The 49,925-nt window shown below is 61.5% G+C and carries 53 protein-coding genes; 15 read left to right on the top strand and 38 right to left on the bottom strand.

What is annotated here, in order from left to right:
• The coding region (locus HQL44_16795) for a hypothetical protein (GenBank protein ID MBF0270243.1) at positions 1-356 on the top strand (356 nt) is incomplete at its 5' end.
• Between the two features lie 71 nt (positions 357-427).
• Positions 428-1,120 carry a hypothetical protein gene (locus tag HQL44_16790; GenBank protein ID MBF0270242.1) on the top strand — a complete coding sequence of 231 codons (693 nt, stop codon included), beginning with the start codon at positions 428-430 and terminating at the stop codon, positions 1,118-1,120.
• A gap of 183 nt (positions 1,121-1,303) precedes the next feature.
• Here the strand turns inward: HQL44_16790 and HQL44_16785 are convergent, their stop codons facing one another.
• The 8 genes from HQL44_16785 to HQL44_16750 are packed head-to-tail and all read right to left on the bottom strand — an operon-like array spanning position 1,304 to position 9,722.
• On the bottom strand, positions 1,304-2,026 hold the full coding sequence (locus tag HQL44_16785; protein MBF0270241.1) for an SDR family NAD(P)-dependent oxidoreductase: 723 nt from the start codon (positions 2,024-2,026) through the stop codon (positions 1,304-1,306).
• Positions 2,026-3,474, bottom strand: a complete 1,449-nt coding sequence (locus HQL44_16780; GenBank protein ID MBF0270240.1) for an amidophosphoribosyltransferase — start codon at positions 3,472-3,474, stop codon at positions 2,026-2,028. Before HQL44_16780 ends, HQL44_16785 begins: the two co-directional genes overlap by 1 nt.
• A 29-nt stretch (positions 3,475-3,503) precedes the next feature.
• Positions 3,504-4,166 (bottom strand): CvpA family protein, encoded by a 663-nt coding sequence (locus HQL44_16775; GenBank protein MBF0270239.1) that lies wholly within the window; start codon positions 4,164-4,166, stop codon positions 3,504-3,506.
• Positions 4,163-5,536, bottom strand: coding sequence for a DNA repair protein RadA (radA, locus tag HQL44_16770; GenBank protein ID MBF0270238.1), 1,374 nt, complete (start codon positions 5,534-5,536; stop codon positions 4,163-4,165). The genes HQL44_16775 and radA overlap by 4 nt, the downstream gene beginning before the upstream one ends.
• Positions 5,537-5,543: 7 nt before the next feature.
• Positions 5,544-6,323 carry an ABC transporter ATP-binding protein gene (locus tag HQL44_16765; protein MBF0270237.1) on the bottom strand — a complete coding sequence of 260 codons (780 nt, stop codon included), beginning with the start codon at positions 6,321-6,323 and terminating at the stop codon, positions 5,544-5,546.
• Entirely contained in the window at positions 6,320-7,048 is a 729-nt protein-coding gene (locus HQL44_16760; GenBank protein MBF0270236.1) for an ABC transporter permease, read from the bottom strand. The genes HQL44_16765 and HQL44_16760 overlap by 4 nt, the downstream gene beginning before the upstream one ends.
• A gap of 57 nt (positions 7,049-7,105) precedes the next feature.
• Complete coding sequence (alr, locus tag HQL44_16755; protein MBF0270235.1) at positions 7,106-8,194, bottom strand: alanine racemase; 1,089 nt, start codon at positions 8,192-8,194, stop codon at positions 7,106-7,108.
• Positions 8,187-9,722: a replicative DNA helicase gene (locus tag HQL44_16750; protein MBF0270234.1), complete on the bottom strand. Its 1,536-nt coding sequence runs from the start codon at positions 9,720-9,722 to the stop codon at positions 8,187-8,189. The genes alr and HQL44_16750 overlap by 8 nt, the downstream gene beginning before the upstream one ends.
• 225 nt (positions 9,723-9,947) lie before the next feature.
• Here HQL44_16750 and HQL44_16745 point away from each other — a divergent pair, with 225 nt between their 5' ends.
• Positions 9,948-11,051, top strand: coding sequence for an HD domain-containing protein (locus tag HQL44_16745; GenBank protein MBF0270233.1), 1,104 nt, complete (start codon positions 9,948-9,950; stop codon positions 11,049-11,051).
• Between the two features lie 251 nt (positions 11,052-11,302).
• Here the strand turns inward: HQL44_16745 and rplI are convergent, their stop codons facing one another.
• From rplI to HQL44_16710, 7 genes are all read right to left on the bottom strand, one after another.
• Entirely contained in the window at positions 11,303-11,860 is a 558-nt protein-coding gene (gene rplI / locus HQL44_16740; protein ID MBF0270232.1) for a 50S ribosomal protein L9, read from the bottom strand.
• Positions 11,861-11,872: 12 nt separating this feature from the next.
• Positions 11,873-12,145, bottom strand: coding sequence for a 30S ribosomal protein S18 (locus tag HQL44_16735; GenBank protein ID MBF0270231.1), 273 nt, complete (start codon positions 12,143-12,145; stop codon positions 11,873-11,875).
• Positions 12,145-12,528, bottom strand: a complete 384-nt coding sequence (gene rpsF / locus HQL44_16730) for a 30S ribosomal protein S6 (GenBank protein ID MBF0270230.1) — start codon at positions 12,526-12,528, stop codon at positions 12,145-12,147. Before rpsF ends, HQL44_16735 begins: the two co-directional genes overlap by 1 nt.
• Positions 12,529-12,636: 108 nt before the next feature.
• Complete coding sequence (locus HQL44_16725; protein MBF0270229.1) at positions 12,637-13,797, bottom strand: DUF2029 domain-containing protein; 1,161 nt, start codon at positions 13,795-13,797, stop codon at positions 12,637-12,639.
• Entirely contained in the window at positions 13,790-14,266 is a 477-nt protein-coding gene (locus HQL44_16720) for a prepilin peptidase (GenBank protein MBF0270228.1), read from the bottom strand. Before HQL44_16720 ends, HQL44_16725 begins: the two co-directional genes overlap by 8 nt.
• Positions 14,267-14,360: 94 nt before the next feature.
• Positions 14,361-14,558, bottom strand: a complete 198-nt coding sequence (locus HQL44_16715) for a Flp family type IVb pilin (protein MBF0270227.1) — start codon at positions 14,556-14,558, stop codon at positions 14,361-14,363.
• A 359-nt stretch (positions 14,559-14,917) separates the two neighbouring features.
• The gene (locus HQL44_16710; GenBank protein ID MBF0270226.1) at positions 14,918-15,607 is read right to left on the bottom strand and encodes a Crp/Fnr family transcriptional regulator; all 690 of its coding nucleotides are present in this window, start codon (positions 15,605-15,607) and stop codon (positions 14,918-14,920) included.
• 144 nt (positions 15,608-15,751) lie between these two features.
• Between HQL44_16710 and HQL44_16705 the strand changes: the two genes are divergently transcribed.
• Entirely contained in the window at positions 15,752-17,050 is a 1,299-nt protein-coding gene (locus tag HQL44_16705) for an adenylosuccinate lyase (GenBank protein ID MBF0270225.1), read from the top strand.
• A 15-nt stretch (positions 17,051-17,065) separates the two neighbouring features.
• On the opposite strand, the gene HQL44_16700 is transcribed toward HQL44_16705, so the two are convergent.
• From HQL44_16700 to HQL44_16685, 4 genes are read right to left on the bottom strand one after another with little or no spacing between them, the layout of a single operon-like run.
• Complete coding sequence (locus tag HQL44_16700) at positions 17,066-17,548, bottom strand: YchJ family protein (GenBank protein MBF0270224.1); 483 nt, start codon at positions 17,546-17,548, stop codon at positions 17,066-17,068.
• Positions 17,545-18,306 (bottom strand): YkgJ family cysteine cluster protein, encoded by a 762-nt coding sequence (locus tag HQL44_16695; protein MBF0270223.1) that lies wholly within the window; start codon positions 18,304-18,306, stop codon positions 17,545-17,547. Before HQL44_16695 ends, HQL44_16700 begins: the two co-directional genes overlap by 4 nt.
• 3 nt (positions 18,307-18,309) lie before the next feature.
• Positions 18,310-18,792, bottom strand: a complete 483-nt coding sequence (locus tag HQL44_16690) for a YchJ family protein (GenBank protein MBF0270222.1) — start codon at positions 18,790-18,792, stop codon at positions 18,310-18,312.
• Positions 18,789-19,154, bottom strand: coding sequence for a DUF1476 domain-containing protein (locus HQL44_16685; GenBank protein ID MBF0270221.1), 366 nt, complete (start codon positions 19,152-19,154; stop codon positions 18,789-18,791). Before HQL44_16685 ends, HQL44_16690 begins: the two co-directional genes overlap by 4 nt.
• A gap of 65 nt (positions 19,155-19,219) precedes the next feature.
• Here HQL44_16685 and HQL44_16680 point away from each other — a divergent pair, with 65 nt between their 5' ends.
• The gene (locus HQL44_16680) at positions 19,220-19,963 is read left to right on the top strand and encodes an NRDE family protein (protein MBF0270220.1); all 744 of its coding nucleotides are present in this window, start codon (positions 19,220-19,222) and stop codon (positions 19,961-19,963) included.
• Here the strand turns inward: HQL44_16680 and HQL44_16675 are convergent.
• From HQL44_16675 to HQL44_16665, 3 genes are all read right to left on the bottom strand, one after another.
• Positions 19,944-21,185: a diguanylate cyclase gene (locus HQL44_16675; GenBank protein MBF0270219.1), complete on the bottom strand. Its 1,242-nt coding sequence runs from the start codon at positions 21,183-21,185 to the stop codon at positions 19,944-19,946. The genes HQL44_16680 and HQL44_16675 overlap by 20 nt on opposite strands.
• Before the next feature lie 63 nt (positions 21,186-21,248).
• Positions 21,249-22,205 (bottom strand): glycosyltransferase family 9 protein, encoded by a 957-nt coding sequence (locus HQL44_16670; protein MBF0270218.1) that lies wholly within the window; start codon positions 22,203-22,205, stop codon positions 21,249-21,251.
• A complete protein-coding gene (locus tag HQL44_16665; protein ID MBF0270217.1) occupies positions 22,202-23,392 on the bottom strand; it encodes a glycosyltransferase family 4 protein in 1,191 nt (396 codons plus the stop codon). Before HQL44_16665 ends, HQL44_16670 begins: the two co-directional genes overlap by 4 nt.
• Here HQL44_16665 and HQL44_16660 point away from each other — a divergent pair.
• Complete coding sequence (locus HQL44_16660; GenBank protein ID MBF0270216.1) at positions 23,391-24,164, top strand: alpha/beta hydrolase; 774 nt, start codon at positions 23,391-23,393, stop codon at positions 24,162-24,164. The genes HQL44_16665 and HQL44_16660 overlap by 2 nt on opposite strands.
• Before the next feature lie 128 nt (positions 24,165-24,292).
• Here HQL44_16660 and HQL44_16655 read toward each other — a convergent pair whose 3' ends face one another.
• The 4 genes from HQL44_16655 to HQL44_16640 form a co-directional block, all read right to left on the bottom strand.
• The gene (locus tag HQL44_16655; GenBank protein ID MBF0270215.1) at positions 24,293-24,622 is read right to left on the bottom strand and encodes an XRE family transcriptional regulator; all 330 of its coding nucleotides are present in this window, start codon (positions 24,620-24,622) and stop codon (positions 24,293-24,295) included.
• Between the two features lie 4 nt (positions 24,623-24,626).
• A complete protein-coding gene (locus HQL44_16650) occupies positions 24,627-24,971 on the bottom strand; it encodes a type II toxin-antitoxin system RelE/ParE family toxin (protein ID MBF0270214.1) in 345 nt (114 codons plus the stop codon).
• Positions 24,972-25,013: 42 nt separating this feature from the next.
• Positions 25,014-27,062 (bottom strand): hypothetical protein, encoded by a 2,049-nt coding sequence (locus HQL44_16645; protein MBF0270213.1) that lies wholly within the window; start codon positions 27,060-27,062, stop codon positions 25,014-25,016.
• 341 nt (positions 27,063-27,403) lie between these two features.
• Complete coding sequence (locus tag HQL44_16640; GenBank protein ID MBF0270212.1) at positions 27,404-29,671, bottom strand: tetratricopeptide repeat protein; 2,268 nt, start codon at positions 29,669-29,671, stop codon at positions 27,404-27,406.
• A gap of 80 nt (positions 29,672-29,751) precedes the next feature.
• On the opposite strand from HQL44_16640, the gene HQL44_16635 reads away from it, so the two are divergent.
• Complete coding sequence (locus HQL44_16635; GenBank protein ID MBF0270211.1) at positions 29,752-32,310, top strand: glycosyltransferase; 2,559 nt, start codon at positions 29,752-29,754, stop codon at positions 32,308-32,310.
• On the opposite strand, the gene HQL44_16630 is transcribed toward HQL44_16635, so the two are convergent.
• Positions 32,273-33,121: a M23 family metallopeptidase gene (locus HQL44_16630; protein ID MBF0270210.1), complete on the bottom strand. Its 849-nt coding sequence runs from the start codon at positions 33,119-33,121 to the stop codon at positions 32,273-32,275. The two genes, HQL44_16635 and HQL44_16630, sit on opposite strands and share 38 nt — an antisense overlap.
• Positions 33,122-33,189: 68 nt before the next feature.
• Positions 33,190-34,593, bottom strand: coding sequence for an exodeoxyribonuclease VII large subunit (locus HQL44_16625; GenBank protein MBF0270209.1), 1,404 nt, complete (start codon positions 34,591-34,593; stop codon positions 33,190-33,192).
• Between the two features lie 52 nt (positions 34,594-34,645).
• Between HQL44_16625 and purD the strand changes: the two genes are divergently transcribed.
• Genes purD through HQL44_16610 form a run of 3 tightly spaced genes read left to right on the top strand, consistent with a single transcriptional unit; the run spans position 34,646 to position 36,746 of the window.
• Positions 34,646-35,929 (top strand): phosphoribosylamine--glycine ligase, encoded by a 1,284-nt coding sequence (gene purD / locus HQL44_16620; GenBank protein MBF0270208.1) that lies wholly within the window; start codon positions 34,646-34,648, stop codon positions 35,927-35,929.
• Positions 35,926-36,474 carry a hypothetical protein gene (locus HQL44_16615; GenBank protein MBF0270207.1) on the top strand — a complete coding sequence of 183 codons (549 nt, stop codon included), beginning with the start codon at positions 35,926-35,928 and terminating at the stop codon, positions 36,472-36,474. Before purD ends, HQL44_16615 begins: the two co-directional genes overlap by 4 nt.
• A complete protein-coding gene (locus tag HQL44_16610) occupies positions 36,471-36,746 on the top strand; it encodes an FkbM family methyltransferase (protein MBF0270206.1) in 276 nt (91 codons plus the stop codon). Before HQL44_16615 ends, HQL44_16610 begins: the two co-directional genes overlap by 4 nt.
• Here the strand turns inward: HQL44_16610 and HQL44_16605 are convergent, their stop codons facing one another.
• The 4 genes from HQL44_16605 to HQL44_16590 are packed head-to-tail and all read right to left on the bottom strand — an operon-like array spanning position 36,747 to position 38,720.
• On the bottom strand, positions 36,747-37,424 hold the full coding sequence (locus tag HQL44_16605) for a class I SAM-dependent methyltransferase (GenBank protein ID MBF0270205.1): 678 nt from the start codon (positions 37,422-37,424) through the stop codon (positions 36,747-36,749).
• A gap of 5 nt (positions 37,425-37,429) precedes the next feature.
• Positions 37,430-37,780, bottom strand: a complete 351-nt coding sequence (locus HQL44_16600) for a carboxymuconolactone decarboxylase family protein (protein MBF0270204.1) — start codon at positions 37,778-37,780, stop codon at positions 37,430-37,432.
• A 17-nt stretch (positions 37,781-37,797) separates the two neighbouring features.
• Positions 37,798-38,229 (bottom strand): hypothetical protein, encoded by a 432-nt coding sequence (locus HQL44_16595; GenBank protein MBF0270203.1) that lies wholly within the window; start codon positions 38,227-38,229, stop codon positions 37,798-37,800.
• A 56-nt stretch (positions 38,230-38,285) separates the two neighbouring features.
• Positions 38,286-38,720, bottom strand: coding sequence for a nucleoside deaminase (locus HQL44_16590; protein MBF0270202.1), 435 nt, complete (start codon positions 38,718-38,720; stop codon positions 38,286-38,288).
• Between the two features lie 76 nt (positions 38,721-38,796).
• On the opposite strand from HQL44_16590, the gene HQL44_16585 reads away from it, so the two are divergent.
• The 4 genes from HQL44_16585 to HQL44_16570 are packed head-to-tail and all read left to right on the top strand — an operon-like array spanning position 38,797 to position 43,546.
• Positions 38,797-39,516: a gamma-glutamyl-gamma-aminobutyrate hydrolase family protein gene (locus HQL44_16585; protein MBF0270201.1), complete on the top strand. Its 720-nt coding sequence runs from the start codon at positions 38,797-38,799 to the stop codon at positions 39,514-39,516.
• Complete coding sequence (locus tag HQL44_16580) at positions 39,455-40,261, top strand: rRNA pseudouridine synthase (protein MBF0270200.1); 807 nt, start codon at positions 39,455-39,457, stop codon at positions 40,259-40,261. The genes HQL44_16585 and HQL44_16580 overlap by 62 nt, the downstream gene beginning before the upstream one ends.
• A complete protein-coding gene (rsmD, locus tag HQL44_16575; protein ID MBF0270199.1) occupies positions 40,242-40,808 on the top strand; it encodes a 16S rRNA (guanine(966)-N(2))-methyltransferase RsmD in 567 nt (188 codons plus the stop codon). Before HQL44_16580 ends, rsmD begins: the two co-directional genes overlap by 20 nt.
• A complete protein-coding gene (locus HQL44_16570) occupies positions 40,805-43,546 on the top strand; it encodes an ATP-dependent DNA helicase (protein ID MBF0270198.1) in 2,742 nt (913 codons plus the stop codon). The genes rsmD and HQL44_16570 overlap by 4 nt, the downstream gene beginning before the upstream one ends.
• Positions 43,547-43,575: 29 nt before the next feature.
• Here the strand turns inward: HQL44_16570 and HQL44_16565 are convergent, their stop codons facing one another.
• The 6 genes from HQL44_16565 to msrP form a co-directional block, all read right to left on the bottom strand.
• Positions 43,576-44,691 carry an AbrB family transcriptional regulator gene (locus HQL44_16565; GenBank protein MBF0270197.1) on the bottom strand — a complete coding sequence of 372 codons (1,116 nt, stop codon included), beginning with the start codon at positions 44,689-44,691 and terminating at the stop codon, positions 43,576-43,578.
• Between the two features lie 103 nt (positions 44,692-44,794).
• Positions 44,795-45,574, bottom strand: coding sequence for an NAD kinase (locus tag HQL44_16560; GenBank protein MBF0270196.1), 780 nt, complete (start codon positions 45,572-45,574; stop codon positions 44,795-44,797).
• A 94-nt stretch (positions 45,575-45,668) separates the two neighbouring features.
• Positions 45,669-45,836 carry a 50S ribosomal protein L33 gene (gene rpmG / locus HQL44_16555; GenBank protein ID MBF0270195.1) on the bottom strand — a complete coding sequence of 56 codons (168 nt, stop codon included), beginning with the start codon at positions 45,834-45,836 and terminating at the stop codon, positions 45,669-45,671.
• A gap of 57 nt (positions 45,837-45,893) precedes the next feature.
• The gene (locus HQL44_16550) at positions 45,894-47,213 is read right to left on the bottom strand and encodes a hypothetical protein (protein ID MBF0270194.1); all 1,320 of its coding nucleotides are present in this window, start codon (positions 47,211-47,213) and stop codon (positions 45,894-45,896) included.
• 53 nt (positions 47,214-47,266) lie between these two features.
• Positions 47,267-47,833 carry a sulfoxide reductase heme-binding subunit YedZ gene (locus HQL44_16545; GenBank protein MBF0270193.1) on the bottom strand — a complete coding sequence of 189 codons (567 nt, stop codon included), beginning with the start codon at positions 47,831-47,833 and terminating at the stop codon, positions 47,267-47,269.
• A complete protein-coding gene (msrP, locus tag HQL44_16540; protein MBF0270192.1) occupies positions 47,830-48,720 on the bottom strand; it encodes a protein-methionine-sulfoxide reductase catalytic subunit MsrP in 891 nt (296 codons plus the stop codon). Before msrP ends, HQL44_16545 begins: the two co-directional genes overlap by 4 nt.
• Positions 48,721-48,876: 156 nt before the next feature.
• Here msrP and HQL44_16535 point away from each other — a divergent pair, with 156 nt between their 5' ends.
• The gene (locus tag HQL44_16535) at positions 48,877-49,809 is read left to right on the top strand and encodes a ribose-phosphate pyrophosphokinase (protein ID MBF0270191.1); all 933 of its coding nucleotides are present in this window, start codon (positions 48,877-48,879) and stop codon (positions 49,807-49,809) included.
• Positions 49,810-49,925 lie beyond the last annotated feature (116 nt).

Raw genomic sequence — 49,925 nt, 5'->3', positions numbered from 1 at the left:
ACACATATCCCGACGATAAAATATCCGACATCCGCTACAGTTTCGTCATCTTGGCGGGCAGTGTTTCCGAAATCGTTGGAACCCGCGACAAGCTGCCGCCTGATTACCGTCCGCTCGCCATGCATTTCTTCTATTGCCTTGACAATTTTGTCGAGCCGGTCGGCGATGGCGTGGATGGAAACCAAACCCGCGAAGAACACTGGAACATGAGTAAGAACGAACTCTTGGCCTTCTGGCACAGCAACAAAAAATGCAATCCGGTTGTAAAGCATGATGATCCGAATGAGCTGGCGAAGTACTTTCCGAACAAACCAGCTTCTAATTGGGGCTGGAAATTTTATTCCGAATTACGGTAGCGCGATTGATCGTCTTTCCTTCAAGCGGTTTCAAACAACGCCGTTCCCGCCAAAGCCGGGAGGGAGATGACGTGAGATACGCGTTGCGTTGCTGTTTATGGGCGGCCTTGGTTGCTTTGGCGCTCCACCCCATCAGGGGATGGTGCCAGGACCAGGAGATGCGGCTGCCCTATGACACCCACTGGCCTCTCATTCCCGAAAATCAGGGAATGAAATTCTTTCTAGGCAAATGGTATCCGACCTTCATGCAGAACTACCATGCCATCAACTACATGATCCTTCACGCTGATGGCCGCATCACCTACGGCAACAACTATCCCGCCGAGGGCTTTTACAGGATCGTCGGCACGGGCAGAAACTTCGTTTTGCTTTTTGTGAAGGACCACCATTTTGAAACGCCCGGAGAAGAATTTACGCGATATAAATTCATGTTTTTCCATGCGCCCTCCTTTCGAAAGAACACCCCGGATCGTCCGCCCGCAATTGCCAGCGAAGGATTTATGTGGGTTCCTGAATGCGGGTTCTACTTCTCGCCCAAATGGGACAAGAAGCGTGACCCCTACGACTTGGGCGAGGATGACTGGCAATTGCCGCCAGACAAGCTGCGCGAACGTTGGGACAATTACAAACCGTGCAACCCCAACCTGCCGGAAGCCAAGGCCAGTCCAGACTATCCGCTCGGCCAGAACTGGGGATCGGTTTCCAAATATCAGAGCGTCGGCCACGATTTTGAGCCAACCTATCCGCCCTGGCCTGGCAAATGACGTCGGCGTTGTCCGTGGCTTCATCGTCGTTCTCCTTTGGTCAACAAAAAAGGCGGCTTCGCTTCATGACGGCGATCCTTCCTGGGCGCAATAAGGGCGGTAATAGGATGGTTAATATACCATTACTAGCGGTTCGTCAAGGATCATTTTCTAATGACGATGCCGTATCTCTCGTGCGGGGAATTAAGGCCTAACGCCTGCCCGTACGATCTCGCCCGACCTGTCGCACGCGACCTCGGCCAGATCGACGAAAACATCGGTGATTTCCTCGGGCGCAGGATGTTGCATTGGGTCCTCGCCGGGAAAGGCGGTGGCCCGCATGCGGGTGCGCACGATGCCGGGATCGACCAGATTGGCCCGCACCTTGGTGATGTCGCCCACTTCGGCGGCATAGATGCGCACCATCTGCTCCAACCCCGCATTCGAAGCGGCATAGGCGGCGTAAAAAGGAAAGACGCCCTTGGTAACGCCCGAGGTTACGAACAGGGCGCGCCCGGCGTCCGACATGCGCAACAGCGGGTCCATGGCGCGGATCAGACGCCAATTGGCGGTCAGGTTCACGTCCATGGGTTCGGCCCATTCCTTAAGGCCGATATGGCCCACCGGGGCCAGCATGCCCAAAGCTCCCGCAATGCCCGCCAGCACGTCCAGGCGCTTGAAACGTTCGAACAGCGCCGCCCCCACCTGATCGATCTTGTCGCCGTCGCGCAAGTCCATCGGCACCAGAACGGCGTTCTGGCCGGTCAGTTGCTTGATCTCGTCGTCAAGTTCCTCTAGCGCGCCCTGGGTGCGGGCCAGGGCGATCACCGTCGCCCCTTCCTTCGCATAGCGCAAAGCCACGGCGCGCCCGATCCCCCGCGACGCCCCGGTGACCAGGGCGATGCGGCCCTGAAGCCTGCCCGCCATCACCTTGTCTCGGAAAGCAGCGTATATTGGCGCGCCGCCTCGCCGCCGTTTTGATCGGTCAAAGGCACCGGATAGTCGCTGGTGAAACAGGCGTCGCAGAACGAGCGATTCTCGCCGTCGCGCGGTCCCGCCCCCACGGCGCGGTAAAGGCCGTCGATCGAGATGAAAGCCAAGCTGTCGACCCCGATATGGCGCGCCATTTCCTCGAGGTTCATGCGCGCCGCCATCAGCTTCTCACGCTCGGGCGTATCGATACCGAAGAAGCATGAATTCACGGTGGGCGGGCTTGAAATACGCATATGCACTTCCTTGGCACCAGCCGCCCTGACCATATTGACGATCTTGATCGAAGTGGTGCCGCGCACGATGGAATCGTCGACCAGAATCACGCGCTTGCCTTCGATGCGGGCGCGATTGGCGTTGTGCTTCATCTTGACGCCCAGATTGCGAATGCCGTCGGTGGGTTCAATGAAGGTGCGCCCGACATAGTGATTGCGGATGATGCCCAGATCGAACGGCACGCCGGATTCCTGGGCGTAGCCCAGGGCGGCGGGAACGCCGGAATCGGGCACCGGGATCACGACATCGGCGGGCACATGGCTTTCGCGGGCCAATTCGGCCCCGATGCGCTTCCTGGTGTCATAGACGCTGATGCCCTCGATCACGGAATCGGGCCTGGCGAAATAGATGTATTCGAAAATGCAAAAGCGCTTGGGCGCCTTGTTGAAGGGACGCAGCGATTTGATGCCCTGCTCGCTTAAGATCACCATCTCGCCCGCTTCGACGTCGCGCACATATTCGGCGCCGATGATGTCGAGCGCGCAGGTTTCCGACGCCAGAATCCAGGCTTGGTCCAAACGGCCCAGCACCAGCGGGCGGAAACCGTGCGGGTCGCGCACGCCGATCACCGAATTCTCGGTCAGCGCCACCAGGGAATAAGCGCCTTCCACCTGCTTCAGGGCATCGACCATGCGGTCCTCGACGGTCGAGAACTGGCTTCTGGCGATCAAATGCACCACCACCTCGGTATCCGAGGTCGATTGGAACAGGCAGCCCTGCTTGACCAGTTCGCGGCGCAGCAGGTTGGCGTTGGTCAGGTTGCCGTTGTGACCGATGGACAGGCCGCCAAACTCGAATTCGGCAAAGAAAGGCTGCACGTTGCGCAACAGCGCGCCGCCCGCCGTGGAATAGCGCACATGGCCGATGGCCATATGACCCAGAAGCGTGCCGATCACCGACTGGTCGGCGAAATTCTCGCCCACCTCGCCCAGGCCGCGATGGGTGTAGAAACGCTCGCCCTCGCACGAGACGATGCCCGCCGCCTCCTGGCCGCGATGCTGAAGCGCATGCAGGCCCAATGCCGCGTGGGCGGCAGCACTCGCATGGCCGTAGATGCCGAATACGCCGCATTCCTCGTGCATCTTGTCGGGGTCGCTTGCCGGGAACATGGTTCCAACTCCTGGGACTGGGGTACGCATTATTGCTTGGATTTGATCAATCGGTCCAGTTCGCTTCGATCCTTGGCGTCATAGCCGCCCTTGGCGCGCTCGGGCGGCGCATTGGGGCCGGGCTTCAGCAACTGGTCCAGCATTTCTTTGCTTTCAGCCGCTTCCTGGGCTTTGGCGGCCGCCGCCTTGGCGTTTTTCTCGGCCTCGTCCAAACCGGACGGCACTAAAGAAACCAGTATCTCGGCGCCCATTTTCAGCAAAGGTCGTGTCTTGGCCTCGCGAATCCAAGAGGGCTGGTCATCGATAACCACCAGCCAGCCCAGAACCAGCCAAGCTAGGCAAACAATGGCTGCCCCCCTGAGCAGGCCGAAGCCGAAGCCCAGCGTGCGGTCCAGAAGGCCTAGATTGCTGTCGCGCACCCGTCGCGAAATCGCATGGGTGATCATGGAAAAAAGAACCAGAGCGGCCAGGAACAGCGCCCCGCCCGCCGCCAAATCGGCCAGCCAGGACAGGCTGATCCAATCGCGCGCGATGGGGCGAAGATGGGGAAGCCCGTACATGGCCGTAAAAATGGCCCCTGCCCAACCGCCCAGCGACAAAAGTTCGTGCACGAATCCGCGCATGAAGGCAAAGACGCCCGAGACCGCCAGCACGATCAGCACCACCGCATCCAAAGCCTGAATGCCGTTCATGGCTTGTCCTCGCGAAACAAGGCGACCAGATCTTCCAGATGGCCGATTTCCCGGGGCGAAATGCCCTGAACGCCACCCGGCGCCTTGCGCCGTCGCCTGGGGATCAGGGCGGCGCCAAAGCCCAGCTTGGCGGCCTCCTTCAAGCGGGCCTCGTCCTGGCCGACGGGGCGAACCTCGCCCGACAACCCCACCTCTCCGAACACCACCAGATCGGCTGGCACCGGCCGGTCGGTGGCGGAGGACAAAAGAGCTGCGGCGCAGGCCAGATCGGCTGCCGGCTCGGTGATTTTCAAGCCGCCCGCCACGTTCAAGTAAACATCGTTGCCCGACAAGGACATGCCGCACCTTGCATCCAGAACCGCCAGCATCATCGACAAGCGACCGCTGTCCCATCCCACCACGGCGCGCCTGGGCGTGCCCTGGCCGGAAGGCGCCACCAGGGCCTGAATCTCGACCAGCATGGGCCTTGTTCCCTCGACGCCCGCAAAGACGCAGCTGCCGCTTACGTTGCCCCTGCGCTCGGCCAGGAACAAGGCCGATGGATTCTCGACTTCCATCAAGCCCTTGTCGGTCATTTCAAAAACGCCTATCTCGTCGGTGGCGCCGAATCGGTTCTTGACGGCGCGCAAGATGCGATAGGGATGGCCGCGCTCGCCTTCGAAATACAGAACCGTATCGACCATATGTTCCAGCACGCGCGGCCCGGCCAACTGGCCTTCCTTGGTGACATGGCCGACCAGGAACAGCACGAAGCCCCTGCGCTTGGCCAGACGGATCAGTTCGGCCGCCGCCGAACGCACCTGCGAGACCGTGCCGGGCGCTGAATCGAGCGTATCCAGGTACACGGTTTGGATGGAATCGATCACCACCACGTCAGGGGTCGAAGCCTGATCCAAACTGGCCAGGATGTCGCGCACGCTGGTCGCCGAGGCCAATTGCACCTTGGCCTTTTCAAGCCCCAGGCGCTGCGCGCGCAGCCGCACCTGATCGACGGCCTCCTCGCCCGAAATATAGGCGCAAGTTGCGCCGCCCATGGCCAAGCGCGCCACCGCCTGCAACAACAAGGTCGATTTGCCGATGCCGGGATCGCCGCCCACCAGCAGGGCCGAGCCGGGAACCAACCCGCCGCCCGCCACGCGGTCCAACTCGTGAATGCCGGTCAGGCGTCTGGCGAAATTTTCGGGCGCGCCTTCAAGGTCAACGAAATCGATGCGCTTGCCGCCCTTGGCGGTGATGCCCTTGGGCACCGCCGCTTCGGCTTTTTCCTCAAGGATGGAATTCCAAGCGCCGCAGGTTTCGCACTTGCCCGCCCATTTCGAAGTGATCGCCCCGCATTCCTGGCAGACGAAGCGGGAGGTGTCCTTGGCCATCGAGCGCTCAGACCTTCACTTCCATCTTGATCGGGCCTTCCGCCCGGCCGTGGATGAATTGGTCGACATAGGGGTTTTCGGCCTTGTCGATGTCGGCCACCGGGCCGTCCCAGATGATCTTGCCCTTGTAGATCATGGCGATGCGATCCGCGATCTTGCGCGCCGAAGCCATGTCGTGCGTGATCGACAGCGCCGAAGCGCCCAATTCCTTCACGCATTTCACGATCAGGTTGTTGATGACGTCGGCCATGATCGGATCAAGGCCGGTCGTGGGTTCGTCGAAGAAAATGATTTCCGGGCTGGCGGCGATGGCGCGGGCCAGACCCACGCGCTTTTGCATGCCGCCCGACAGTTCGGCAGGCCCCAATTCGCCCACCTCGGCTGTCAAACCCACCTGAGCCAGCTTTTCGAAGGCGATGTCGCGGGCTTTGGCCCGATCCATCTTAAGGCCCTGGATCAAGCCGAAGGCCACGTTTTCCCACACTTTCAAGCTGTCGAACAGAGCGCCGCCCTGAAACAGCATGCCGAACTTCTTCATCACGCGTTCGCGGTCGGACAGGCCCAGGCCGATCACTTCCTCGCCATCGACCTTGATGCTGCCCTTCTCGGGCGTCAGCAGACCCAGCACCGATTTCAGCATGACCGACTTGCCGGTTCCCGAGCCGCCGATCACCACCACCGATTCGCCCTTGCCGACGGTCAGATTCAGACCATCCAGCACCACCTTGTGGCCGAAACGCTTATGGACATCCATCAACTGGATTTTTGGTTCGGGCGATGTGCTCATCTGGCAAAGAACAGTTCGGTGATGACGTAGTTGAAGATCAAGATCAGGATGCTGGCCGAAACGACGGCGTTGGTGGTGGCCGCACCCACGCCTTGCGCGCCGCCCTTGGAATTGTAGCCGTTGTAACAGCCCATCAGCGCGATGATGAATCCGAAGACGGCGGCCTTCACGAGGCCTGAGAACACGTCCATGAATTCAAGATAGTCGTAGGTCTTGGTCAGATAGGTGGCCGGATTGAAGCCCAGCTTGTAGATGCTGATCACATAGCCGCCGAAGACACCGATGATGTCGCCCACCAGCACCAGAATCGGCAGCATGGTCAGGCCCGCCAGAATGCGCGGCGCCACCAGATATTTCATGGGATTGGTCGACAGCGTGACCAGGGCGTCGATCTGTTCGGTGACGCGCATGGTGCCGATTTCGGCGGCCATGGAAGCGCCGATGCGCCCGGCCACCATCAGACCAGCCAGCACCGGCCCCAATTCGCGGGTCATCGACAGCACGACCACGGTCGACACCGCGCCCTCGGCCGAGAAGCGGGCGAAACCGGTATAGCTTTGCAGGGCCAGCACCATGCCCGAGAAAATAGTGGTCAGGCCCACGACCGGCAGCGAGTAATAACCGATATCGACCATCTGCTTGACGATCAGGCGCGGATAGAAAGGCGGGGTAAACAGATGGAACAGCGCGTTCACGGTAAACAGGGCCAGCCGCCCCGTCGCCATCAGGAAGGCCAAAATCACGCGTCCGACGGTGGTTGTAAAATCCAGCACCAGATGATCCTATCCGCCCACAAACCGCCTGAAATAACGCGGCCCGAGATTGGTCAGAATCTCATAGCCGATTGTCCCCGCAGCATCCGCCGCCTCGTCCACCGAAGCGCCTTCGCCCAGCAAGGTGACGAAAGCGCCGGGATGTACCGCCCCTTGCGGGACCCCCGTCACGTCGAAGGTGATCAGGTCCATCGACACGCGGCCCACCAAAGGCACGCGAACCCCATCCAGAACCCCGAACCCCCGGTTGGACAATGAACGCGGCCAACCATCGGCATAGCCCACGGCGACGGTCGCGATCCTGGTCCTTCCGCTAACCTTGTGGGTGGCACCATAGCCAACGGTTTCCGGCAAGTCAACGTCGCGAACCTGGACAATTTTTCCTTGCAGTTGAACCACTTGCGTCATGGGATTGGGCAGGTCCGGGGTAGGATTGACGCCATAGAGCGCCACCCCCGCCCGCACCAGATCGAAATGATAGTCAGCCCCCAGAAAAACGCCCGACGAATTGGACAGCGACGCGGGCAGAGGGGGCAACAGGCGGCGCATCTGGTTAAAGCGTTCCAACTGCTGGGCATTCTTGGGGTTTTCGCTCTCCTCGGCGCAAGCCAGATGGCTCATCAGCAAACACAAGCCCGCCCTGTCAAGGCGTGGGGCCTGCGCCTCCAACTCGGCCAAGGAAAGCCCCAGCCGGTTCATGCCCGTATCGACATGCAGGGCGGCCTTTGACTTGCCATCCGCCTTCGCCGTCCATTCCGCGATCTGCCCCGGCTCGTTCAAGACCGGGATCAGGTCGTGGTGGGAAAATTCCAACGCCGTACCCGGCAGCACGCCATCAAGAACGAAAATGCGCTCGCCCCGGCCCAGCGCCTTGCGCAGGCTGATGCCTTCGTCCAGGCGGGCCACGAAGAAGGACTTGCACCCCGCCTTGGCCAGAGCCGCTCCTACTTGCAAGGCCCCCAGCCCGTAGCCGTCGGCCTTGACCACGCTGGCCAGTTCCGCGCCGATCCGCAAACGCTTCCGAAGCCAGTTCCAATTGTTCGCCAGCGCCCCAAGATCGATGGTGAGAACGGCCCCCGCCGCCGCCTGGCTATTCATGATGCTCGGGTACGTGATCGGACTGGGCCAAATCGCTGAACTTGGTGGTGTTGCCGTCGAAGAACAGGCGCACCGTGCCGATAGGACCGTGGCGCTGCTTGGCGATGATGGCTTCGGCGGTGTTCCACACCTCTTCCATGCGCTTCACATAACGGTCGTGCCGGTCGTTGAACTTGTCTTCGGACTCGTCGGGGCGGCGCGTCGGCTCGGCGCGTTCCAGATAATATTGCTCACGGAAGACGAACATCACCACGTCGGCGTCCTGCTCGATCGATCCCGATTCGCGAAGATCGGCCAATTGCGGGCGCTTGTCCTCGCGCTGTTCGACGGCGCGCGACAACTGCGACAGCGCCAACACCGGCACATTCAGTTCCTTGGCCAGAGCCTTCAGATTCCTGGTGATGTCGCTGATTTCCTGCACCCGGTTTTCCTGTTTCGAACCGGCCGAGGCGCGCAGCAATTGCAAGTAATCGATAACGATCATGCCCAGCCCATGCGTGCGGGCCAAACGCCTGGCCCGAGTGCGCACCGCCGAAACGGTCAGCGCCGGAGTGTCGTCGATATACAGCTTAAGCCGCTGCAATTCCTGGCTGGCCGCCACCAGGGCGGTAAAATCGTCGCCCGACAATTCGCCCTGGCGGATCTTGTGCGATGGAATGCCCGTCTGCTCGGACAAAATACGCGTCGCCAACTGTTCGGCGCTCATTTCCAACGAGAAAAAGGCGACCACGGCGCCGTCGGCCACCTTTTTCTTGCCGAATTCATCCACCACTTCCCGGTAGGCTTTGGCCGCGTTGAACGAGATGTTGGTGGCCAGCGCCGTTTTGCCCATGCTGGGTCGTCCGGCCAGGATGATCAAATCCGAGGAATGCAGGCCGCCCAGTTTCTGATCCATATCGACCAGACCGGTGGGCACGCCCGACAGTTTGCCTTCGCGCTGGTTGGCCGCCTCGGCCTGACGGATGGCTTCCGTCATGGCGCGGTTGAAATCCTGGAAGCCCCCCTCGGAACTGCCCGACGAAGCCAGTTCGAACAGATTCTGTTCGGCCTGTTCGATCTGGTCGGATGCCGACACGTCAAGATCGGGGGCGAAGGCCTCGTTCACCATATCTTCGCCCAAGCCAATCAACTGGCGGCGCAGATACAGATCGTAAATCAGCTTGCCGTAATCATGGGCGTTGATGATGGTGACGGCGCTGCGGGCCAAGGCGGCCAAATATTGCGAGCCGCCCACTTCGCTCAGCAAGCCGTCGGATTCTAGATATGATTTCAGCGTGACCGGGCTGGCCAACTGGCCGCGCTCCAGCAGCTTGGCGATCGATTCGTATATCCTGGCATGAATCGGGTCGGAAAAATGCTTGGCTTCCAGAAACTCGGAAACCCGTTCATAGGCCTTGTTGTTGGTTAGAATGGCCCCCAACAGAGACTGTTCGGCCTCGGGGTTGGCGGGCGGAGCGCGAAAGCGCAACGGCTTGTCCTCTCCGGCGGGATTGAGCGGGCGGACATTATTGGCATCGAGTGTCTGCATGCGCGGCACACTATCAAAATGCGTGTTGCGGCGTAACTGTCATCGACTTGTTCCTAACGAGGAACACGGGGATATTGCCAAAGCGCAACGACAGGCTTGCCGCCCGCCTATTTCTCACATTACTCTCGTTCAAATTATCTGGGGTGGAAGATCGTGTCGGACAATGGCGGATTGACAGGAAATCTTGAGAGCGGAACGGCCCGCTTCTTAAGCGACCCGTTCGAGATGGACGAAGTGCAAAGCCCCGTTCAGCGGCTGATCGGCATTCATGACGAAATCCGCCAAGGTCTTGGACTGGCCGATGTCACGCGCATCGCCATCGCCTTGTACGACGCGAAAACCCACCGTTTGAAAACCTTTATCCGTTCTGGCCTTAAGGACAGCCCTCTTGACCATTACACGGCCAATCTGGACGACATTCCGTCACTAGTCGAAGTGGTGCGCCAGAAGCGCCCGCGCGTGGTCGACGATCTGGATGTTTTCAAGTCATCGCCCACGGTGCACAGTACGCGCCTGATCAAGCACGGTTTTCGTTCCAGCCTGACTGTTCCGATCTTTGATCGCGGCAACCTGTTCGGCTTTCTCTTCTTCAATTCCGAAACGCCCGGTTGTTTCAGTCCGGTCGTGGTTCATCAACTGCTGCCCTACGCCCGAACCATCGCCCTGTTCGCCATCAACGACATGCAGTCCATCCGCATGTTGCAGGCCGCGGTCAAAACCGCCCGCGAGATCACCCACCTTAGAGACGACGAAACCGGCGGCCATCTCGACCGCATGGCCCGCTATTCCCGCCTGACGGCGTTGAACCTTGCCGCCAAATATGGCTTCGACGATGAATTCGTCGAATATATCTATCAATTCGCCCCCTTGCACGATATCGGCAAGGTCGGCATTCCCGACGCCATCCTCTTGAAACCCGGCCGCCTGACCGAAAGCGAATTCGCCATCATGCGCGAGCATGTGGACAAGGGCATCACCATCATCGACGCCATGCGCCGCGACTTCAATCTGGACACGCTGTCGCACCTTCAGATCCTGCGCAATATCGTGGCCTTCCATCATGAAGCCATCGACGGTTCCGGATATCCCAAGGGATTGAAGGGCGACGACATTCCCATCGAGGCCAGGATCATATCGGTGGCCGACGTTTTCGACGCGCTGACCAGCGCCAGACCCTATAAGCACGCATGGACCTCCGAAGCCGCCTTCGAATTCCTGCATGGCGCCAAGGGATCGCGCTTCGATCACGACTGCATCGAAGCCCTGGAAGCCGGGTTGGATGAAATCAAAGACATCCAGGCCCAGTTCGCCGAAAGCCCGCTGGGGTAAGTGAGGCGCTTCTACGTTTCAAAATGATTTGCAAACATCACTTCACATCGTCATGCCCGGCCTTGTGCCGGGCATCCGCGTCTTGTCTTCTGACTTTGTTGCAAGAACATCGTGGATGGCCGGGTCAAGCCCGGCCATGACGGATTGAGACATCCGAAAAACTCCATTTCCAACGTCGAAAAGACAAAAGCAAAAAAGGCGGCTGGGTTGCCCCAACCGCCTTTTGATTGCTTAGCGTCGGAAAGAAAGGCTTAGATTTCTTCTTCAGCCTCTTCGACTTCTTCCTGGGCATCGCTGGCCTGCAGATACTCCTCGGCCATCTTGACGGCGGAGGTGGCTGCCTTGGCTTCGCGTTCGGCCTCTTCTTGCGAGCGGGCGATGGTCACGCCGACCTGCACCGACACTTCCGGATGCAGGCTGACCTTCACCATCGTCTTGCCCAGCACCTTCAAAGGCTGGTCGAGATTGACCTGACTGCGCTCGACCTTGAAGCCCTGGGCTTCAATGGCGTCCGCAATGTCACGCGCCGAGACCGAGCCGTACAGATGACCGGCTTCGCCAGCCTGACGCACCATGAGAAGGGCAAGCCCATCCATCTTGGCGGCCACGAACTGAGCCTCTTCCTTGCGCTTCAGGTTGACGGCCTCAAGCTGGACGCGCTGGCTTTCGAAATAAGCCAGATTTTCCTTGGTGGCGCGCAGGGCCTTCTTGCGAGGCAGAAGGAAGTTGCGGGCGAAACCCGTCTTGACCTTCACCACCTCGCCCATATGGCCGAGATTCTCCACGCGTTCGAGCAGGATGACTTCCATGAGTTGGTCCTCCTACTTCACAAGATAGGGCAACAGGCCCAGATAACGGGCGCGCTTGATGGCCTGCGACAGCTCGCGCTGCTTTTTGGCCGACACGGCGGTAATGCGCGAAGGCACTATCTTGCCGCGTTCCGAGATGTAGCGCGACAGGAGCTTGATGTCCTTGTAGTCGATCTTCGGCGCGTTGGGACCCGTGAACGGGCAGGTCTTGCGGCGGCGGAAGAACGGGCGGCGCGTTGCCCCACCGGCTCCACCGGCGCCACGGCCGGCTTCTTTTTCTTCCATCATGCTTCGTCTCCCTGACCATCGAAGCTGCGACCACCGCGGCGCGGACGCTCGTCGCGATCACGCGAACGCATCATGGCCGAAGGTCCATCCTCGAGTTCCTCGACGCGCACCGTAAGGTAGCGCACGATATCTTCATTCAGGCCCATCTGGCGCTCCATCTCCTTGACCACGTCGCCCGTGGCCTCGATGTTCATGAGCACGTAATGACCCTTGCGATTCTTCTTGATCTTGAAGGAAAAGCTTTTCAGCCCCCAATATTCCTTCTTGGAAACCGTGCCGCCCAGGGAAACGACCACGTTTCCAAACTGTTCGGCCAGGGCTTCCACCTGCGCGGCGGCGATATCCTGCCTCGCAATAAAGACGTTCTCGTAGAACGACATTCTGTACTCTCCTTCTGGCTTATCTCAGCCCGGATCATCCAGGCATAGCCGGCACCCTGCCGACAAGGAGGACCAACCGGAACCATACCGGCTGGTCAAGGCGCGGGACTATACAGGATTTCGCCTTGATAGCAAGAACCAAAGCCCCAGCAGGGCGGCCAGCGGAGTCAGTGGCAGATACAGCCACAATCCCAGGGGTCTAGCCAGCAGGGGAAGCACCCATAGCAGGGCGAAATAACTGATTTCCCAGGGCCTGAAGCGGCCTTCGTCGGCTTTCAGCAGCAAGGGAACCGCCAGCAGCATCAGGTCGTAATCCAGCAGATAGGGGGCGGCCAGGATGGTGCCCAGCATCAAAGACAGCGCCTTGTCGGCCAAGGACAGACCTTGCCTGCGCCACAAAACGCCCACCGCCCAGGCCGCCAGCAGCGCCGACAGGCCTTGCGCGATCCAGGCCATCTGCACATCCGCCCCCAAGAGCCTAGCGGCGGCAAAGACATTCTGCATCTTGCCGAAACCGATGGCACCCGCCTCGAGAACGGCGTGACGCGTCAGGGCGACGCTGTCGATGAAGGACAGCCAGGACGGCGTGCCCAGAATAAGCCAGGAAGCGGCGGCAAGGCCAGCGACCGACAAGATCGCGCCACCCACCGCCCGCCAGCAGCCGCCAGCCGCCAGGGCGACGGGAATCAGCACGCCCAATTGCGGCTTGAAGGACAAGCCGCCCAGCAGCGCACCGGCCAGCCAGGGACGTCGATCCAAAAGACGAAGGCCGCCCAGCATCAGGGCGCATGATAGGAAGCCGTTATGGCCATGGGTGACGTTGACGAACAAACCCGGAAAGGCCCAGGCGGCCAGCCGGTTGAAGGACAGGCCCTTGGCCGCCCAGTAGAGAGCCGCGAAACTGGCCAATTGCCAAAGCGCCAAGGCCGCCAGATAGGGCAACAGGGCCAAGATCGCCGCCAGCAGCAAAAAGGGCGGCGGGTAATGCCAGCCATAATAGGCGGGAAGCGACGGAAATCGGGCCAGTTCCACCTCGGCATGGCGCGCGTAATTCCAGGCTGCTTCGGGCGCGCCCGCCAGCGCCAGCCGCCCGGCGGCCCAGACATTCAAGAAATCGCTGCCCAGCGGACGGCCCCGAAAATCCTGTCCATCGTTCGACGTCGCCGCCAGCAGAAACAAGGCGATGACGAAACCGGCCAGGGCGATCAGGCACCAGGCTTTGCGACGGCGCGGATTGAGCCAGACGCCCGAGCGCAATTCCTCAAACATGGAGCAGCACCCAGACCATGCCCAAAGCCATCGCCACCCCATAGGGCACGGCGGCGCGAGCCGCCAGATGGCGGCGCAGCATCTTGTTGCGCCGCCAAGTCTCGGGCCAGGGCAGTCGGCGCAATCCAAGAAGAAGCAAGGCCAGAACGCCGCCCGCCAGCACCATGGCCACGACAAAAGCCATCAAGGGCTGCCAGCCCAGCCACAGGCTAAGCGCTCCGAACAGCTTGGCGTCGCCCCCGCCCCAAAAGCGAAAGAAAAAGAACGCAATGCCCAGCGCGAACATGGCAGCCCCAGCGCCCAGATGGCGGATCATGGCGTCCATATCCAGCCCCGCCAGCCAAGCGGCTGGCAGAAAGGCCAAAGCCAGCCCCAGCGTTATGGCGTTTGGAATGCGAAAGCGCGCCAGATCGGTTCCGGCGGCGGCCATCGAGGCCAGCAGGGGAATCAGAAGCAGAGCGGACGGCATCGTCCCAAACCCCCGCAAAGAGAAAGCGCCCTGTGGTTTCCCACAGAGCGCTTCCCAGAAAAACTTCCCGTGGCGCGCAAGGCGCCTGTCCCGATTACTGCGGGCGGGCCTGCAAGTTGGTCTGCACGTCGGTGAACATGTTCTGCAGTTCGGTACCGATCGAGAAGACGATGGCGATGATGACCACAGCGATGCCGGCCGCGATCAGACCGTATTCGATGGCCGTGGCGCCCTTGTCTTCGCTGATGAAACGGCTGAAACGGTTCTTAAGGCCGAGATAGGTATTGAACATTTGTATGTCTCCTTCGTTGATCCTGTCTCACCGCCAACTGGGTCCTAGGGCCTTTGGGCCCGATGCGAAGCCGCCGTCCTAAGGCAGTTTCCGCATCAGTCCTTTGGGCTTTCGGGCGCTCATGAACCGTCTGCGGCGCTGTCAAGTCCTCCGCTACAAGCATACCGGAAACGGGTCGCGGCGCAACCGTATTTTTTCTTCTTGGACAATGATTTCATTGAATTTTTCGGAAAGGCTTGGATTCACGCGCTTTTTAGGGGATATCGCGGAAATGCTACAAATTCGCTGCAATTTCAATGCGTTTTCGACCGATAACGCCAAGCCCTTGGAATATCAGGATAGATGCGTATTTTGCGCAATTATCGCGCCCTGGCCATCAGGCGCAGCCGGTCATAGTCGCGAATCAGCATACCCAGATGGCGCCGCTCCAGAATGCCGTCACGCGCCAGCTCGCCCAGAACCTGCGCCACCGATTCTTGGGAAACCCCGGTCCAACTGGCCAGATCCTTGTGCTTGGGCATTTCGGCGATCATGTACTGGCCTGCTTTTTTGCTGTCGGGCTTGGCCAGATGCAAAAGTTCGGTATAGACGCGTTCTTGTTCGGACAGGGTCGAAAGCTCGGTCACCCTGGAATCCAGGCGGCGGATGATGTCGGCCAAGCGAAGCGTGACGCGCAAGGCCAGTTGGGGGAAACGCATCATGACGTCGCGGAAAGCCGGCCCGTCCAGCGACGCCAACAGGCTGGTCTCGCTGGTTACCACCTTGGCCGAGCGCGGCTTGCCGTCAAGCGCCGCCAGTTCTCCGAAATATTCTCCGGCCACAAAATTGGCCAACGTCACTTCGCGCTTTTCGCGCGCGTAGGGGGAATAGGAAAGAACGCGCACCGACCCTTCAATCAGAAAGTAGACCTCAAGCGTATCGCTTTCCTTGTCGAAGACGACGTTTCCCGACCCCAGCTGATGCCAGTGGCAACGGCTTTCGATCTCGGACAGTTCCGAATCGTCCAAGCCCTCGAAGAGGGTGACGATCTTCAATTTGGATTCGCTCAGTCCGGCCTCCTCGCTCTACCCCCGGCCAATTATGGTCAGGCCCAGCTAAACTGGACAACCATAAATTTTGTGAACGCCGCGCCTTTTCATCCTTGGTCCGAACGCCTATAAGGAGTGCCTTGAATCAACACAAGGCAGGTTGTCATGATTCCTCGCTACTCGCGCCCTGAAATGTCGGCCATTTGGTCGCCAGAGAACAAATTCCGCATCTGGTTCGAAATCGAGGCCCATGCCTGCGACGCCTTGGCGGAACTGGGAACCGTGCCCAAGGCGGCCGCCCAGGCGATTTGGGAAAAGGGCAAGTTCGACCCCGAGCGCATCGACGAGATCGAGCTTCAGACCAAGCATGACGTCATCGCCTTTCTGACCAACGTCGCCGAAAATGTCGGCGAGGAAGCCAGGTTCATGCATCAGGGCATGACCAGTTCCGACGTGTTGGACACCTGCCTGGCCGTGCAACTGGCCCAGGCCGCCGACATCCTGTTGGCCGATATCGAGCGCGTGCTGGCGGCGCTGGAAAAGCGCGCTTTCGAATACAAGGATTTGGTCTGCATGGGGCGCAGCCACGGCATCCATGCCGAGCCGGTCACCATCGGCCTGAAATTCGCCAGCTTCCACGCCGAATTCCAGCGCAACAGCGAGCGTCTGCAAGCCGCCAGAAAGGATATCGCCACCTGCGCCATTTCCGGCGCCGTGGGCACCTTCGCCAACATCGACCCTTATGTCGAGGAATATGTGGCCGCCAAGCTGGGCCTGGAACCCGAGCCGATCTCGACCCAGGTAATCCCCAGAGACCGCCACGCCCAGTACTTCGCCACGCTGGGCGTCATCGCCTCGTCGGTGGAACGGGTGGCCACGGAAATCCGCCATCTGCAGCGCACCGAAGTGCGCGAGGCCGAGGAATATTTCTCGCCCGGCCAAAAGGGCAGTTCCGCCATGCCGCATAAGCGCAACCCGGTGCTGACCGAGAATCTGACCGGTCTGGCGCGTCTGGTGCGCGGCATGGCGCTGCCCGCCATGGAGAATGTGGCGCTGTGGCACGAGCGCGACATTTCGCATTCCTCGGTCGAGCGCATGATCGGCCCCGACGCCACGGTGACGCTGGATTTCGCCCTGTCGCGTCTGGCGGGCGTCATCGAAAAGCTGGTCGTCTATCCCGACGCCGTCGAGCGCAATTTGAATCAGTTGGGCGGCTTGGTCTTTTCGCAGCGCGTATTGCTGGCGCTGACCCAGGCCGGCATGAGCCGCGAGAACGCCTATGTCGCCGTGCAGCGAAACGCCATGCGCGTTTGGGCGGGCGAAGGCGATTTCCTGACCTTCCTGAAGAGCGACGGCGAGGTTTCAGCCAGACTGCCGGGCAAGCAATTGGATGACCTGTTCGATCTTGGCTATCACACCAAACATGTCGACACCATCTTCAAGCGGGTGTTCGGGAGGGCTTAGGCCCTCCCTCATCCGCTACGCCCCGCAGCATTTTTTGTATTTCTTGCCCGAGCCGCAAGAGCAAGGATCGTTGCGCCCCACCTTCTCGACGTGGCGCGGCGCCGCCTTGGGATTCACCTCGCCGTCCACGTAAAGCCAGTTGCCGTTCTCGCGGCGAAAGAAAGCCCGCTCGTGATGGGCCAGCGGCTTGCCATTCGCCTTGAAGCGAGCGACATATTCCAACCGGCCTTCCTGGTCGGCTTCGCCGCCGCCTTCCTGGTCCCGCACTTCGAAACCAAGTCCCTCGACGCCCTTCATCGACGCTTCGATCGCATGGCGGTCAAAATCCGCCTTCGATTCCGGGGCCAGCGTGCGTTCCAGAAATTCCATATCGCCGCCGATGAAGGCCGAGACGCGCGCGCGCATCAAGGCCTCGGGCGTCGCCGCATGCGCGCCGTTCAAGATACGGCCGCAGCAGGCATCGAATTCAAGGCCGGAATGGCAAAGACAAAGCGTCATATCGTCCCTTTCGCGCTGATCAGCATGCGATCCATTTCTTCCAGCCCATCGACATAGTTCTTTCGGTATTCATTGAACTCAGGCGTCTCGGGCAGCCGGGCCAGAATATCTTTCAGAACCAAGGCTTGTCTTGCCGCAAAATAGGCAAGATCGATATCGGCCACTTTGCGCAGCAAGGGCAATATCTTCAGCACGATTTGTCCGCCCGCAGGCCGCTTGGCCTGCTTGTCCAATTGCGCTTTCAAGGATGGAGCGCTTTTGAGCAGGAACGCGGCGTAACTTTGGATTGTCGTTGCTTGATCTTGCAAGACTTGGCGTTCGCGGTTGAAGTCGGTCGCATCCAGGATATTGCCGTCCCGGTAGACAACCGGCGCGTCAGGCTGCGTGTTGCACAGCCAGCCGGAACGCGGAATCAGCAAATCGGCCTGATCGCTCATTTCCCGGTCGGCCGAAAAGGGCATGGTGCGGCAACGCACCGGCTTTTCCTCGTGAATCGTGCAGCGCATGTCTTCGCCCAGGGCAGGGCATTGAAACGAGGGCGGCAGGTAAGCGATCGGCGTTATGCGCAGCGCCGTTTTCTTATCCAGGCGAATCCCCAGTTTTTCAGTGAGGTCAAAGGCCTTGGCGCCCTGGCGCACCGTGCCCCACAAGACGGCCAGAGGGAAACGGTGGGCATGTGAAAGCGCGTCGGAGATCGAAAGCGGCAGCCAGCCGTAGCAGCATTTGCCGCAGACCGTGCAGGCGAAGCGCCGCTCCATGAATTACGCCCCGCAGCACTTCTTGTACTTCTTGCCCGACCCGCAAGAGCAAGGATCGTTGCGCCCCACCTTCTCGACGTGGCGCGGCTGTCCCTTGGGATTCACTTCGCCGTCCACGTAAAGCCAGATGCCGTTCTCGCGGCGAAAAAAGGCCCGCTCGTGATGGGCCATCGGCTCGCCATGCACCTTCAGGCGGGCCACGAATTCGACCATGCCTTCGCTGTCGCCTTCCTGGCCGCCTTCCAGCTTGCGCACCTCAAGTCCCTGCGGCTTGGCGTTCTCGATGGTTTCCTTCAATTCCTCGCGGTCGTAATCGTCCTTAGATTCCGGGGCCAGCGTGCGATCCAGGAAATCCATATTGCCGCTGGTAAAGGCGCAGAATCGGGCGCGCATCAAGGCTTCGGCGGTTTTGGCGGGCTGGCCCGCCAGGACGGGACCGCAGCAGGAATCGGTTTCGCGTCCGGACATGCAGGCGCAAAGGGTCATACGTTGTCTCCCAGAATCTCGGTCATGATCTGCTCCTCGGCTATCAAGGACAGCCTAAGGATTTCCGTTTTCAATTTGTGGGCTTCCATCGGCTTGCCGTGACTTTCAAGATCGGCCGCCACCTTGGCCAGCAATTTGTCGCCGGGCGCATCCGAAAAACCCAGGTCGATCATCGCCTTGACATAGTCGTCGGCTTGTTCGCCCGAAAGCCCCAGAAGGCCCGCCATCCATTGGCCCGCGAGCTTGTTGGCGCGGATGCGCGCCTTGAAGCGAATTTCCTCGTCTTGCTGATATTTGGCCTCGAAGGCGCGGTTGCGCTCCTCAAGCACCTTCTTGCCGGATTTCTTTTTGTCTTCTGGCATATGTCACCCGATCCTGTCCGGCAACGCTTATACCCCAACTCGGCCAAATGGGGTATAGTCTCGCCATGTGTACAGTGATAATCCTGCGCCAGCCCGGCGCCTCGTGGCCGTTGATTCTGGCCGCCAACCGCGACGAAATGGCAGGCCGCCCCTGGAAACCGCCCGCAAGGCATTGGCCGGATCGGCCAGACATTCGGGCGGGGATTGACGAATTGGCGGGCGGCAGTTGGCTGGGCATCAATGATTACGGCGTGGTGGCTGGAATCTTGAACCGCGTGGGCACGCTGGGACCGGAACCCGGCAAGCGCTCGCGCGGAGAATTGGTCCTGGAAGCCCTGGATCACGCCGAAGCCAAGGAAGCCGCCAAGGCGATGGCCGATCTCAACCCCCAGGCCTATCGCCCCTTCAATCTGCTGATCGCCGATTTCCAGGACGCCTTCTGGCTGAGAAACGATGGCGCAAGCGTCGATGTCTTCCCGGTGCCCGCAGGCGTTCACATGCTGACGGCGCAGGATCTGGACGATTTCCAAAGCCCGCGTATCCGGGCCTTTCTGCCCAGGTTCCAAAGCGCTGCGCCGCCGCAACCCGACAAGGGCGATTGGTCCGGCTGGAAAGCGCTGCTGACGCAGTCCGACCCCGGAAACGGGGCCGAGGAGGCATCGGTGCTGATCCGCAAACCGAACGGTTTCGGAACCGTTTGCAGTTCGCTGATCGCCTTGCCGGGAATCGACGCCGAACGACGCCCGGTCTTTCTGTTTGCGCCAGGGCCGCCGGACGAAACAGAGTTTTCTATGCTGGAGCCTGACTGAACGCCAAGACCACGTCGCCCGGGAAAATCGCCCGGTCGCGCCCCGATTTCTTGGCCTGATACATGCGAGCGTCGGCCTTTTCGACCAGATGCGCCCAATCGGGCATCTGGTCCTCGATCCGCTCGGCCAATCCGATCGAGGCGGTAAGAGGAGTTCCATCGGGACGCAGGCCGAAACCCGCCTCGCGCAAGCGCTCGATGACCACGCGAGCGCCCGGCGCGTCGGTATTGTTCAAGATGGCGATGAACTCTTCGCCGCCCCAGCGCACCAGCACATCGCCCTTGCGAAGACCGGCCTTCAGCTTGTCCGACAGGGTACGCAGGGCCTTGTCGCCTTCTTCGTGGCCGTAGGTGTCGTTGATCGACTTGAACTTGTCCAGATCGAAGAAAGCGACGCTGAGCGGCGTGTTTTGAAGACTCGACAGGCGGAACAGAAGTTCGATGGTCTCGTTGCCCGAGCGGCGCGTATAGGCCTGGGTCAGGGGATCGATCATCGCCTTGTTGACCAGGGCCGACATGTAATGCAACTGGCTCATGCCCGAAAACATGGCGACGCCCATCACCAGAACCATCAGCCAAAGCGCCGGCCCATGCACCTGCAAGGACAGAACCTGTCCTTCCATAAACAGGCCGATGACGGCGAAGATGAAGGCGGGGGCCGCGAAAATCACCACTTCGAAGGCGGTCAGGGGGAACATGGCCAGCCCGGCCAGCACAATATTGGGCATCAGCGAATAGAGCTTGGCGACCAGCTGGCCGAACTCGGTCAGTTGCAAGGGTTCGACGATGCGGATGGAAATCAGATAGAAAACCGGCGGCACCAGCAGCATGGCCATCAGCATGGCGTCGGCCTGAAAGCGCGTTTTCTCGGTTTCCCAGGGCCAGGCGAGCAAGAAGAAGATGGCGCCGGACGCGACGCGCAAGGCCGTCATCATCGCCCATTGCGGCCAGGGAAAGACGAACCAGTCGATGAGCGACAACATCGGCACCAGAATGCCGAAGATGGCCGACATCAATTGCACGCGCGAGATGGTCACCGAAGCCGCGTGGCGGCGGATGTGCTGCGAATGGTAGAAGGGAATGACCAGATCGACGAACTGGTCCCAGGTAATCTTGATCGGCGCGAAGATATGCTGGGCGAACGAACGCTTCGCATTTCCGTTATTGCCGCCATCGACCTCGGACTCGCCGCTCATGCCTTCTCTCTCCCAAAACCAAGCCATGACCCTAAAGAATTTGGGTTTTGATGACAACGACCCTTGCGTGTCGCCTGAAAAATAACCAATTCAGTCGGATTTTGTCGTTCCGAAGCAGTCGCCGCAGACTTTTTGCAGCCCCCGCTGCACCTCGGAGATATCCAGATAGGCCAAATCCTGGGCCTTCAGAATCGTCACCTTGGGACCGCGCGGCGCGCAAAGCGCCGGATCCGATTCGCTGGAAAACAAGACGGCGGACGGCGCGCCCGCGGCAACGATCAGATGCATCGGCCCGGTATCGTTGCCAAGCGCAATGGAGGCCTGTCGCCCCAGGACGGCGATGTCGGCAAAGCTGGTCTGGTCCGAAAGATCCACCGCCTGAGGACAGATGGTGCGCACCACATCCAACGCCTCTTGATCCTGCCTTGTGCCCAGCAGGACCGGCGTTATGCCCTGGGCGAGCCACCGCCTAGCCATCTCGCCAAAGCGCGCGCCGGGCCAGCGCTTGGCGGGCCGGTGCGGGGCACCTCCGGGTGCCAGAAGGCCAAAACGTTGGGGCAGTTTAAACCGTTCGATGTCGGCCTTGACCCAAGACAAATCAGGGCTGGGCGTTTCATTGATGCCCGCCATGGCCAGCTGCTCGGCCTGGCGGTCCAGCGTATGCATGAAATCGCGCTTGGGATTGGCGTGCGGATGCGAACAGCCCCAGGCGATCCCCGACCATTCCGGCGGCCAGGGACGCATCAGGTGGAAATAGCGCGAACTGCGCCTGGAGGTTTGCAGGTCGTAGACCCGGGTGAATTTCCCCTGACGCAAGCGCTTGGCCAAACTGAAGACACCCAGCGGATTTTTCAGGCGCGGACGGTCATCGATCCAGACCTCGTCGGCGTAGGGGCTTGCCTTCAGAAAATCGGCGTAAAGCGTGGTCGTCAGCAAGACGATGTGATCGTCCTTGTGATGGCGGCGGATGGCGGCCATCGGTCCCAACGCCTGGACGATGTCGCCCAGCGCCGAGAGTTTGATGACCAGAATCCGCGCCATGCTTATTTCGCCTCCTGGAGGCCCAGAATCTCGCGATAAACGTCCAACGTCGCCTCGCACATGCGCTTTTTCGAGAAGTTGGACCGGGCATGATTGATCGCCTGATCGGCCCGATGGCGGCGAAGATCGATGTCGATTTCCAACACGTCGCTGATCGATTGGGCCAGCGCCGAAGGATCGCCGGGCGGCACCAGCCAGCCGGTTTCGTTCGCGATCACGGTTTCCCTGGCCCCGCCATGGTCGGAGGCCACCACGGGCCGCCCCATGGCCTGGGCTTCCACGATCACGCGTCCGAAGGCCTCGGGATCGGTGGATGCCGAAACCACCACATCGGCCAGCATATAGGCGGCGGGCAGGTCGCGGCAGTCGTCGATGATGTGCACCACGTCGTCCAGCCCCAAACGGCGCGATTGCGCCAGCAACTCGTCGCGGTAATCCGTCCGCCCCTGATCCGAACCGACAAGCAGGCAGCGCATATTCTCCCATCCCAATTCGTCTCGCATGCGCGCCATCGCCTCGATCAGCACCGGCTGGCCCTTCCAGCGCGTCAGACGCCCAGGCAGCATGACGACGGGAACCCCGTCGGGCAGCCGCCAAGCGGTCGATAATTGGATGATGCGCTCGGGCGAGACATGGGTGGGATCGAAGATGTCCAGGTCGATGCCCCGGTGGACGACGCGCACGCGCTCCCAGCCCACGCCGTAATACTGGTGGATGTGGCTGGCGATGAATTGCGAAATGGCGATCACCCGCTCGCCCCTGGCCATGACGGCGTTGTAGTGCCGCTTCATCGCCATCGGCCCCATATTGTAGGTGCCGTGAAAGGTGGTGACGAAATGGCATCCCGCCTTTTTGGCGGCGACTTCGGCCGACCAAGCGGGCGCTCGGGATCTTGCATGAATGATGTCGGCCTTGATCTCGCGGGCAAGGGCCGCCAACTGTTCGGCATTCTTGCGCATCACCAGCGGGTTCTTGGATTGCACCGGCATCACCACATGCGAAGCGCCCGCGCGCTCCAGCTCGCGCACCATCGGCCCGCCCGACGACACGACGCAACTGCCCCAGCCGGCCTCGGCCAGGGCGATGCCGATGTCGGTGGCGCCGCGCTCGACGCCCCCTGTAACCAGGGCTGGCAGCACCTGCAGAACGACCGGTTGGCGGATGGGGGGGGAATTGCTAGACTGCTTGACCATGAACGAACCCGATGACAGACCTTTGATATTAACACGCCAGGATGGGGGCACAATCGCCTACCGCCGCCTTTCAGGCAAGGGGCCTGGCGTCGTTTTCATGACCGGCTTCATGTCGGACATGACGGGAAGCAAGGCCTTGGCCCTGGAAGAGCTGTGCAAGGCCAGGGGCCAAGCCTATCTGCGTTTCGATTACCGGGGCCACGGCGCCTCGTCCCAGGCCTTCAAGGACGGCTGCATCGGCGATTGGGCCGACGACGCGCTTCAGGTCCTGGACCGGCTGACCGAAGGGCCGCAGGTGCTGGTGGGGTCCAGCATGGGCGGCTGGATCATGCTGCTGACCGCCCTGGCCAGGCCGCAACGGATCGCAGGCCTTGTGGGCATCGCCCCAGCCCCCGACTTTACCGAGAACCTGATCTGGAGCGAACTGACCGCCCTTCAGCGCAAGGAGCTATGGGAAGCGGGGCAGATCGAGATCGCCAGCGATGATGGCGACCAGCCCTATGTCATCACTCGCCGCCTGATCGAGGATGGCAAGAACCATTTGCTGCTGGACAAGGCCCCGCTGCCGATCCGCGTTCCCTTGCGCATCATCCAGGGCATGGAAGATCAGGACGTGCCCTGGGACACCGCCTTGATGATCCAAGACGCGGTGGAAAGCCTGGACGTGGACGTCACGCTGGTGAAAAAAGGCGGCCATCGCCTGAGCGAGCCTGCGGACCTTGCCCGCCTGACCCAAATCCTGGCGACGCTGCTGGATCAGTTGGAAGCCTGACCCCCTGGAACGTGCGGTAAATTCGAGGTAGACTGGCGGCATGAGAAACCTGGACAACATCTTGGGCGAACTGCGCCATCTAAGACCCGACCTGGAGAAGCGCCAAGAGTTATTTGTTATGCACCGGCCTAAGCGGCCTGGACGGCAATATGACCGCCGCGAATATCGACACGCTTGCCGATGCGAATTTCCACATTGCGGCCCAAGGCGGTCAGCCAATGGGCCAGCTTGTCGATGGTCACACTTTCCATGCGCCCGCGCAGAACCTTGGAAAGCGTGGGCTGATCTGTTCCGCAAAGGTTGGCGGCTTCGGCCTGAGTCAGCTTGCGCCCCTTGATGGTGGCGGCGATGGCGGAAATCAGTTCCGACTTGGCCAAAGCCTCTTCGGCCTCGGCATCCGAAAAGCCGAGGTCCTTGAAAATATTGGCACTGCCCTTGCGGGCTTTGATGGTGGTCATATCGTCACTCCTTTGCCCGGTCAATTTCCTGAGCGCGTTTGAGGCGTTGCTCAATCAAAGCGATGTCTTCCCTCGGCATGGCGATCCCTGATTTCGATTTCTTCTTGAAGGCGTGCAGCACATAAACGGCGTTGGCAAGCTTAACGGCATAGACAGTGCGAAAGGCGTCGCCAGCATATGGCTCGCGCAATTCAAAAACGCCGGAACCGAACTGCCTGAGCGGGTTCGCCACGCTGGGGGTGACGCCCTTCTGAACCTCACGCAACGCAAAGCCGAAGGCCCGCTTCACCTCGGCGGGAAAGTCCGACAAATCTTCAAGGCTGCTTCCCAGCCACAACAGATCGCGCATGGCTTATTATGGTAAATTTACCATATGGCGTCAAGCCGGAATTTACTTGTTATGCACCAGCAGGAAGGGGGTGGACGAGCCTTTCTCGCGGACAAAATAGGTTTGGTTGCCGGTTAGGCGGAAATTGAACAGGGGTGTTTCCGAGGCGGCGTCCTGACTGTCGATGCTCGATAACGGAATCGGACCGTCTTTCGAAATCAACACATCGCCGATTTTCAATTGGCCGATATTGAAAGGATCGAAGGCCAGACTAGCCCCTCTCCCTCGGGGAGAGGGGTTGGGGTGAGGGCAACTGGCGCTGTCGGTTTGCAAACCCTCACCCGGCTCGCGATGCTCGCCACCCTCTCCCCGAGGGAGAGGGTTTTGATGTTCCCGCGCAGTCGCTGCCGGATCAATGCTTTTCCAGCCATCCTCGGTCATGAAAGGGTGAGAGTCGGTGACGAAGAAACCACCGCCATTGAAGGCAAACAGACTGCGCTTGCCAAGCATGGGGCGTTTCAGTTCAACAACATCGTTCGCCTCGCCATTCTGACCCAACAGCCTGTCGCCAGGCTTCACGTCTTCAATCGGACTCACGGAACCATCGGACATTAGAACTTCGGTACCGGAAATGAAGCAACCGCCGCCTGCGCCACCTTTGTTGTGGACAAGAAAAAATCCGCTAAAACCCGCCGCCACCACCTCCACCTCCACCGCCGCCTTTGTTGTGGACAAGGCAGTACCCCCCCCCGCAAATCGAACAAAGAAAGTCTGATTGTTTGAGACAGAAAAATTATAAAGCTGCGTTTCAGGCGAAGCTGTTGCGCGCTCCAAGCGCACAATCTTTTCCTCACCGCTATCCGTCACCAACATATCGCCTACAACAAGTGCGCCAACAACCAATCCTGGATTTAATTTTTCCGATGTAGTGGGGTCGATAGACTTCCAACCGCCTGTTGTCATGAACGGATGATCTCCGGTTACAAAGGCAACGGGACCGTTGACGCTATAAAGGTGCTTATTGCCAAGTTTAGGTCGATGCAAGGCTAGAACCTGATTGATCTGCCCGTTTGCCCCCCTTACCCATTCGCCTTCAACCACGTCTTCTATCTCTTTGACTTTGCCATCGGCCATCAGCACCTCGGTTCCGGCGACAAAACATGCACCCCCGCCGCTGCTGCTTGAACTGGAGGAACTCGCACCAGCCGACGATCCACCACTTCCCCCGGTGCTGGTCGATCCGCCACCACCAGCCCCCACGCCAGCCGATGCGCCGACGGCGGCGGCAACAGCACTAACACCGCCCGAGGTCGCGCCCTGGCTGGCGGTGCTGACCGCTTTCGCCATGTTGCTGCCCATGCCCACCGCAACGCCGCCGCCGACCGCATGGTTGCCTGCTTGTGCAAGATGGAGTGCGCCAGCCGATGCCACGCGCAAACCTTGGGCGGGAATGAAAACCATTGCGCCGATATCCGGGGCCTGGCCCAGGAACAGCACAGGGCGGATCAATTCACGGCCTGTGTAAAAGCGCACCGCTTCGGCCAGTTTTTCGGGATCACCCGTTATCAGTTCGCCATTATAGCCGGTATGAATGCGGGCCAGAAGTTCAAGGGCCGTCGCTTTCTGCGCCTCGTTGGCTTTCGACAGCGCCCAAGCGCCCAAGGATTCCCGGCCCAATTCGCGGTCGGCCAGGCTTAGCAAAAAATGATGGGTGAATTCGCCCGGCGTATAGGCGTCATGCAACGAGTTGAAAGCGCTTAACGTCTCGTTGCGTTTCTCGATATCGACAATGGCGAAGCGCTTCACATCCAGCTTGAACAAAGTGGGTGCGCGCGTCCCCAGGGAAATATTTCTGGTGGGTGCTATATAGGGGTTCAGGGCCTGCGGGCCATTGACGATTTCCGGATTCACATCGATGAAGCTTTTGGCGGACACGACGCGCCCCGTGGCGCGCTCGACATAAACGCAGAACAGGTTTTCAGGCGTTTCGATGTTGATGTCGGGGGTGGCGGCTTCCTCGGCCAGGGCTTTGCCCGCCAAGGGCAGCGCCAGGGCAAAGGTGCCGCTTCCGATTAGGAACCGGCGGCGGCTCCACCCTTCTTTTTCTGTCACCCCCGGACTTGATCCGGGGGTCCATGGATTGCCGGGTCGAGCCCGGCAATGACGAAGGGGAGGAAACATATTCCTGAAATCCCTCACCCGGCTTGTTTCACTCGCCACCCTCTCCCCAGGGGAGAGGGTAAAAAGCCCCTCGCCCGCTGGCGGGAGAGGGGTTGGGGTGAGGGTGCTTGATGCCGCAACATCCCTCACCCGGCTCGATTCACTCGCCACCCTCTCCCCAGGGGAGAGGGTTTCCTTATCGTCGTCGTCCATCGCCAACCCCTGAAATAGCCTTCCCCAGGGCGAAAGACTTACACAACCGGGGGGGGTAGCAAGCGTCTTGATACACGCGATCAGGCGGCGGCGCACCAATCCACCCATAAGCGTCGATAGGCCGCTTCGACATTTTCCGCGCAAGCCTTGGCGTTTAGAAGCGGCGAGGCTTGAAGGCGTGCACGCAAGGTCTGGCGAAGCTCCTGAAGGCGCGCGTGATCGAGCGCCAGCGACACCGCTTTCAGGACATATTCTTCGGGCGACGCCGCCACCAGATCGTCCAGCCCCACACGATGCAGCAACGATGCCGAGACGCGGCTGACATGGGTGGGGCCTGCCAACGTCACCACCGGCGTGCCCATCCACAAGGATTCGCAAGTGGTGGCCGTGCCGCTGTAGGGATGCGTATCCAGCGAGATATCCACCAGATTGTAGGCCGCCAGATGGCCGCCGCGCCCCGGAATGCGCCCCACCGTCTTGATGCGCTGGGGATCGATCCCGTTGGAAGCGAAACGGTCGAGAATTTCCGCCCGCGCCCTGGGATCGTCCATCGACCGGTTCTTCAACATCAAAACGGCTTCGGGCAATTCCTTCAACAGATCGGCCCACAATCTGGTGACATAGGGGCTAACCTTGGCGTGGTTGTTGAAGCAGCCGAAGACCGCCTGGCCCAGGCCCCTTGGCTTGATCGGCTCGATATTTGGCGCTTCCTCGGGCGGGCGGAAGCATAAAAAGCCACCGGCTAGGCGAATCAGTTTTTCCGTGTGCCAGGCATCGCTTTGTCCCGGCGGGTCGGCGATGGCGTCGGTAAAGCGAAAATCGATGGCGGACAATCCCGTGGTGTTGGGATAGCCGATCCAACTGCCCTGAATGGGGGCGGGTTTCCTGGCCATCAGCGGCAATCGGTTGTCGGCAGAATGACCGGCCAGATCGACCAGAATGTCGATGCCGTCCGAACGGATCAGGGCATCGGCTTCCACATCGGTCAGCCCCCTGATTTCCCGCCAATGATCCGCCATTTTGCGCAGCCGATCCGAAACCGCGTCTCCATGCAGGTGATTGGCGTACAAAAACAGCTCGACCGCATTCCGGTCATGGCCCGCCAACACAGGTTCGAAGAAATAGCTGACCGAATGGGTGCGAAAGTCGGGCGACACGTAACCCACGCGCAAACGCTTGGCCGGATCGCGCGCGTTGGCATGTGGCGCGGGGGGGATTTTTGACTGATGAATGTCGTTGAACCGCTTATGTTCGGCAAACAGGTCTTCGGGCGGCATGTCCGTGCTGTAGCACAGCGTCATCAAAAGATTGCTGCGCACCAAGGCGCTGGATGGATCGATTTCGAGCGAGCGGCGAAACGCCAAGATGGCGTCCTCGACCGCGCCCTGGCCGTTCAGCGCATGGCCCAGCGCCCCGTGATAGATGGCGTTGCCGGGATCGATGGCGATGGCGCGATGAAGAGCCGTCACCGCAGCCTCGTGTTGGCCCAGCAAGTTCAGGATATAGCCCAGGTTCAGATAAGCGTCGGCATAGTCGGGCTTGAGCGAAATGGCCAGCTTGGCATGTTCAAGCGCCTCGACGGCCCCTTCCTCGAGACGCAGGGCCAAAGCCAGATTATTGTGGATCAGCGCATTGCCCGGCGCCAAAGCCACCGCCTTCCTGAGCGCCGCCAAGCACTCCTTCAGACGCCCCCTTAGCTTCAAGGGGCCTGACAGATTGTTCCAGGCCTGCGGATTCTTGGGGTCTTGCGCCACGGCGGCCTCGAACTGGGCAATCGCCGCGTCGATTTGCCCCTGACCGGCCAAAAGCCCCGCATAGGCCGTGTGAATTTCCGCTGCGGGATTGAGCGCGATGGCCTCGAGATACAGGCGTTCAGCCGCCTGCCGGTCGCCCTGCCCGGCCCGAAGACGAGCCAAGGCGGCGGGGATCGCCGCCAGATCGGGCGCCAACGCCCTGGCCGCCTGATAGTGACGGCTGGCAAGTTCGGCGTCTCCCTCGCCTTCCAACAGTTCGGCCAGCTGGAAATGGGCGTCGGCATCCTGGGGCAGCAAGCGAACGGCGGCTTCCAGATGTTTCCTGGCGTCAAACGACCGGTCCATGGCGCGCAGCGAACGGCCAAGCGCCAGTTGGGCCTGCCCGTCATCGGGGTTGGCCGCCAGGGCGCGCTCAAGCATGGGGGCCGCGATGTTGGGTTTCAGCGTCGCCAGGGCCAAACGCCCCATCAGGGACAGCAGGCCCGGATCGTCGGCATGCCCGCCTTGCAGGCTGGCCGCCAGGTCATAAGCCTCTTCGACCTTGCCTTGGGCGAACAATCGGTTGGCGTCTTCGAGAATGGCGGCGATATCCATGACCGCACTCTGCCCATCTTATGGCGGTTCAGCAAGAGCGGGCGCTTGATCCGGGTCCATCCCCTCCTTACTATCGCGCCATGACATCCAAAGCCCAGCCCCTGGCCCTACTTTGCTACCAGTCCCAGCCGGGCTTTTATCCGCGCCGGATGTTCGCGCCCCATGAAGTTTTCGTCGGCCCCGACTGCCAGACCGGGCGCGACAAGTCCGGCATCGACTGCCTGAACGTCGCCCCCGGTCAATACGACCTGGCCGAAGCGGCCAGAAAACTGGGCGTTACCCCCGATATCGTGGTCGTGAAACCCGACGCCACCGGGCGCAACATAGCCCGCAACCTTGGGGCCGTGCCGGGCGTCAAAGTGCTGATCCTGGGCGACACGCATCACCTGGAACGTCCCATCGCCTGGATGCTGGATTACGCGGCCAGCGAACCATTCGACCTCATCATCTGCCATCATGCCCGCCAGCATGTGCATTTCTTCGCCCATGCCGGACTGAACGCGCCCTGCTATTGGATACCCCTGCTGTCGGTCAATCCGCATCCCCAGCCCGAAGCGCAGGCGCTGGCCTATCCCGTCTCATTCATAGGCTCGATGGGCCGCTGGCATCCCTACCGCACCCAGGTTCTCGACGCCTTGAAGGAAGCCGGTCTGCCGCTGCATCTGGCCACCACCAGCCAGGAAGAGGCATCGGCGCATTACGCCCGCTCGGCCATCAGCCTGAATGTCAGCCTGAACGGCGACATCAACCACCGGGTCGGCGAAGTGCTGGCCGCAGGCGGATTTCTGCTGACTGACCGATTGGCGCCGCAGGCGGGGCTGGACGGATTGTTCGAAGACGGCAAGCATCTCGTCCATTACGACGGGCTGGACGATCTGGTCGACAGAGCGTGTTACTATTTGGCGCATCCTGAGGCGGCAAAGGCCATCCGACTGGCCGGCTGCTCCAAATTCATGGCCGACCACCATCCCGACCTCAAGCGCCGCCAATTCCTGGACTTGGCGCTGGAAGGCAGGGCGGCCGAGGGGTGGGATTTGTCGGATGATCCGCGCCATCGCTTCGCCCTTCCCAACGGCCCGATAGAGCTGTTGAAGCGCGTCGAGGCCTATGAGGCGGTGCAGGACCTGCACCGGCGCTCGAAAAAGCTGCAACTGATCCTGGCCCCTGGGCTTGACCCGGCCTATGCCACCGACGCCATCGACCTGCCGCGCCTGGATATCCGCGTGGCAGAGGACAGCGCCTTGTTCGCCCAGACGCAGAGCGAAGGCCGTATCGCCATTACGCCGCCCGAGCATCTGTTCGATGAACTTGGCCCCCAGGCCATTCTGCTGGCATCGGCGCAAAATCTGGAAAGCCTGCCCCTGGAGCGGACGCCCGCCAGCCTTTGCGTCGCCGAAGCCATGTTCGACCCCTTGCCCGAAAGCGCCGCCGCCCGCCTGAGGCAGGCAGGATACATTCAGGAAGGGCGCAGCCTATGGACGCGCCGCGACAAGCATGCCTCACCCGAAATCGCCACCGAACGGTCGCCCAAGATCGCCGCCCGTCCAGGATCGCCCAAGAAACCCCGCATCGCCATCGACGCCGTTTTCTTCCAAGATTACCTGACCGGCATCGCCAGGGTGTGGGAGGAATTGCTGCGGGTCTGGGTCAAGGATGGTTTCGCCGACCACCTGTTGATCCTGGATCGCGAGGGATTGGGGCCGGAAGTGCAAGGCCTGATGCGCCGCAATCTGCCCGGCCACGATTACGAGCGTCTGGCCGAAGACCGCGCCTTGCTGCAAAAGGTCTGCGACGAGGAAGAAATCGACCTTTTCGTCTCCACCTTCTGCACCACCCCCTTGTCCACCCCCAGCATTTTCATGGGCTACGACATGATTCCCGAGGTGGTGGGCGTCAACGCCACCGACGAGCCGATGTGGCAAGAAAAGCACGACGCCATCGGCTATGCGAGGTGCAAGGGCTATGTCTGCATTTCAGAGAACACGGCCAGCGACCTTAAGCGCCTGTTTCCCGCCATCGACGCCAAGACCGTGCATGTCGCGCATTGCGGCGTGAATCCCATCTTCAAGCCCGCCAGCGAGGACGAGATCGCCGACTTCAAAAATCGGATCGGCGTTGACAGACCCTATTACATGCTGGTCGGCCAGCGCAAAAGCTACAAGAACGGCATTCTGTTCTTCAAGGGCTTCGCTGGCATGAACAACAAAGGCCAGTTCGCCATCGTCAATTCGGGCGCCAAGCCGGTCGAACAGGAATTCATCGATCTGGTCCCCGACACGCCCATCATTTATGGCCGCATGAGCGACGAGGAAATGCGCCTGGCCTATGCGGGCGCCGTGGCGCTGGTCTTTCCGTCCTTCTATGAAGGTTTCGGCATGCCGGTGATCGAGGCCATGGCTTCGGGCTGTCCGGTCATCACCACGCCCATGGGGTCGCTGGCCGAAGTGGCGGGACCGGCGGCCATGTATGTCGGCCCCACCGATGTGCCAGGCATGACGCGCGCCCTGTTGGAAGTGCAGTTGCAAGAAACGCGCAAAGCCCTGGTGGCGGCCGGGCTGCAGCGCGCCCAGCTGTTTCGCTGGACCGACATGGCCGCCAAGATCAAGGCCGTGCTGCTGGCGGCGGCTGGGGAAGGTTAAGAGCGCTCATCGGGTCCAATTTCACCTGACCAACGGTAAGCCCCCAATGCAGATGCGGGCCGGTAGCGCGCCCGCTGGCGCCAACGCTGCCGATCCGCTCTCCCTTGGCGACGCGCTGGCCCAGCTTGACCGCAATCGCAGACAGATGCGCATAGACCGTGTTCACGCCCAGACCGTGATCGATCATCACGGTCTGGCCGGTATAGAACAGATCGCCCTCGGCCAGCACCACCAGACCATCGGCGGCGGCTTGCACGGGCGCCCCCACAGGGGCCGCGAAATCGACGCCTGAATGCGCGGAACGCGGCTGCCCGTTCAAGATGCGCTGGCTGCCGAAGACGCCGCTGATCCGACCATCGGCGGGCTGAAGAAATCCGCTGGCGAACAGGGCCTGTGGACTTGAATGCGATCTGGCTTCGACGATCCATTCATTCTCGCGCTTGATGCGCTCTTGCGTTTTCGGATCGGGCGTCACCTGACGCTCGGGCAAGCCCTCGATGCGCTGAATGTCCCAGCTTCTGGGCGCTACGCTCAACTGCCTTGTCTGCACGGGCTGTCCGGGTTCCTCGATCAGCAAATGCGACTGCGGCCCGGCTTCGCGGGCAAAGCCCAGCGCGAAGCGCCCATCCGGCCCCACCATCACCGGCACGCCGTCCAAGGTCAGGCGCGAGCCGGGCATTGCCTGACCCAGCACCAAAGCCCCCTGCTCGATCCGACCGTTCAGCGCCACGTCGGCCAGCGCCGGACAGGCAACAAGAAAAAAGAAGCAAATTGATATAGCAACCGTCATGCGCGGGCTTGACCCGCGCATCCACGACTTTTTCCGCATCGCCGCGTGGATGGCCGGGACAAGCCCGGCCATGACGGAGTAAAGCCGCATCACAACAGCGATCCCTGTCTTTGATCGCCGGGTCCCTTGCGTGGTTTCTGGGGAGCGGGCGCCGCCCCATCCACCGTCACCTCGACCGCGCCGTCATGGAACTCAACTTGCAAGGCGCTTTCCTTCTTCGCCCGCTCGACCGAGCCGATCACGCCGCCGTCCGGGCCATGCACCAGCGCATAGCCGCGCGCCAGCACCGAACGGTGCGACAGCGATTCCAGTAATCGGCCCGCACGGTCCAAGCCGCTTTCCCAGCCCTGCACATGCCCCTTCCAACCATTGGCCAGCGCGGTGGCGGATTTTTCCAACTGATGCGCCTTCAAGGCGATCAATTCCCTGGGCGAGCGCAAGGTCGCCCCCAACTTGGCCAGATTGGCCCGCTGACGCTCAAGATAGGCGGGATAGGCGTTGGCCAATCTCTCGGCCCGCTCGTCCAGCTTCTGCTGGGCTTCTTCCACCAGATGCGACGGCTTGGGCAGGCCGCGCTCCAACCCTTCCAGGCGCATGCGCCGCTCATCAAGCAGACGCCCCATCGCTTGCGCCATGCGGGCCGATTTCTGTTTCAGGTCGGCCACCAGATCCATGCGCACCGGCACCGCCATTTCTGCCGCCGCCGTTGGCGTGGGCGCGCGCCGGTCGGACGCGAAATCGATCAGCGTGGTGTCGGTTTCGTGCCCCACCGCCGAGATCAACGGAATCTGCGATTCGGCTGCCGCCCGAACCACGATTTCCTCGTTGAAGGCCCACAAATCCTCGATGCTGCCGCCGCCGCGGGCGACGATCAACAGGTCGGGGCGCGGCACGGCGCCGTTTGGCGACAAGGCGTTGAAACCCTGGATCGCCCGCGCCACCTGCTGGGCCGCCCCCTCGCCCTGCACGGCCACCGGCCAAACCAGCACATGGCGGGGAAAACGGTCGGCAAGGCGATGCAGAATGTCGCGGATGACCGCCCCGGTGGGCGAAGTGATCACGCCGATCACGCCGGGCAGATAGGGAATGGGGCGCTTGCGCTCGGACGCGAACAGACCTTCGGCGGCCAGCTTTTTCTTGCGCTCCTCCAACAGCTTCAGCAGCGCCCCTTCGCCCGACAGCTCCATCTGCTCGACGACCATCTGATATTTCGAGCGCCCGGCATAGGTGGTCAGCCGGCCCAGGCACACCACTTCCAGCCCGTCTTCGGGCTTTGCCGCCAGCTTGGCGGCACTACCCTTCCAGCACACGGCGTCCAGCACCGCCTCGCTGTCCTTGAGCGCGAAGTACAGATGGCCGGAACTGTGGCGCTTGAAGCCCGAAATTTCGCCCCGCACCCGAACCAGCGAAAACGAGTCCTCGACCGTACGCTTCAAAAGCGTCGAGATTTCGGAAACCGACAATTCGGGCAGATTGGTGCGCTGGTCGTTCATGACTGGCTATGATACAAGAACCGCCCTAAGCGATGCCATGGGGGAGTTGACCATGAAGGTTCTTTTAGTCGGTTCCGGCGGGCGCGAACATGCGCTGGCCTGGAAATTGAGGCAATCCCCCCGCCTGGACAAGCTGTACTGCGCGCCCGGCAATGCCGGAATCGCCCAAATCGCCGACTGCGTGCCCATCGGGGCGGAAGATGTCGCCAAGCTGGTCGATTTCGCCAAAAGCCACGCCGTCGATTTCGTGGTGGTGGGGCCGGAAGCGCCGCTTACCCTGGGGCTGGCCGACCGGCTGCGCGAAGCGGGATTCCCGGTTTTCGGCCCCAGCCAGGCAGCGGCCCAACTGGAAGGGTCGAAGGCCTTCATGAAGGATCTGGCGGCCAAGGCGGGCATTCCCACCGCCTGGTACGGGCGCTTCACCGACATCGAAGCCGCCAAGGCCTTCGTGCGCGAGAAGGGCGCTCCCATCGTGGTCAAAGCCAGCGGTCTGGCGGCAGGCAAGGGCGTCATCTTGTGTCCCACACTGCAAGAAGCCCTGGACGCCGTCGATCTGATGATGGCCAAACGCGAATTCGGATCGGCGGGCGACGAAATCGTCATCGAGGAATTCCTCACCGGCGAGGAAGCCAGCTACTTCGCCTTGTGCGACGGCCAGCGCGCCGTGGCTTTCTCGGCCGCCCAGGACCATAAGGCGGTGGGCGACGGCGACACCGGCCCCAATACCGGCGGCATGGGCGCCTATTCGCCCGCCCCGGTGGCGACGCCCGAGGTCGAGGCGAAAATCATGGAGCGCATCGTCAAGCCCGCCGTGAAAGGCATGGCGGACATGGGCGCTCCCTTCACCGGCGTTTTGTTCGCTGGCCTGATGATTAAGGACGGCGAACCCAAGCTGATCGAATTCAACGTGCGCTTCGGCGATCCGGAATGTCAGGTGCTGATGAGCCGTCTGGATGGCGATCTGTTGGAAATTTTGCATGCCGCGGCCTTGGGGCGCCTGGATCAGGCGCGCTTCGGCTGGAAAGATGAAACGGCGCTGGTGGTGGTGATGGCGGCCGAGGGTTATCCGGGGGCCTACAAGAAAGGCACCGTCATCGACGGATTGGGCGAGGCGGGCAAGGTGGAAGGCGTCACCGTCTTCCATGCCGGAACCAAGGAGCAAGACGGCCAGATACTAGCCAATGGCGGGCGCGTGCTGGGGGTGACGGCTATTGGAACTTCTGTCAAGCAAGCGCAGGCAAGGGCGTATCAGGCGGTCGAGCGCATCCGCTGGACGGAAGGATTCTGTCGGCGCGACATCGGCTGGCGGGCTATTGCCCGCGAGAACGTCCAGTGAGCGGCTTTTCGCTCGGTCAGGCTTTGGAGCGCGCCAAACGCGAGGGCGAGCGCGGCGACTTCGATGCCGCCTTCAAGACCCTGAAGGCAGTCCTGGCCGCCGTTCCAGGCCAGCCGCAAGCCCTTCAGATGATGGGGCTGATCGCCCTTGAGGACGGTCGCAACACTATGGAGGAGGCCCTGTTGCGGCTCTCCGAAATCGGGTTGAAGCCCAAGGCCATTCTGGATATCGGCGCTTATGAAGGTTGGTGGAGCCGCCTTGCCAGAAGAATCTTTCCCACGGCTCACATCCAGATGGTCGAGGCGCAAAGCGAGAAGGAAGCGGCGCTGAACGCCGTCGCCGCCGAGATTGGAAACGCCAATGTTCGCATCGCCGTTCTGGGGGAGGAGGCTGGCCGCGAGGTCGAATTCCTAATCCCGCAAACACCCTTCGGCACAACCGGCTCCTCTCTCTTCGCCGAACGTTCCGGCTTCGCCAGCAAGTCTCGCAAGGTCAAGATCGAACGTCTGGACCTTATCGCAAACAACGCCCCCCATTCGATTTGATCAAGCTGGACGTGCAAGGGGCGGAAATCGACGTTTTGAAGGGCGGCCCGCAAATTTTGGCATCCGCCAGCGCCGTCATCGCCGAAGTGTCGATTCTTCGCTACAACGAAGGCGCGCCGCTGTTCCCCGACGTCGTTCGCTTCATGGATGAGCAAGGCTTCCAGTTCATCGACATGACAGATATGAGAAGGGGAAGAATGCGCCTTCTCTATCAGGCGGACGCCATCTTTCTGAAGCGAGGCATCGCGCAGTTTCCCGACAAGGTCTGGTGATCAGCGCGGTTTAAGAATCCCGTACATATTGGCGCTGAACAGATCGGGCGGCGAGGTCAGCGCCCATTTCAGAAATCCGTTCACCATCGCTTCGCTCACTCTGCGGCGCGGCGAGCCGCCCAAGGGCGCGTAGAAACGCTCCAGCGCGTAACCGGACGCTTCGGCCATCTGGCGCAGACTAAGCGGCGTATAGGCGGTTTTGTGCGTCAGATCGCCATACTGGTATTGAATGCCCCAGGGCGAGGCGGCATTGGGCACTTTCAGCACCAGTTTGCCATCGGGCTCCAGATGATCGCGGATGGCTTCCAGCAACGCCCAACCATCTTGCGGCGTGAAATGTTCCAGCACGTCGAACAGCATCACGCGGTCAAACCGCCCCAGCGCATCGCCTTCCAGCGCCTTTAGAATGTCGCCCTGGCGAAAGAAGGACTTGGCGGCGGTTGGCATCACCTGCGCCAGATCAAGATCGTGATCGATCCCCAGCACGGACGTCGCCCCCTTGGCCGCCAAATAGGCCAGGAACTGGCCGGTGCCGCATCCCAATTCCAAGAACCGGTGATGAGGCTGGCAGGCGGCGGGTTCCCACACTTCCCTGTCCAGGCGCTTTCGCACCTTGTCGGAAACAGTGGGCGTGGAATATTGCTTGAAACGCCCGTAGCTTTGGTAAAAGTCGTTCAAGCCTTCTAAGCCTTCAGGGCGGCGAACTGGTCATAGGCTTCCAATGCCTGGGCGCCATAAATGAAGCTGGGGCCGCCGCCCATGTAAATCGACATGCCCACGGTTTCCATGATTTCTTCGCGCGTGGCGCCGTGATCGAAAGCCGCCTTGACGTGAAAGGCTATGCAGCCGTCGCAGCGCACGGCCACCGCGATCGCCACCGCGATCAGCTCCTTGGCCTTGGGGTCCAAAGCGCCCATGGCCGTCGCCGTCTTGGCCAATTCCGAGAAAGCCTTGGCGACGTCGGGAACGCCCGCCCGCACCTCGCGCATGGCCAACGACAAGTCTTTCGCCATCTTGGGCCAGTCCTTGACCATTTTTCTCTCCTGTTGTCCTACTTGCACTGATTGGGCAGGCGGTCGATAACGCCGCCGGTGCCAGCACTGCCGCCTTCGACCAGCCAGACGCGTTTGACGAGCGACGGATCGACATAGCGCAGCACGACATCGGTCATGCGCTTATCCATGGCCACCATATCCAACTTGTTGCGCTTGGTCACCTGCGGCGGATTGGCCCTGAAATCGTTGATGACCGCATCGACGATCTTGGGAACCGATTTGCAGATGGTGGGAATCATCATCCAACCGTGCGATTCCAGATTCAGCGTGTACAGGCGGCTTTCCGTGCGCTCCAACCCGCGCACCGGCACATTCATCGGATTGAATTCGATCATGGGCGGGCCTTCGCCCAGCTTCTTTCCACCGCTGGCCAAAGCAGGCCCGCCAGCAAACAGCAACCCCGCCATCAGCAAGATCAACAAGCGCATGTCTCTACCCCACCCATCCACAAGATACCCTTGCTTACAGGCAAGAAGCTCGGGGATCAATCCCGTCTGGCCTGGAAAAAAGCCCTAAGCAGGGTGCTAGCCTCGGTTTCCCCAATGCCGCCAATGACTTCCGGTCGATGATGACAAGTTGGCTGTTCAAAGATGCGCGGCCCATGCTCGACCCCGCCCCCTTTGGGGTCGTAAGCGCCAAACACCAACCGGCGAATTTGGGCGAAAGCGATGGCCTGGGCGCACATCGGGCAAGGTTCCAGCGTCACATACAGATCACAGTCATCCAGTCTGGCTTGGCCCAATTCCTGACAGGCGGCGCGAATCGCCTCGATTTCCGCGTGCGCGGTCGGGTCCAGCCGCAAGCGGTTGCGGTTGTGCCCCAGGCCCAGAACCCGACCCCTGGCATCCACCACCACCGCGCCGATCGGCACTTCGCCAGCCTTTTCAGCCGCCTTGGCTTGTTCGAAGGCCAGAGCCATGAATTTGTTCGCATCCATCTTTCGACCTTGCCCGGACGGGCTGGACAGGTCAAGCCGTACCCATTATGTTCCGGCCATGAAGACGCACCCCCCTCTGATTGGCATCACGCTGGATAGCGAAGAACCCGGCGGCTATTCCAAGATGCCCTGGTACGCGCTGCGCCAGAATTACTGCGATGCGGTCGCCAGCGCGGGCGGCGCACCCTTGTCCTTGCCGCATGAGCCAGACTTAGCCGCCGTCTATCTAGACGCCATCAAGGGTCTGGTGGTGACCGGCGGCGCCTTCGACGTCGATCCGGCCCTGTTCGGAGACGCCACCCGCCACGCCAGCGTGAAGCTGAAGACCAAGCGCACTCAGTTCGAACTGGCCATCGTGCAAGGCGCGCTTGCGCGCGGCATGCCGGTGCTGGGCATCTGCGGCGGCCAGCAGCTTTTGAACGTCGCCCTGGGCGGCACGCTGATCCAGCACATTCCAGATGAAGTGGCAGGCGCGCTGGCGCACGAACAACCCAATCCCAGAACCGAGCCGGGCCATGAGGTGGCGATCACGCCGGGCACCCATTTGGCCGCCATCTGCAAGGCCGGGCGCATTCCGGTCAATAGCGCCCATCATCAGGCGGTCAAGAAGCTGGGCGAAGGGCTGGTGGTCAACGCCCAAGCCGACGACGGCGTGATCGAGGGCTTCGAACATCCCGGCAAACCCTTCGTGATCGGCGTGCAATGGCATCCCGAATATGCGATCAGCCCAGCCGACACATCCCTTTTCACCGCTTTCATCGAGGCTTGCCGTGGCTGACGGAGAACGCATCGCCAAACGCATGGCCAGGGCGGGGCTTTGCTCGCGCCGCGAGGCCGAAAGCTGGATTGCCGAGGGCCGCGTTTCGGTCAACGGCCATGTGATTTCCTCGCCCGCCCTCAACGTCACCGAGGCCGACGCCATCGTCGTGAACGGCAAACCACTAAGGACTCCGGAACCGCCCAGGCTGTGGCGCTATCACAAGCCGCCAGGCCTCGTCACCACCCACAAGGACCCCGAAGGACGGCCCACCGTTTTCGACAATCTGCCGCCCAACCTGCCGCGACTGATTTCGGTAGGACGCCTTGACCTGACCAGCGAAGGCTTGCTGCTGCTGACCAACGACGGCGACCTGGCCCGCAAGATGGAACTGCCCAGCACCGGCTGGACGCGCCGCTACCGGGTGCGGGTGCATCCCATTCCAACGCCCGAGGCTTTGGCGTCGCTGGAGCGGGGCGTCACGGTGGACGGCGTGTCCTATGGCCCGATCAAGGCCAGCATCGAACGGTCGCAAGGGGCCAACGCTTGGCTGATCGTATCCATCAAGGAAGGCAAGAACCGCGAAATCCGCAAGGTGATGGCCAGCCTGGGCATGGAAACCACGCGCCTGATCCGCACCGCTTACGGCCCCTTCCAACTGGGCCAGCTTGAACGCGGCGAGGTGGAAGAGGTTTCGGGCAAGGTGCTGCGCGAACAGGCCGGCCTGCCCGGCAAGGAAGGCAAAGTTGCGCATCATCGCAGGTGAGTTGAAGGGCCGCTTGCTGCTGGCCCCCACGGGACGCCTGACCCGGCCCACCGCCGACCGGGCGCGCGAAACCCTGTTCAACGTTCTGGCTCACGGCAATTTCGAAATGCCGGCGCTGGAAGGCGCCAGAATCTTGGATGCGTTCGCTGGCGCCGGAACGCTGGGCTTCGAGGCGCTGTCGCGTGGGGCTGCCTTCGTCACCTTCATGGAAAACTGGCGCGGGGCGGCCAAGACCATCGAGAACAACGCCAAGCGCATGAAAGTGGAAGAGCGCGTGCGCGTCCTTAGCTGCGACGCCACCCGCGCCCCCGCCGCCCAGATGCCGGTGGATATCGCCCTGCTCGACCCGCCCTATGGCGAGGGGTTGGTTCCCCTGGCCCTTGCCTCGCTGTCCAAGCAGGGCTGGCTGAAGGCCGGATCGCTGGTGGTGGCCGAAGTGGCGGCGAAAGAGGAATTCCAGCCGCCCGAGGGCTTCACGATCCGCCATGAGCGCGTGGCGGGTTCGGCGGCAAGATTCATTTTCCTAGGCAACAGCCGGGCTTCATGACCATAGCCCCGCCCTTGTTGCTGCCCGAGGTTCCCGCGCTGGTGGCGGGCCTGGGCACCGTGGCGGCCGCCTTTCCCGATGGCACGCTGGAGACGCTGGACGTCCCCCAGGCCGGGCGCATCGCCAAAAGCATGAAGCCCATGGTGGTGCATCGTCTGAACATGGCGGCGCGCCTGAAGATCGACGCCTTCACGGCGCATGATCTGCTGGAACTGTTCGCCTTCGTGCGCCCCGGCGCTTCTTGCCTGCCCAGCCCGGAAGGCCTGTGTCTGGCGCTGGGGCTTGCCAAGCCCAAGGACCGGTTGGACGCCGCCCTGGCCCTGCCCGAAATCGCCACCCGTTTATTGTCGGAACTACAACAGCTAAGCCCGCGCCAGCATGCCGTCGCCCTGGGCGCCGCCGTCGCCATGAGCAAGGGCGGCTGGCCCTGGGGACCATCGGTGCTGGCCGCATTGGGCCATACGGGCGATTTGCCGCACCGCGCCAACACGCTGGCCGGGCTGAAAGTGTGGGAGCGCTTGGGCGAATGGAGCGAACATGCGCCACCGCCGCCGCCGGGATCGATGCCGGTCGATGCCGAAGCCGCCAGAAAGCGCCTGGCCCAATTGCTGGGACAGGGGGCCGAGGATCGCCCCCAGCAGGCCGATTACGCATCGGCGGCGGCCTTGGCCTTTCAGCCCCGCAAAATGCAAGACGCCCCCAACGCCGTGCTGGCCGAGGCGGGCACGGGGACGGGCAAGACGCTGGGCTATGTGGCGCCCGCCAGCGTCTGGGCCGAGATCAACGAAGGCACGGTCTGGATCAGCACCTTCACCCGCCATTTGCAGCGTCAGATCGACGGCGAGTTGGATCGCCTGTATCCCGACGCCGACGAGAAGGCTAGGCGCGTCGTGGTGCGCAAGGGCCGCGAGAATTATCTGTGCCTGCTTAATCTGGAAGAAGCGGTGATGAGCCTGCCCGCTCATCCCGACGACGCCATCGCCCTTGGCCTGATGGCCAGATGGGTGCTGGCGACGCGCGACGGCGATCTGGTGGGTGGCGATTTTCCAGGCTGGCTGGCCGATCTGGTGGGACGCTCGCGCACGCTGGGCTTGGCCGACCGGCGCGGCGAATGCATCTTTTCCTCTTGTTCGCACATCACGCGCTGTTTCGTGGAACGCTCGATCCGAAAGGCCAGGCGTGCGCGCATCGTCATCGCCAACCATGCGCTGGTGATGGTGCAATCGTCGCTTGGCAATATCGGCGACGACGGCTTGGTGCAGCGCCTGATCTTCGACGAAGGGCATCATCTGTTCGACGCCGCCGACGGCGCTTTTTCGGCGCATCTGTCGGGTCTGGAAACCTACGAGCTGCGCCGCTGGCTGCTGGGCGCCGAGGATGGGGCGCGCTCGCGCGCCAGGGGCTTGAAGAAACGGGTCGAGGATTTGGCCGAGAACAGCCAGGAAGCCATCGACGCCTTGCAGGCCGCCTTGCAGGCAGCACAGCATCTGCCGGGCTATGGTTGGGCCAAGCGGTTGAAGGACCACGCACCCTACGGCGCCGCCGAACGTTTCCTTGATCTCGTGCGCGGCCAGGTGCTGGCCCGCGCCGACCGGCACAGCTATACGCTAGAATGCGACACTCTGCCTTTGAACGAGGGGCTGGCCCAGGCGGCGGCCACTTTGGCGGTGGCGCTGGAACGCATGGCAAGGCCCCTGGCGCAACTGGTCAAGATTTTCGCCAAGAAACTCAGCGACGAAGCCAAGGACCTGGACAGCAACAGCCGCCAACGCATCGACAGCTTGATCCGTTCGATCGAGCGACGCGCCTTGGTGCCGCTTCACGCCTGGGGGCGCATGCTGGCCGAGATTGAAGCGGGCGGCGGCGACTTGTCGGTCGATTGGATGACCATCGAGCAAATAGATGGGCGCGAGATCGATGTGGGTCTGAACCGCGCTTTCATCGATCCCACCAAACCCTTTGCCGAACAGGTGATGATGCCCGCCCATGGCGTGCTGATCACGTCGGCGACGTTGACCGATTCCACCGGCGATGCGCAAACCGACTGGCAATCGGCCGAACAGCGCACCGGCACGCTTCATCTGCCCCTGCCCGCCCTGCGCGCCGCTCATCCCTCGCCCTACAATTACGCCGATCAGGCCCGCGTCTTCATCGTGACCGACGTGCGCAAGGACGATCTGGATCAGGTGGCCGCCGCTTACCGCGAATTGTTCATCGCATCAGGGGGCGGAGCGCTGGGCCTGTTCACCGCGATCACAAGGTTGAAGGGCGTTCATGGGCGCATCGCCAAGCCGCTCGACGAGGCGGGCTTGCCCCTGCTGGCCCAGCATGTCGATGGGCTGGACAACGCCACTCTGGTCGATCTGTTCCGCGCCGAGGAGGACGCTTGCCTGTTGGGCACGGATGCGATGCGCGACGGCGTCGACGTGCCGGGCCGCGCCCTGCGCCTGCTGGTTTTCGACCGCGTGCCCTGGCCCCGGCCCGACATCGTGCACCGGGCGCGGCGCAAGGCCTTCGGCGGCAAGCAGTTCGACGACATGCTGACGCGTTTCAAATTGAAGCAGGCCTTCGGGCGCTTGATCCGCAAGGAAACCGATCACGGCGTCTTCGTGCTGCTTGACCCCATGATGCCGTCGCGCCTGTTCGGCGCCTTCCCCGATGGGGTGATCCCCAGACGCGTCGGCCTAGCCGAAGCGGTGGGAGAAATCAGAGGGTTTTTGGGGATGGAAAAGCCCTAATCGTCATGGCCAGGCATGACGACTTCTTTTTACTTCCGCCCCTCGTCGCGCATTTCTAGAATCTCGGCTCGGCTCATTTTGTATTTGCCCCGACTGGCAATGATCTTCTTAGCGGCCCGCTTGGCGTCTCGTTTTCGCATCCACCGGAAAGCCAGCGGGGCGGCCAGCATGACCAGGGCGATGCGCATCATGTGATGGGTGGCGACGAAGGGCACGTCGATGCCAAGCGCCAAGGCGATCAACGTCATCTCGCCCAGCCCGCCCGGCATCAAGGCCAGAAGCATGGCGAAATGGTCGAAGCCCGCCAATTCGCTGACCAGCCAGGACAGGGCCGCCGCCGCCGCGACCATCGGCGCCACCAGCACCAGCGAGGCTTTGAAAGCCGCGATGACGACGGCTTTGTCCACCGAGGCCAAGCGCGATCCCACGGCGCCGCCCAGCACCACCTGGGCGATGACGATCAGTTCCACCGGCGGATGGGCGGAAGTCAGGCCCGCCATGCTGATGACGGCGCTGGCCAGCATCGGCCCCACCAGCAGGTAGGCGGGCAAACGCAACAACTTCCCCCCCAAAGCACCCAGCACCGCCCCCAGAGCCAGAAATCCGGCATCCGTCATGGGCAAGGAAAGCAGAGAACCGGAACCCGGCGTGCCCGACAGCGGCAATCCTTGCGACAGGCGAATGCCCCAGGGCACCAAGGCCGCCACCACCATCACGCGCAGCGTGTGCAGGATCGAGACAAGGCCCTCGTCGCCCTTCTCGGCCATCGCCAACGCCACCATTTCCGACAGCCCGCCCGGCACGGCGGCGTAATAGGCAGTGGGCGCGTCGCAACCCAGCTTGCGCCGATACCAAAACGCGCCCACCCAGATGGCTCCCGCCAAATAGACCGCCAGCGCCAGCAAGCCCGGCCACCATTCCAGCAAACGGCCAGGCACGTCGGGCGTAAAGCCGCTGCCCAGCATCAGGCCCAGCACGATCATGGTGGGATTGCGCAATCTTGGCGGAACGCCCAGTTGCAGCTTCAGCAAGGCGCCCAAGGTGGTGGCGGCCATGGCGCCCAGCATCCAGGGCAGGGGAAAATGGATCAGGTAAAATAGCCCGCCGCCCAGGGCCGCGATGGCAAGTGTGAGGGCTGGTTTCATTTGCGTGGGTCCCGCAAAATTACGCCGCCAATGGCGGCGCGCCGGGTTCCATCCCGGCGTGAGCCTAGGGCGCTAGCGCCCGCACGGCGCTTGAGTGCAAACATCAAGAAACAAACTGTTCGGTCAGAATCCGCTCGTCCAGATCATGTTCGGGATCGAACAGCACACGCAGGCGGATATCGCCGCGCTCGCGCACATCGACGCGCGACACGCCGCGCACTTCCGTCGAATCGGCCACCGCGCTGACCGGGCGCTTCAAACCTTCGAGAATCTCGAAACTGACCACGGCGGTATGGCGCAAAAGCGCGCCGCGCCAGCGCCGGGGGCGAAAGGCGCTGATCGGCGTTAAAGCCAGCAATTGCGTGCCCATGGGAATGATCGGTCCATGCGCCGACAGATTGTAGGCGGTGCTGCCCGCTGGCGTCGAAACCAGGATGCCGTCGCAAATCAACTCGCCCATGCGCTCGACGCCATCAACCAGGATGCGGATTTTCGCGGCCTGACGGGTTTCGCGCAGCAGCGACACTTCATTGATGGCCAAATATTCGAAGACCTCGCCGTTGACGGTCTGGGCCGTCATCTGAAGCGGATGCAGCATCACTTCTTCCACCGAAGCCAGACGCTCGGCCAGCCCATCATCGTGAAAGGCGTTCATCAAAAAGCCGACGCTGCCGCAATTCATGCCGTAGATGGGAAGACCCAGCGGCAGATGTTTGTGCAAGGTTTCCAGCATGAAGCCGTCGCCGCCCAGGGCCACGATGACCTGCGCATCGGACAGGGGCGCGTCGCCATAGCGCTCGGCCAGCCTGCGGCGCGCCGATTGCGCCACGTCAGTATCGGCGGCGGCAAAGGCAAATCGTTGAAAAGGGCCGGATTTAGGCATGGCCGCGAGTATGGAGCCAAGTTTAGAAAGACGCAACGGGCGCCAGTGACCGAATCACGGGCGCCCGTAGACTTTAAAGACCGGCAGAAACCGGTTACTTGATCTTGGATTCCTTGAAGGCGACGTGCTTGCGCACCACCGGATCATATTTGCGGAATTCCATCTTTTCCGTGGTCTTGCGCGGATTCTTCTTGGTCACGTAGAAGAAACCGGTATCGGCGGTGCTGACCAGCTTGATAAGCACGGTAGAGGGCTTGGCCATGGTGAAGAACTCCGGATGAACGTCAGGCGCGCGAAAATACGCATATGCCAGCAAATGTCAAGGCTTAACCCCAAGATAGGCACCGGTGGGGGCTAAGGCCTTGGCGTACAAGGATCGGTCGGACAGCAGGCCAAGGGCGACCGCCTCGGCCCGGCCATCGGGCGATTCGGGTGGGCACAGGGTGCGCAGGCGGGCGCGGGCTTGCGCATTGCCGATCCCCACGGTGCGCCATTGGGCAAATTCAGCCGCCAGGACCTCACTGGCGCCTGACATGGATTTATCCTTCCCCGTCAACGATGTACATACGTTGGGCAGGACGCCCAGGCCCTGAAGCGCATAGCCGGACGGGGCGTGCAGCCTGGACCAGGACAGATTGATCTCGGCCCCGTTGGGCAATTCGATCACGGTCTGCACCAGTCCTTTGCCGAAGGTTGTGCTGCCCACGATGACGGCCCGCCCGCGGTCTTGCAGGGCGGCGGCCAGCACTTCGCCGCCCGACGCGGTGCGCCCATCGACCAGCACCACCAGGGGCACGCCCGAGACGAGTTCGCCATCGATGGCTTCGTGATTGACGCTGGAAACGGGATGGCGGCCCCTGGCGGCGACGATTCGCCCCGCCCCCAGGAACAAATCGGCCGACCTGACCGCTTGCTCCAACAAGCCGCCCGGATTGCCCCGAAGGTCGAGAACGACCCCTTTCAACTGGCGATCATACAGGTTCATGGCTTCGCGCAGCTTGGCTTCCAGGCTGGCCGCCGTCTGCTGATTGAACCCCACGATCTGAATATGGGCGATCTGGTCGCCAAGGTTCATCCCCACGGTGGGGGGCAGCCTAGCCCCATCCTCGGTCTGGCCGTCGCGCTTGGCCTTCTGGCGTTTGCTTTCCTCGGACCCGGCATAGCGCGAATGCAGGTCAAAGCGGGCCAGCGCCGCATCGAACACCGCCTGATACACATCTTCCGCCCCGGCCTCGCTTAAGGGGGCAGAGCGGGATCTGGCCGCCATCAGCCCCTCGATGATCAGGCGCGCCCAGCCCCTGGGATCGCCCACCTTCGGCAACGACGCTGAAAATACCGTCTCGTCGCCCAGGCGAAGCTGGAACTGACCGGTTTGCCGGGCGGCTACCAGATTGGGATCGATCGATCCCAGCCCCTTGGCCCCTTCAAGCGCAAAGGACGCGACGTCGATCTCTTCTAGCGAAAATTCCCAGATCGCCTGAAAGCCCTTCGACAGCACGGCTTCGGCTTCCAGGGCGGGAAAGGGCTTTGGCGCCACGGCCTCCTTGGGCGCTTCGCCAGGAGGGACAGCCGTCTCCTGGCTGACGACGCAAGCCGACAGCGCAAGGACGATGAACAAGGCATGGATGGCGGCGCGCATATGTCCCAACTTTTGAAACGCCGGGCATTATCCATGCGAGCGGGGGAAGAAGGCTAGGCTTTTCTGTGAAAGCGCAACCCCAGAAGAACCAGAAAGAAGCCCGTATAGAGCAGCGGTTCCGCGTAAGCGTAGAATTTGATCATCATGGCGAAATGCAGGCAAGCCAGGAAGGCGATGGGCCAGACCAGCCGGTGCAGACGCTTCCAGGCCAGGAATCCCAGGCGCTTCACCCAGCGGTTGGTCGAGGTGACGGCCAACGGGATCAGCAGCAGGAAGGCCAGCATGCCAACCGTGATATAGCGCCGCTTGACGATGTCCTTCCATAATTCGCCCCAGTCGAACGACTGTTCCAGCCCCAGATAAAGCAAGATGTGCGACAGCGCGAAAAAGAAGCACAGCAAACCCAGCGTGCGCCTGGCCGGAGCCAGGGTGGGATACCAGCGCAACAAAGGCGTTACGCACAAGGTCAGCAGCAGAAAGCGCAAGGCCCAGTTGCCCTGAAAGCGGATGATGGCCTCGATGGGATTGGCCCCCAGCCCGAACCACCAGGCCTTGGCGCCCAGCCAGCCCAGAGGGAGCAAAGCCAAACTCCAGGCCGCCTTGCGCAAGGACACGTTCAATAGTTCTTCCTTAAATCCATGCCCGCGTAAAGATGCGCCACCTGATCGGCATAGCCGTTATACATCAAGGTGTCGCGTTTCAAGATGTCGCCGATGCGCCGTTCCTTCTTTTGGCTCCAGCGCGGATGATCGACCGTGGGATTCACGTTCGAATAAAAGCCGTATTCGCCGGGCTGCATCATGCTCCATGTGGTTTTCGGCTGGGCTTCGACAAGACGAACCGAAACCACCGACTTGATGCTTTTGAAGCCGTATTTCCAGGGAACCACCAGACGGACGGGTGCGCCGTTCTGGGCGGGCAGAATGTCGCCATACATGCCCACGGCCAAGATGGTCAGCGGATTCATCGCCTCGTCCAAGCGCAGCCCTTCGCGGTAAGGCCAGGGATAAAGCGGATTGCGCTGTCCGGGCAGGCGCTTGGGATCGTGAAGACTTAAGAATTCCACATATTTGCCCCGGCTGGTCGGATTGGCGCGTTTGAGCAGGGCCGACAGGGGAAAGCCGATCCAGGGGATCACCATCGACCAGGCTTCCACGCAGCGCAGCCGGTAAACGCGCTCCTCAAGGGGAAATGTTTTCTGCAGGGCGTCGAAATCGAGCGTAAAGGGCTTTTCCACCTCGCCCCCGACCTCGAGCGTCCAGGGCCTTGGATTGAACGCGTCGGCATTGGCGCTGGGCGCTTCCTTGCTCTCGCCCAGTTCCAGAAAATTATTGTAGCTGGTGGCGTCCTTTTTGCTGGTTTGCGGCTCGCCCAGGGCGAACGGCCCCCCGGCCGCGGGGACAAAGGCGACTCCAGCGGCCAGGGAAAGAAAGCGTCTGCGGTCAAGCCACAGATGGCGGGGCGTGACCTCGGACGGGCGAAGGGAGGGGCGATTTTGAATCAGCATGTTTTACCAATGGGTTGTCAGAGCGGGTAATTCAAGGCGGATTATCTTATCCACATCTATTTCGCTTGGGGCGGCGAAAAGGTTTACATGCCATGACGGTAATGTTAAATCGGCTCCGCCCAGGATGTGGGCGTGCCATGGGGAAAGCGCCTGTCCATGAAGCTGCTCGCCTGCAACAGCAACCGCCCGTTGGCCGAAGCCATTTCGGCCTATCTCAGCCAGCCCTTGACCAAAGCGAACATCAAGCGCTTCAACGACATGGAGATTCATGTCGAGGTGATGGAGAATGTGCGCGGCGAGGATGTGTTCGTCGTGCAGTCCACCTGCTTTCCGGCCAACGACCATCTGATGGAACTTCTGATCACCATGGACGCCCTGAAGCGCGGCTCGGCCAGACGCATCACGGCGGTGATCCCCTATTTCGGCTATGCCCGCCAGGACCGCAAGACCGGCCCGCGCTCGCCCATTTCAGCCAAGCTGGTGGCCAATCTGATCACCGCGGCGGGCGCCGACCGCGTGGTCACGGTCGATCTGCATTCCGGTCAGATTCAGGGTTTCTTCGACATCCCGCTCGACAACCTGTTCGCCGCCCCCGTCTTCGTCAACGACGTGCGCGAGCGTTTCGGCGGCGAAGACGTGATGATCGTGTCGCCCGACGTGGGCGGCGTGGTGCGCGCCCGCGCCCTGGCGGCCCGCATCGGCGCCGATCTGGCCATCATCGACAAGCGCCGCGAACGCGCCGGGGTTTCCGAAGTGATGAACATCATCGGCGACGTCGAGGGACGCACCTGCATCATGGTGGACGACATCGTGGATTCGGCGGGTACGTTGTGCAACGCCGCCGTGGCGCTGATGAAATCGGGCGCCGCCTCGGTCTCGGCCTATGTCACGCATGGCGTTTTGTCGGGAAGCGCTGTCGAGCGCGTTTCCAACTCGCCGCTCAAGCACCTGATCACCACCGACAGCATCCCGGCCACCGAAGCGGTGAAAGGCTCGCCCAACATCCGCCAGTTGACCATCGCGCCCTTGATGGCCGAATCGATCCAGCGCATCTCGGAAGACCGCTCGGTTTCAAGCCTGTTCGATTAGGATTGGCAGGAAGTTGTGAATTGGGGGAATGGTCCGTCGGTTCTTAGAAATCGATCTTCATAAATCGACTCTGACCCACTGCTGTCCCACAGGAAACGAAGTAAATGCGGCTTGAT

It is taken from the genome of Alphaproteobacteria bacterium (assembly GCA_015231795.1).
GTDB lineage: Bacteria > Pseudomonadota > Alphaproteobacteria > Rhodospirillales > WMHbin7 > WMHbin7.
Note: the sequence above shows the minus strand (reverse complement) of the source record. Positions and strands in the feature narration are given on the sequence as shown.

Bases quoted from the DNA above. Each gene is read 5' to 3' on its own strand.
- HQL44_16785 (MBF0270241.1), bottom strand. From the start codon at position 2,026: ATGGCGGGCAGGCTTCAGGGCCGCATCGCCCTGGTCACCGGGGCGTCG.
- HQL44_16780 (MBF0270240.1), bottom strand. From the start codon at position 3,474: ATGTTCCCGGCAAGCGACCCCGACAAGATGCACGAGGAATGCGGCGTA.
- HQL44_16775 (MBF0270239.1), bottom strand. From the start codon at position 4,166: ATGAACGGCATTCAGGCTTTGGATGCGGTGGTGCTGATCGTGCTGGCG.
- radA (MBF0270238.1), bottom strand. From the start codon at position 5,536: ATGGCCAAGGACACCTCCCGCTTCGTCTGCCAGGAATGCGGGGCGATC.
- HQL44_16765 (MBF0270237.1), bottom strand. From the start codon at position 6,323: ATGAGCACATCGCCCGAACCAAAAATCCAGTTGATGGATGTCCATAAG.
- HQL44_16760 (MBF0270236.1), bottom strand. From the start codon at position 7,048: ATGGCGACGGGGCGGCTGGCCCTGTTTACCGTGAACGCGCTGTTCCAT.
- alr (MBF0270235.1), bottom strand. From the start codon at position 8,194: ATGAATAGCCAGGCGGCGGCGGGGGCCGTTCTCACCATCGATCTTGGG.
- HQL44_16750 (MBF0270234.1), bottom strand. From the start codon at position 9,722: ATGCAGACACTCGATGCCAATAATGTCCGCCCGCTCAATCCCGCCGGA.
- HQL44_16745 (MBF0270233.1), top strand. From the start codon at position 9,948: ATGGACGAAGTGCAAAGCCCCGTTCAGCGGCTGATCGGCATTCATGAC.
- rplI (MBF0270232.1), bottom strand. From the start codon at position 11,860: ATGGAAGTCATCCTGCTCGAACGCGTGGAGAATCTCGGCCATATGGGC.
- HQL44_16735 (MBF0270231.1), bottom strand. From the start codon at position 12,145: ATGGAAGAAAAAGAAGCCGGCCGTGGCGCCGGTGGAGCCGGTGGGGCA.
- rpsF (MBF0270230.1), bottom strand. From the start codon at position 12,528: ATGTCGTTCTACGAGAACGTCTTTATTGCGAGGCAGGATATCGCCGCC.
- HQL44_16725 (MBF0270229.1), bottom strand. From the start codon at position 13,797: ATGTTTGAGGAATTGCGCTCGGGCGTCTGGCTCAATCCGCGCCGTCGC.
- HQL44_16720 (MBF0270228.1), bottom strand. From the start codon at position 14,266: ATGCCGTCCGCTCTGCTTCTGATTCCCCTGCTGGCCTCGATGGCCGCC.
- HQL44_16715 (MBF0270227.1), bottom strand. From the start codon at position 14,558: ATGTTCAATACCTATCTCGGCCTTAAGAACCGTTTCAGCCGTTTCATC.
- HQL44_16705 (MBF0270225.1), top strand. From the start codon at position 15,752: ATGATTCCTCGCTACTCGCGCCCTGAAATGTCGGCCATTTGGTCGCCA.
- HQL44_16700 (MBF0270224.1), bottom strand. From the start codon at position 17,548: ATGACGCTTTGTCTTTGCCATTCCGGCCTTGAATTCGATGCCTGCTGC.
- HQL44_16695 (MBF0270223.1), bottom strand. From the start codon at position 18,306: ATGGAGCGGCGCTTCGCCTGCACGGTCTGCGGCAAATGCTGCTACGGC.
- HQL44_16690 (MBF0270222.1), bottom strand. From the start codon at position 18,792: ATGACCCTTTGCGCCTGCATGTCCGGACGCGAAACCGATTCCTGCTGC.
- HQL44_16685 (MBF0270221.1), bottom strand. From the start codon at position 19,154: ATGCCAGAAGACAAAAAGAAATCCGGCAAGAAGGTGCTTGAGGAGCGC.
- HQL44_16680 (MBF0270220.1), top strand. From the start codon at position 19,220: ATGTGTACAGTGATAATCCTGCGCCAGCCCGGCGCCTCGTGGCCGTTG.
- HQL44_16675 (MBF0270219.1), bottom strand. From the start codon at position 21,185: ATGGCTTGGTTTTGGGAGAGAGAAGGCATGAGCGGCGAGTCCGAGGTC.
- HQL44_16660 (MBF0270216.1), top strand. From the start codon at position 23,391: ATGAACGAACCCGATGACAGACCTTTGATATTAACACGCCAGGATGGG.
- HQL44_16665 (MBF0270217.1), bottom strand. From the start codon at position 23,392: ATGGTCAAGCAGTCTAGCAATTCCCCCCCCATCCGCCAACCGGTCGTT.
- HQL44_16655 (MBF0270215.1), bottom strand. From the start codon at position 24,622: ATGACCACCATCAAAGCCCGCAAGGGCAGTGCCAATATTTTCAAGGAC.
- HQL44_16650 (MBF0270214.1), bottom strand. From the start codon at position 24,971: ATGCGCGATCTGTTGTGGCTGGGAAGCAGCCTTGAAGATTTGTCGGAC.
- HQL44_16640 (MBF0270212.1), bottom strand. From the start codon at position 29,671: ATGGATATCGCCGCCATTCTCGAAGACGCCAACCGATTGTTCGCCCAA.
- HQL44_16635 (MBF0270211.1), top strand. From the start codon at position 29,752: ATGACATCCAAAGCCCAGCCCCTGGCCCTACTTTGCTACCAGTCCCAG.
- HQL44_16630 (MBF0270210.1), bottom strand. From the start codon at position 33,121: ATGCGCGGGTCAAGCCCGCGCATGACGGTTGCTATATCAATTTGCTTC.
- HQL44_16625 (MBF0270209.1), bottom strand. From the start codon at position 34,593: ATGAACGACCAGCGCACCAATCTGCCCGAATTGTCGGTTTCCGAAATC.
- purD (MBF0270208.1), top strand. From the start codon at position 34,646: ATGAAGGTTCTTTTAGTCGGTTCCGGCGGGCGCGAACATGCGCTGGCC.
- HQL44_16600 (MBF0270204.1), bottom strand. From the start codon at position 37,780: ATGGTCAAGGACTGGCCCAAGATGGCGAAAGACTTGTCGTTGGCCATG.
- HQL44_16595 (MBF0270203.1), bottom strand. From the start codon at position 38,229: ATGCGCTTGTTGATCTTGCTGATGGCGGGGTTGCTGTTTGCTGGCGGG.
- HQL44_16590 (MBF0270202.1), bottom strand. From the start codon at position 38,720: ATGGCTCTGGCCTTCGAACAAGCCAAGGCGGCTGAAAAGGCTGGCGAA.
- HQL44_16585 (MBF0270201.1), top strand. From the start codon at position 38,797: ATGAAGACGCACCCCCCTCTGATTGGCATCACGCTGGATAGCGAAGAA.
- HQL44_16580 (MBF0270200.1), top strand. From the start codon at position 39,455: ATGCGATCAGCCCAGCCGACACATCCCTTTTCACCGCTTTCATCGAGG.
- HQL44_16570 (MBF0270198.1), top strand. From the start codon at position 40,805: ATGACCATAGCCCCGCCCTTGTTGCTGCCCGAGGTTCCCGCGCTGGTG.
- HQL44_16565 (MBF0270197.1), bottom strand. From the start codon at position 44,691: ATGAAACCAGCCCTCACACTTGCCATCGCGGCCCTGGGCGGCGGGCTA.
- HQL44_16560 (MBF0270196.1), bottom strand. From the start codon at position 45,574: ATGCCTAAATCCGGCCCTTTTCAACGATTTGCCTTTGCCGCCGCCGAT.
- rpmG (MBF0270195.1), bottom strand. From the start codon at position 45,836: ATGGCCAAGCCCTCTACCGTGCTTATCAAGCTGGTCAGCACCGCCGAT.
- HQL44_16550 (MBF0270194.1), bottom strand. From the start codon at position 47,213: ATGCGCGCCGCCATCCATGCCTTGTTCATCGTCCTTGCGCTGTCGGCT.
- msrP (MBF0270192.1), bottom strand. From the start codon at position 48,720: ATGCTGATTCAAAATCGCCCCTCCCTTCGCCCGTCCGAGGTCACGCCC.
- HQL44_16535 (MBF0270191.1), top strand. From the start codon at position 48,877: ATGAAGCTGCTCGCCTGCAACAGCAACCGCCCGTTGGCCGAAGCCATT.